Genomic DNA, 57,671 nt, shown 5'->3' with positions numbered 1-57,671 from the left:
AGCTAGAGAATTTTGCATCTTCTTTATAATTTTCATAATAGCCTTTTCCTTTGGTATAATGAACGGCCAAGTTCGTGCTCCAGTTGCTTGATACTTTTTCGTTCCAATGCAATTGAAAATGGTCTTGTTGGTAATTATCGGTTTCATTATCATAGTAACGTGTTTGATTATTTTCGTCAGTATACATTCCAGCAGAATTAAATGTTCTGTCAGAAGCTAAAGTTTCCGCATCGGTACCATTCCAAGATTGATACGTTTTTTCTTTTCCTCCAAAAACCAAGGCTTTGATTAAAGTAGTTTTGCCAATGTAAGTTCCTTGAAGAAAATAAGATTTCAAATCAGAACTAGCTCTGTCTATATAACCATCCGATTTTAAAGCGGATAAACGACCCGCAATTTCAAAATGGTCATTCATTAAACCAGTGCTAAATTTGACGGTGTTTTTAAAGGTGTTAAAACTTCCAATAGAACTTGAAATTTCTGCCTTGCTTTCCTTCGAATAATTGTCAGTTAACATATTCAAACTAGCTCCAAAAGCTCCAGCTCCATTTGTCGAAGTTCCTACGCCGCGTTGCAATTGCAAACTCTCTATAGAAGAAGCAAAATCGGGCATATTTACCCAATAGGTTCCATGACTTTCAGAATCGTTGTAGGGGATTCCGTTGATAGTAATATTGACACGTGTAGCATCACTACCACGAACACGAATTCCGGTATAACCCACGCCATTTCCAGCATCGGAGGTGGTAACAACCGAAGGTAGGAAGTTCATTAAAATAGGGATGTCTTGACCTAAATTTCTATATTTAATGTCTTTTTTGTCGAGATTACTAAACGAAACAGGAGTTTTTGTTGTGGCACGAATAGCTGAAACTAATACTTCGTCAAGTTGATTGACTTTTGTTGAGTCTTTTGGTTTTTCTTGTGAAAATGAGGCATTAGCAACAAGGCATAAGGCAATAGAGAAAGAAAAAGTGATGAATTGGTTTTTGACTTTACTTCGCTTGTTTGAGATTTGGCTTTTGGCTTTTGGCTTTTGGCTTTCTTTTAAAAATAAATGGTTCATCCGTAAATGATTTACGAATAAAAGGGGGAATTATTCTTTTGTTAAATTAAAAATGATTGATTCAGATTTTAAGAATAACAGTGTTCTTCTTAAATCTATTTCCCTTGACAACATTACTCGTCCAGGTTCGTTGGGTATAATCTCAGCTCGTTATTTAGAGCACCCCTTTGAGACGGGGCAAATATATAAAAAGTATTAAGATAATAGAATTAAGTATTAAGAATATTAGAAATTTAATTCTGTCTTACGTCTAAATCTTTCTTAAATATCTCCCTAATTCTCATTGCATCAATATTTTAGTATCACTTTGTCTTAATGCTTTGTACTATTATCTTAACACTAATGGTCCGGTTTTCGACGGGATTTTTTTATTTCAGAAATGTTCTTTTTATTCTTAATACGTTTTCGAATTGCAGATTTTGGAATTTTTGTGGCTTTTCTAATTTTTGGAATCAAAAGTCCAGTTGCGATAATGTCTAGAAACCGTTTTGTAACAATTGATTTGTTTTTAAGCTGACTTCGGTCTTCGTCACAGTTTAAAATTAAAACTAAATCGGATGTTAATCTTGAAGATAGTTTAACTTCTAGACGCAATTTTTCTTCTTCGGTCAAAGCTTGTGAGTTTTTCAAATCAAAAGACAAAACCACTTTCGACGAGACTTTGTTTACGTTTTGACCTCCAGCGCCACTGCTTCGAACGGCTTTGTACTGTAATTCCGATATGATTTTTTCTGTTTCCAAAATTTAGAGTTGGTGCGCTGGTTTTAGTAAATCATTAACCGTTTTTACTGGATTGAACGTGATAAGAGGCACTTCGATAAATAAAGTAATCCATTTAGACATGGCTCCGTTCCATAATCCCGGTAATTCATATGCTTTTAATGGTTTTCCGTTCTGATTTTTTTCTACTATAAAACCACTTTCATGGTCAATAAATTGAGTTAAATCGAATTTTTCGTTTTTATAATTTCGGATGCCACAAATCAAATCTACAGGGTTGAAATGCGTAGCAGATTTTAAAATCTCAGCTTGAGCTGGGTTTTTTAAATCGACTTGAGAAGTTTCTACAATTTGTAACGAAATAGTGCCATTGGTATCTCGAACCCAAAATGGACCACCTCCAGAGTCACCGTCATTTTTCACCATTCCGCAAACTCGAATTGGGCGATTTAGGGTGTTTTTGATGAAATTTATTTTGTTTTCTAAAGTGTAATTAGCAAAATCTTCGGGTGTTTTTATGTTCAAATTAGCATTAGCGAAAGCAATAATTTCTTCAAGATTAACTTCTTTTTTGTTTTCGATAGCATTCAAATAGCCAAAAGTTTTTTGTTGCAATTCTATCAGAATTCCTGCTAATGCTTTTTTGTATAATGTGGTTGTTTCTTTGTTGTTTTGAATAACGTTGTCAATGTTTTTTATAAAGATAATATCCGATTCAAGATCCTTTAAATTGGCAATTAAAGCGCCATGTCCGCCAGGTCTAAAAACTAATTTTCCGTTTTCGTCTCTAAAAGGCTTGTTGTCTAAATCTACTGCAATGGTATCTGTGTTTTTGTTTTGGTACGAAAAACTGATGTTTATTTCGGTTTCTGTCGCCTTTTCGACTTTGCTTTTGGTGGTATTTATTATATTTTCAAATTCGTTTTGATGGGTTTCAGAACAGGTAAAATGCAATTGTGACTTTTCTTTTGTGCTAGAATATATCGCACATTCGTTGAGATGTTCTTCAATTGGAGTGGCAATGTGTGATGGATATTTGTGAAAAGGAAGGATGCCTTTTGGTTTGTTAGCATAATTAAAGTGCTCTGATGCCAACATTGTTTTTATAAAATGGTAATTTTTCGCATCACTTTCTAAAGTGTCAAAATCAGGGTGGATTTCTTTTAATTTCGCATGTATTTCTTCAAAAAACGGAAGCTTTTCAAGACCTGAAATAAAATCAGAAAGTTCATTGTTCTTTTTTCGGATTATATATTCATTTATGCTTTCCTTTTCGAATTTAAAATCATTCAAAAATTCATTCAAGAATTTAAACATTCTGCTGGCAGCTCCAGAAGCTGGGACGAATTTTTTTAACTTGTAATTTGATTTGTTGTTGTCGTAAAAAGCTGCTTTTTGTTGTGATTCGACTTCGGATAATTTAACAATTCCTTTTTGAGTTGTAGCTGCTTCAACTAAATCAGCTTTAGCAATACCGTTTTTGAAATAATTCAATTGTGTCTCAATGGTTTCTACCGAGATGTTGTGTTCGTTTATTTGTGCAAAATCAAGTGATGAGAATTCCATAAGTTTAGCTTTTTCTAATTCATTAATAATTGTAATTGCTTTGTTTAAGCGTAAATCTTTGTTTCCAGATAGAATAATAAAGGGTTTGTTATTATCAATTAAAGTCTGTTTGAAAACTGCAAAAACAGTGTCTCTACCTTCGGGTTTGTCTCTCAAATCGTCCTTTTCCCATGGCACGTCGATATCGGTTAAAAAATACAAATCATATTCATGTTCACGAGCTGCTTGGTCTAATATAGGATCGCAATAGTTGTAGTATACTTCCGAAAACACTTTTGTAACCAATAGATTGGTGTCGCAAAAAAGGAATTTATTAGCTTTAGCAAGACTGTCGTTTTCTAATTTTGTTTGACCATAAGCGATGGGAAGCATGTCGTTAACGTCGCAAATTTGACCCGTTTTATTCCACTTTTCTTGAAGATAATTACGCGCATATTCGGGAACCCAAGCCGTTTTAAAATGGTCGGCAAGTTGAATTGCTAAAGTAGTTTTGCCGGTAGATTCCGGACCAAAAAGAGCAATTTTGATTATTTTTGGACTTCCTGTGTTGGGGAGTTGTCTAAGGTTTTCTTCCATTCTAAATAGGCTGTAATTGCTAAAATTGTAAAAATTAAATATTGTAAGGACAACATTCCTAATCCTCTATAGGCGTATAATGGGGTGACAATCAAGTCTCCCAGAATCCAAAGTGTCCAATTTTCTATTTTTTTCTTAGCCATATACCACATTCCTGTAAAGAATATGCCCGAGGCAAAAATATCTATATAATTGTCATATTTGATTTCATAATCAAAAAAAGTATATATACCGAAAACTACAAATATTGTAACAAAAAACAATGCAATTCCTATTATTTTTTCATTACTATTTGTTCTAGTAATTTTCAAGCCATCTTTTTCAGGGCCTTTTTTAGACCAATAGTACCAACCATAAATGCTCATTATGGTAAAATAACCGTTAATCATCATGTCACCAAGATAGCCCGCAATATAAAGTAAATAAGTAGTAATTATAGTGGCAACTAAACCTGTAGGATAAACCCAAATATTTTCTTTTTTGGCATACCACACACTCAAAATTCCGAATACAAAAGCAATGAATTCTAGCACAATATGAAAAGTAGAAACATTTTTATAGGCATTGATGAAAAAATCGATCATTGGATTTTTAATTGTTAATTAACGATATTTGATTTCAGATTTAAAAAAAAATTAAGATTCTTTTCAAATGCAGTGCCAATAACTACCATATCAGCACCTGCTATGTATGCTTTCTGAATACCTTGCAAATCTACAATTCCGCCGCCAACAATAATTGGAATTCCGATATTTAGAGCAACTAATTGTATCATTTCTGTTGGAACGGTCTGATTGGCACCACTTCCTGCTTCGAGATAAATAAGCTTGTTGCCCAACATTTCGCCTGCTTGGGCTGTTGCAATAACCAAATCGGGATTGTTTCTGTCCAATGGGATTGTTTTACTAACCCTTTCTACTGCCGTTTCTGTACCGCTTTCGATAAGTATATAACCTGTGGAGATGATTTCGAGATGGGTTTGTTTTAATATTGGAGCCGCTTTTACTTGATGTTCAATTAAAAAATCAGGATTTCTCCCAGAGATTAATGTCAGGAACAAAATGCCATCGGCTTTATTCGAAATTTGAGACGGATTACCAGGGAAAAGTATTATTGGTAAAGAGCAATTTTGTTTTATTTTTATGATCAAATCGTCAAGAATATCAGTTTCGACAAGGCTTCCGCCAATGAAAATATGTGTTGCTGGTGAATGGTTTATTTTTTCAACTAAAACAGCTAAATTTTTCAAGTCGATTTTGTCTGGATCAAGGAGAATGGCCAATAATTTCTCCTTTTTAGCTTTTGATTGAAGTATGTTGTTGTAAATGTTTGTCATTTATTATATGTGTGTTAGATTTGACAACTTTTTAAAAGTTGTCAAATCTTTTCAAATTTAGCCTAAAGCTTGTTGATTATGGTTTTTGATAGGAGGCTTTTGTTGAAAATTTTTGTAATTAAATATGTTTGAAAGATTTGACAACTTTTAAAAAGTTGTCAAATCTAACAAATCTTTATTTTTTTAATCTTCTATGAAAAAATCTCTTTCACCGGAATCAATATTACGTGCGTATTCGAAATGACAATATTTAAAATTATCAATGTCATCAAAATATTGAATCACTTCATCTTTTTGCAATTTAGTGCCTTTATTTGAGATTAAATTATGATAAGAGGACCATTTCCAATCTTTAAAATCTTTTACTAGATTGTGTTTTTGTGCATTGGTATTTATGTAACAGATTAATTCTCTTAAATAGTTTTCGTCTTCTACTCTAACACGTTTAAAAGGGGTTTGGAAAAGTGTCCCTATCCTGTTTTGTTCTTTGTTGAATGCCATTGCATAACTTTGAAAAAACTTTTTAAATTGATGACTTATAATATCGTGTGTAGTTTTTTGTTGGTTTGATTGTTCTAGATTTGACAACTTTCGAAAAGTTATCAAATCTATCAAATTATTCACTTTTATCATGAAATGAAAATGATTTCCTAACAGGCAATATGCGTAAATGGTAATGTAATTGGATAAGTATTTGTCAAATTGTCGAATGAAAAATTCATAATTTCTATCCGAAGTGAACATTATTTTTCTGTCTACAGATCTGTTATAAACGTGATAGATTCCGTCGTTTTCAAATCGGGTGTAATAATGTTCTTTTTTTGCCATTTCTGTAGTTTTTTAAATTTTTTTGATTTGACAACTTTTAGAAAGTTGTCAAATCTTTTCTAGTGCATATGTTTTTTTGTTTATGAGTAATATGACTCCTGAATATAGATTCGACAACTTTTTGAAAATTGTCAAATCTTCTCAGATCATTTGCAATACATAAATTGTAATACTTGTTTTTTAATTCTTGATACCTGTGATACCTGAATATAGATTTGACAACTTTCTAAAAGTTGTCAAATCTTCTCAAAAGCATATACTAAAGTAAAATTTTCAAATTCCTCGAAATATACATTGAATTCTTGTTTTGTGTTTTCGAAATCGAGTAGGGCTGTGGTTTTGGTGTCTTTGAGTTCGAATGTGTTTACCTGAATATGATTTTTGAAACTGATGCCGCTTTCGTTTCTTATTTTAAAAATGGATTCTTTAACGCCCCATTTTACAGTTAGTTTTCGAATGTAATCATTGGTGTCAAAACATCTCAATCGACTTAGTTCCTTTTCGTTTACAAATTTATCGGCGATGCGCATGATTTTTTCTCGTTGCAATTCGATGTCGATTCCTGCAGCATCCTCAGAAATAATGATGACCGAAAAATTGTGCGAATGCGTAATTGACACTTCGACAGGCTCAGTATGACGTTCATTTGGATTCAGATATGGTTTTCCGAATGCGTCATAATGCAGGTCAAAATCATTGAAACCAGCTTCTTGCAATAACATTCGAACACTTAGAAATCCACGTTGGTGCAACTCAGACTTCATTCCGTTAAGTCGAAGTTGTGTTGTTTCTTTTAATACGACCTTACTCAATAGGTCCTCTAAGGATTCGGTTATTTTCCAAACTAGGATTTGTGTTGTCGAATTGAAGTTTATGGTTTTGTAAAGTGGCATTTTAATGTCGTGATTTTGTAGCCCCGATAGAAGTGGTATCCTTTATGTTCTTCCTTTAAGAACATAAAGATATAGCGAATAGCGGGAAATAGCTTCAAATTAATAAATTATTTCGTTAAGATTCAAAAGATTAGACTATTAAACAATTCATAAATATTTACGATTCCTTTTTAAATCATAACTTATTACGTAATTTTGCAAAAAATTTATAATTACAAATATACTATAAATGAGTACATCGACTATGCCTTATGTGGCTTTCAAAGTAAAAGACATTTCTCTAGCGGCTTGGGGAAGAAAAGAAATTGAATTAGCAGAAGCTGAAATGCCAGGTTTAATGGCACTTCGTGCTGAATACAAAGACGAACAACCTCTTGCTGGTGCTCGTATTGCAGGATGTTTGCACATGACAATTCAAACTGCGGTTTTAATTGAAACTCTTATTGCTCTAGGTGCCGAAGTAACTTGGTCATCTTGTAATATTTTTTCAACTCAAGATCAAGCTGCTGCTGCAATTGCTGCTGCAGGAATTCAGGTGTATGCTTGGAAAGGCTTGAACGAACCAGATTTTGACTGGTGTATTGAGCAAACATTGTTCTTTGGTGAAGATAGAAAACCATTGAACATGATTCTTGATGATGGTGGAGATTTGACCAATATGGTTATTGACCGTTTCCCTGAATTGGTTCCTGGAATCAAAGGATTGTCAGAAGAAACGACTACTGGTGTTCACAGATTGTACGAAAGAGTAAAAGCAGGAACTTTGCCAATGCCGGCTATCAACGTGAATGATTCGGTTACTAAATCGAAATTTGACAACAAATACGGTTGTAAAGAATCAGCAGTTGATGCAGTTCGTCGTGCTACAGATATTATGTTGGCTGGAAAAAGAGTTGTTGTTTGTGGATACGGTGACGTAGGAAAAGGAACTGCTGCTTCATTTAGAGGTGCTGGTTCTATCGTTACAGTTACTGAAATCGATCCAATTTGTGCATTACAAGCTGCAATGGACGGTTATGAAGTAAAAAAATTAAGTACTGTAGTTGGGAATGCTGATATCATCATCACCACTACTGGAAACAAAGATATTATCCTAGGTTCTGACTTTGAGCAAATGAAAGATAAAGTTATCGTTTGTAACATTGGGCATTTTGATAACGAAATTGATATGGCTTGGTTGAACAAAACTCACGGAGCATCAAAAATCGAAATCAAACCACAAGTGGATAAATATACTATCGCAGGAAAAGATATTTTGATCTTGGCTGAAGGTCGTTTGGTAAACCTTGGTTGTGCTACAGGTCACCCAAGTTTTGTAATGAGTAACTCCTTTACCAACCAAACTCTAGCTCAAATCGAATTATGGAAAAACAGCGCGGCATACAACAATGACGTGTACATGTTGCCTAAACATTTGGATGAAAAAGTAGCTTTCTTGCATTTGGCTAAATTAGGTGTTGAATTGGAAGTTTTACGTGACGATCAAGCAGCTTATATTGGAGTTCCTGTTGAAGGGCCATTCAAACCAGAATACTATAGATATTAGATTGCTGATTTTAGATTAGCGATTTATGATTTTAGATTTAGAACCCTTGCAGTGATGTGAGGGTTTTTTGGTTTTCTTAAAAAGAATGAGATGTTTCTTAATTAATAATATTTTAAAAAAAATACCTACAAATACTGCTTTGTTAATTATGTTTAGATAACTTTACAACTTACATAAACAAAAAAAACATGCTTTCTAAATTTAAAATAATTACTGATGAAATTTCAAAAACAATAATAATTGACAAAGATTTATTTCTCTTCAAATTAGACAAAGAAAAATTAATACATCAAAATGATTCAATGATTGAATATGATAAACACTTTATTTTCAATCATACTTTTTTAGAATATCAATATCGAGAAAACATTAAACACCAATGGCGCTCAATTACATTTCGCATTTCCAAAGAAGTGATAGAAGAATTTATAAGATTCATTAATCTTATCCTTAAAAAAATTAATGAAAGAGAAATAAATATTGAAAGTTTCTCTAAAGAATTTAAATACATTGAAAATAACTTTCCATATTTTTTTGGATATAAAAAAGGGGAAGACTACTTTGTCGATTTTGCAGAAAAACAGATCAATTAGATTAATTATTCATAATAAATAATTAATAGATTGACTTCAATTTCCAGAACAAAATATTGCATAATTACTAATTTTATTAAAATTAAACAAATCATAAACTATGAAAGATTTAACTATCAAATCGATAATTTTTAGCTTTCTTTTTTTTCAATTCTCTGTAAGTAAAAGTAATGCACAAACAGAAAAGGAAACAATAGACTTTTTAAACACAATGTTTGTGACATATTGCACTCCAATGCCAGACAACCCTTTTACACATCAGGCTGCGCCTATGAAATATATCGTTTCTACTAAAATAGATCCTGATTCAAATGCTAAAGTAATTGTTTTTGATTGTTACGTTAGTAATCGTATACTTTCAACTTATTTATTTCATCCAAAATCAATAAATTCAATTACTGTTACACCTAATGAATACAATAGCGCAATTTTTGTTTTAAGAATTTTAAATAAGGATGGTACAGTTAAATATATTCCTTTTGACCATAAAGAAGATTACAGCTACAAAGATTTTATACAAATACCAATGACAACATCTTTAGAAAAAACAAATAGAGTAAAAAAAGGCATTACCCATTTACTAGAGCTGAATGGAGTAGAATTCGGAAACGAAAACTTATTCAAAGATTAATTTCCAACTCTTCCAAGCTTTCAGCTTTCCCTACAATATAAAACATCAAAACTCCTATTCTCCCAAAAGTCTAGTTTTTTTAACAACAAAGCTTTTATTAATAACCTGAAATATTTTATACCTTTATATTTCAATTGAATACTTAATAAAAAGACTACACATACTGTAAACATAAAAGACATTTCTCAAATTGCCATCATCAAAAAGATTTTGAAAGCGTTTGATGTGGAGGTGATTGAGCAAACTAATGAGATTACAAATCCAGAAATCATTGAAAGGTTAGAGAAACACCATAAAAACTTTCAGGAATCAGCCTACAGAGAAGAAAACTACATCAAAGTAGATGCCAAAAATATATGTGCAGATATTCAATAGAGATAAACAAAGAAGCCTGGCTGATTTATCAAAAATAAAAAAGTCTGGAAAGAAAGCGGATATTTCGAAAATTGAGAAAATATTTCTAGAATTAGAAACGCATCCAACAATTGGAATTGGCAAACCTGAGAAACTGCAATACAAGGATGAAAATGATTGGTCTCGGCGAATTAACAAAAAAGAGTGATTGATAAATGAAATTATCGACCACGAATTTGTGGTAATTATCATTTCAGCCTTAGGGCATTATAATGATAAATAATTTTCATCTTAAAGTTACTTCAGAAATACAACATCAAAGCTCCTAACTTTCAAAAGTCCTGGAGCTTTTTTAACCAAAAAGTTTTAACTATCAATTTTATTATGGCTTGTTTTTTACATTTTTTAAAGAAGTAAATTGGTGACTACATCTTACAATAATTATATAAATTTATTTTAAAATAATATAAAAAGAAAACCAAAACATCTCATTAACTTCATAAGTATTTAAAATTTAAATAATTATGAAAAAAGGCTGCCTTTTATTTCTATTCGTAATGCCATTCTTTTGTGTGGAACAAAGTACGGTAAAAGCCGATTCGCTTGGCTCTCCTACCAAATCGTACGGTAATTATTCTAAAGTAATCGGATGGAAACAGGGGCAAACACCCATAGCGCCACCTGGATTTACAGTGACAAAATATGCAGACGGCTTCCAAAATCCTCGTTGGATGTATGTCACCCCAAATGGTGATGTTTTGGTGGCTCAAAGTAATTCTAACTACAGCCTTTTCAAACAAATTGGAGCTACGTTGATAGGCGTCTGGAGATCCAATAATTTAAAACATAGTGCCAATATTATTACTTTACTTCGAGATAGCAATAAAGACGGCATTCCAGATTTGAGAACAACTTTTCTTACTGAGGGACTCAACCAACCATTCGGAATGTTGGTGATTGGCAATTGGTTTTATGTTGCTAATACCAATGCGATACTACGCTATCCCTATAAGGATGGCCAGACAAAAATAACTGGCAAGGGCGAAAAGATTGTTGATCTTCCGGCAGGAAAACACAATAGACACTGGTCCAGAAATATTATTGCCAATAGTGATAACTCTAAAATCTATATTGCAGTAGGTTCTGGATCTAATATAGCTGAAAACGGAATAGCTAACGAGTTGCTTCGCGCCAACATATTAGAGATAAATCCTGATGGTTCTGATTTAAGAGTTGTTGCTGCAGGACTTCGTAATCCAGTAGGAATGGATTGGGCGCCAGGAACCAAAACTCTTTGGACAGTGGTAAATGAACGAGATGGACTGGGAGACAATCTCGTTCCTGACTACCTGACTTCAGTTCAAGAAAACGGTTTTTATGGTTGGCCATATGTCTATTTTGGACAACATGAAGATGTTAGAGTAAAGGAAATGAAACCCATATTGGTAAAAAAAACCTTAGTGCCCGATTTTCCTTTAGGCGCACATACCGCTTCCCTCGGGCTAGCATTTTACACCGGAACTTCTTTTCCTGAAAAGTACAAAAATGGTGCTTTTATAGCGCAGCATGGGTCTTGGAATCGAAAAAAAATATCAGGTTATAGAGTGGTTTTCGTTCCATTCAAAGACGGAAAACCTTCGGCAAAATCTGAAGACTTCCTAACTGGTTTCATTGTAAATTCAGAAAAAGATGTCGTTCATGGTAGACCTGTTGGCATAATTGTTATGCCTATTGGAGACCTGCTAGTTACAGATGATAAAACCAACACCATTTGGAGGGTAAGTACATCAAAATAAAAGTATTGATAATATAAATATTTTCTTTTCAAAATCACACGATTCGTAAATACGATCTGACATTAAAGATCCTAGTTTTAAATGCCAGGAGCTTTTTTTTAACCTGAAAAGTCACATAAAACTAGATTGATTTTTGTTTTCATACCCATCTAATCCCTAGTCTTTTTTATGTAAATTAGCCAATACATAAAAAACTATCAATTCAAATTTTATTATAACAAACATGAGAGCAAAAAACATATTAGAAACCATTGGAAATACACCTGTAGTTAAAATCAATAAATTATTTGGAAACAAAAAAGAAGTTTGGATTAAATTAGAAAGATCGAATCCTGGTAATAGTATCAAAGACAGGATTGCACTATCAATGATAGAAGATGCCGAAAGTAAAGGATTGTTGAATGCTAATAGTGTAATTATAGAGCCGACATCTGGAAATACAGGAATTGGAATCGCATTGGTTGCTGCTGTCAAAGGTTATAAAGTGATATTGGTAATGCCAGATTCTATGAGTGTAGAGCGTAGAAAATTAATGGAAATTTATGGTGCTGAATTTGTACTTACGCCACGAGAAAAGGGAATGAAAGGCGCTATCGAAAAAGCAGCCGAATTGGTCCTTGAAACTCCAAACGCATGGTCGCCTAAACAATTTGACAATCCAGCTAATGTTGAAGTACACGAAAGAACAACTGCACAAGAAATTATTGCCGATTTTCCTAATGGCTTAGATTATGTTATCACCGGAGTAGGAACTGGTGGTCACATTACAGGCGTGTCAAAAGTTTTGAAAGCTAAATTCCCTAATATAAAAGTAATCGCTGTAGAGCCAGAATTATCTCCGGTATTAAGCGGTGGAATTCCTGGACCACATCCTTTACAAGGAATAGGAGCGGGGTTTGTTCCATCGATTTATCGTTCTGAATTAATTGATGAAGTAATACAAGTTTCTAAAGAGGATTCATTTGAATTCGCTAGAAAAATTGCTTTAGAAGAAGGAATTCTTGTTGGGATTTCAACCGGAGCCTCATTGGCGGCTGTTGCAAAAAAACTGGATACTATTCCTGATGGTGCGGTTGTGCTAACTTTTAATTACGATACAGGCGAAAGATATTTATCAATCGAAGGATTGTTTTAATACTTATATTCCTATTTTTAAAAACCCTTGCAGCAATGTGAGGGTTTTTTATTATTACTACACTTTGCATAACAAATTGTAAAACTTTTAATTTAATTAATTCTGAAATATAAGGAAGAAGGTCTTATAGTTAATAAGATGTTTATATAATATTGAAAGATAAGAGTTTGATTCATGTATTTTTATTTTATTTTTACACTTTAAAAAATGAGAAACCTTTGCTCAGATTTTAGCTATTCTCAATTCAAAATTTCGTAATGAACAAAAAAGCGTTTATGATAATTTTACTATTAGCATTTACTGGATCTGTTTTGATAGGACTATCAATCTTATTACTCTATCAAGGAAGTTCGTATGCGAATGAAAAAACAATTAAAGTCAAAAATGAGCTGGAAAAAGCTAATAAAAAAATTGAAGTTTTAAATCAAGATTTAAAAGAAAAAACCTTTGCTATTATTGAGAAGGAAGAAAATTTTAAAAAAGTAAAGACGGAGTCGTTTAGCCGAGTTGTTTCCAAAAATTTACCCATAATAGAAATTACAAATTCGGATCTTGGAGGAGGAACAACAACAGATGAATCGAATAAAAAAGTACATCTTTTAATGTATAGTCATCAAATACGCTTCTATCTATTAAATGTGGGAGAAAGTTCATTAAAAGAAGTTATTTTTTCGATCAAGGATGTTTACAATAGTCCTAAAGAGAAGAACAAAACTAAAAAGCCTAGTACAAGTCAAAATTATATGGGGCATTTTGTTGATTATGATGAAATTGGTTCTTTTGAAAATATTGAGGTAGGTGTTTTAAATCTTAAATCTAAGAAATTAATTTATTCTAGCAATCTTCCAAGTAGTTTTGGAGTAGGGGACTATTCATTTGACGTTATTGTAGAATGGAACCATGGCTCCTATCAAATGAAAGTAAAGGTTGAAGAGGTTGATGGTAAATTAAAATTTAAATATAAGTTCTACAATGTAAACGGAGAACCTATTGATTTTAATAAGTCAGAAATTACTACGAACGCCTAATCTCTTTAGCAAATCCTTTGCGTCTATTTATTCTTAAATTCTCTTAATGCAAAAGAACTATTTATAGTATTCTAATTTTTAAATGCTGTATGTAAAAACCTAAAGAATAGTTTAGAATACTCAATTATGAAAAATCATTAATTCTGATTTTTGTTTAGATGTACTTTTTGAGAAAAAGGAGTGATTGGCTTTTTCTTTGAAAAGATAAATTGCCCTAGCTACTAGGCTTCATAAGTAAAGTATTCATATTTAAACTAGAAAGCCCTATTGGGTGTTTTTGTATTTATATTGTCAATGAAATTATTTTCTCACGTTCACAATAAAATCAGGTGCTCCCACTAATTCAAAAGTGGCAGATGCGAATTTGATTTCTCCGTTTGTAGCTTCAATTTCTTGAAGAATTTTGGTAAACAATTCGGTTTTAGTAGCTCTTCTTTTTTTGTAACTTACAACATATCTAAGGGTGAATTCTACCCAATTATCATTTGCAATCAAAGATACCATAGGTTCAGTTTGGGCATCTTCAAGCAAGTATTTGTTTTGCATTTTAGTCCATTTATCTTTAGATATTTGAGTTAAATCGCCAGCTACTTCCGCACCTATTTTTTGTAGAATTATTTTGGTTTTTTCATAATTACTACCGTATTGAATTGGGATTTTAATTTCATCCCACAAAAAGGGAAAATCACCAGAATAATTAAAAACAGGTTCTTTAAAAACATAACTGTTGGCTATAAGTACAATTCGGCCATTATACAAATCACCGTCAACCCATTGGCCAGTTTCCATTATGGTCGTTCTTAATACGCCAATATCCATAACATCACCTTTGACACCGCCAAGTTGCACTCTGTCACCTGTTTTGTAAAAACCGCCAAAAAGAATGGCTAACCAGCCTGCAAATGAAGCAATTACTTCTTGTAATGCAAAAGCTATTCCAGCTCCAGCAACACCCAGAGCAACAGTTAGCCCAGCTAATTTGTCACTAAATACAATAATTAATAGGATAATTGTCAAAATATAACCGAAGAAACTACTTAGTTTTTTTGCACGATATCTGTTATCTATATCTCCTATTTTGGAGAAAAGGTTTTTTTGTAACGCTTTGATAACGAGCCAAATTATAGCAACTCCAATAATTATGGTAGCAATCTTACCAATAGTTGGGTTAAATAGAAATTCTCTAATTTGATTTTCCATTATTCTTGACTTTTAATATGGACGACTCGTTGTGGAAAAGGAATTGATATATTATTTTCTTTGAAAGCATTAAAAATTTTAACTCTCAATTCACTCTGAATGTTTCGAACTCTAAAAACTTCTTCTGACCAGAATACTACTGAGAAATCTAATGAAGAATCACCAAAGTTTATAAATCGAACAAATGGTACAGGTTCTTTTTGAATACCATCTTGGGTAAGAACCACTTTTTTTAGGATTTCCATTACCAAATTAACATCCGAAGAATAGTCTACTCCAACAAGTACCTCGAATCGGGAAGAAATGTTTTCGTGCGTCCAATTTACTATTTGACTAGTTGTTAAATTAGAATTTGGCAGGATAATATATTTGTCATCTCGTGTTAAAACAGTGGTTGTTCTTAAATGGATTTCTTTAACAACACAAACTACTCCATTTACTTCGATGACATCATTCACTTTAACGGTTGATTCTATCAAAATTAATATTCCTGATATAAAATCGCTAAAAATACTTTGCAATCCTAATCCAACTCCGACTAATAGTGCTGCAGAACCAGCCAATAATACCGATACATTAAAACCAACTATTTGGAGTCCATAGATGGATGCTAAAACAAATATAAAATATTTTGATAGGCTGTAAATCGAATATTTTTTGGCAATATCAAACCTAGTGGATTTATAAATTGCTTTTTTTAATATTAGAATAACGATAAAAATAAGCAATAGAAAACCAACTAATTTTAGGATTGATGCTAAATATATCGCGTCGTTTCCAATTTTTAGTAATTCGTAGTTTAATATTTTCTCCATTTTCTATTTATAATAAAATTACATAATTAACCTTACACCTCCTAGTTCTGAAACTCGATAAGAGAATCGATCACCAGGTGAGCCAATAAACATAAAGTTTTTTGGTATTTTCCATTTATTAGACAATTCGTCAATTAATTCAGGACCAAAGACGCCATCAATTTCGATGAATTCAATATGAATTTCAGGATAAGCTCTATCAAGAACTTCTAAATCTTTTATAAGCAATTCATTTAAACTTTCATGACTTTTAACATTAACAATTTTAAGCCTTTTCGTTGTTTCGTTGTTTTGAACATATTGCATAACTTTATTCAAAATTGCGACATCATCTCCTTTTGTAAAAAAAACGAATTCTTGTGAGGTAACTGTCAAGTGCATTTTATTCAAATAACGATTACTTAAAATAACCATTTTTCGTAAAGGTTCATAGAAATATTCTAATGCATCAATCATTAATTGTATCAAAAAGGAACGATTGAGCATTATGGCCACAAATAAAAATGCGGGAATCAGGTATTCTATGAAAGTGTAAAAAGATTCGGTATTAAGTTTCATATTCCCCACAAAAGCAGCTATGATAAATGAAACAGCAACCACGACTGAAATTCCTTTGGCTTTTTCTGGCCTTGGTAATTTTTTTCGTTTGAATTTTAATAATAAATTACCTATTCCAAACAATGCCATAACGGCTAAAAATGAAAAAGTATAAACGCCAGCTAGCGATTCTAGATTTCCTTGGGTTACAAATAAAACAGAAACACACAATATTAAAAAACTGATTATGATCCGATAATTAGATCCGTTTTTGTTTTGTTTTAAGAAATAGTTGGGTAAAATTCGGTCCAAAGTCATTCGGTTTAATAATCCAGAAACACCTACAAATGATGTCAATACTGCACCACATAAAACCAATACCGCATCAATAGATATTAAAATGGCCAACCAGGTTCCTCCGGTTGTTTGACCTAAATAAGCCAATAAGGATTCTTTGTGTTCTCCAACTTCGGCGAGTGGAATGATGCATATTAAAAGTAATGCCAAAACTGGATTAAAAAAACTGACAATTGCCCACATGTTGCGCAACGTTTTTCTAAAAACCCCTTGCTCTTGTTCTTCGACAAAATTGGCAGAACTTTCGAAACCTGAAATTCCTAGCATTGCGGCAGAAAACCCTAAGAACAAAGCGGTTAGAACACTTCCAGATTTGACGGGTAATTCCCAGTTTATATGAAATGTAGTTAAACCAGTATTAGCTATAAACCAAATAGACGCAAAAACAAGGATGCTTAATGTAAATAAATGGATAATGAAAATAATTACAGCTACAAAAGCCGATTCGCCTATTCCTAAAATGGCAAGCCCAGTAAAAGCTATTAAAACTATTATTGTTGCGATCGTAACATTAATACCATCAAAAATTCCATGTAAATAATGCATTCCTTCAATTGACGAAATTACCGCCGTGGCCATGTATGATAGAACCGTTAGTGTAGCGGCTAAAGAAGCAAGTCTTTTGGTTGAGGTGTTTAGAAGCACATTATATGCTCCTCCATTCAATGGAATTGCACCAACCACTTCGCCATAAATTTTTCTGAATAAAAATAAAACCAATGCAACGACTAATAAAGATATCCAAGCATATTGACCGGCGTACATAATAGTTAATGCTGAAACGTAAAGGCAAGAAGAGCTGATGTCGTTTCCACAAATAGCTGTGGCTTGTAATTCGTTTAGTTTTTTGTGAAGAACTTTTTTCATTAATAATTTATTAGTCATTATTGTATATGACTTTTACTTTAAAATAGGTTTTCTACGTGATTTTAATCTCAATCTTTTTTAAGTATAGTCATCTTGATTCCATCTTTTTAGTTGTGAAATTCAAAAAAAATAATTTTTTAATATTACTTCATTTGATAAAATGGAAGGCTTGTATTTAAAGACAAAGCCAGTATGTTTCAAATATAGCAATTAATTGTTTATAAAATTAAGTGTTTTTGTTTTACAATAAACTTTCTTGCTGAGTACAAAAAAACATTTACCAATTTCATTTTAATTTTATTTGGGTGATCTCAATGGTAATATCAGTTTATTGAAAAGGACTTAATCAATTCTTTTTGTTTTAAAGTTTTTAAATTCTAAATTGTGAATCGTTATTCCAAGTCGGGACATTGTTGCATAAAAAAACCCGCTTCTTTCGAAACGGGTTTTTAATAAATTGAGAAAATCAATTATGCTTCAACTTCGAATGGAAGTATAGAAACGTATGATTTGTTATCTCTTTTCTTTTGGAAGAAAACAACTCCATCTACTCTTGCGTGTAGTGTGTGATCTTTACTAATGTAAACGTTTTCACCTGGATTATGTTTTGAACCTCTTTGTCTTACGATGATGTTCCCTGCAATAGCAGCTTGTCCACCAAAAATCTTAACGCCTAAACGTTTTGATTCTGATTCTCTACCATTCTTGGAACTACCGACACCTTTCTTGTGAGCCATGACGTATAAGTTTTATTTGTTAATAAATTAATTAAACAGCTTTACCACCGTCTAATTCATCTTGCAATTTTTTTAATTCATCCATTTTGCCATCAGCAGCTAATTGCGCTTGTTGAGCCCAAGTAGTTGGATCTAAATGTTGTAATTTAGAATCAGACGCATCTAAAATTGCTTTAATTGCTTCTGCAGAAGTTGCAGCCAATTTTGCATAAGTATCAATTCCTGATGCTACAATTGCTTCAGCAGCTTTAGGTCCAATTCCTTCAATAAGAGTTAAATCCTCTCCTTTTTTAGGTGCTTTTGGAGCTTTTGCTTCAGCCGCTTTTGGAGTTGCTTTCTTAGTGCTTGATGCAGTAATACCTTCAATTACAATTTGAGTAAGATACTGACGGTGCCCGTTTCTCTTTTTGTAACCTTTTCTTCTTTTCTTTTTGAAAACGATTACTTTATCTCCTTTTAAGTGTTGTAACACTTTGGCTTCTACTGAAGCTCCTTCTATAGCTGGGGCGCCTATTGTGATTGAACCGTTATCATCTAACAAATAAACTTTGTCGAAAGAAACTGTAGTTCCTTCTTCATTTGTCAAACGGTGAACGTAAACCTTTAGGTCTTTGCTAACTTTGAATTGTTGCCCTGCTATCTCTACGATTGCATACATAACAAATTGTTTTATAAATTTTTAAGGTTGCAAATATACAATTAAATATTTATCCTGCAATTAGATACCTCAAAAAAATAATCGATTTGTTTTGTCTCCCTATCTGCAAGGGTTAAGTAGTGGATACTAAGGATTTATTTCGATCATAATTGTTAAATTTATACCAAAATCATAATGATTTTCTATAGCTTAATAAAAAAAAGTATTTTTGATGTAACAATAATGAAGACTATTTTACCAATAGTAAATAAATTTTATTAATCTTTATGAAAAAATCAATAATGGTGTTAGGTGCTGCACTTTTGCTTGGAGGAATTGCTACTGCTCAGAAAGTGGACTTCGAAGAATATAATTTAGACAATGGATTACATGTTATTTTGCACAATGATCCTTCGGCTCCTGTAGTCGTAACTTCGGTGATGTATCATGTTGGTGCTAAAGACGAAAATCCAGAAAGAACGGGTTTTGCCCACTTTTTTGAACATTTATTGTTTGAAGGTACTGAAAATATTAAAAGAGGCGAATGGATGAAAATAGTAACTGCAAACGGCGGTGTAAATAATGCCAATACCAGTGATGACCGTACCTATTACTACGAAGTGTTTCCCTCGAATAATCTTAAATTGGGACTTTGGATGGAATCCGAAAGAATGTTGCATCCTGTAATCAACCAAATTGGAGTTGATACCCAAAATGAAGTCGTAAAAGAGGAAAAGCGAACGAATTTTGATAACCGCCCCTACGGAAATATCCTTACGGTTGTAAAAGAAAATATGTTTAAGAACCATCCTTATCGATGGAATACCATTGGTTCGATGAAAGATCTTGATGCGGCAACCTTAGATGAATTTAAAGAATTCAATAAAAAATTCTATACGCCTAATAATGCTGTACTAGTTGTTGCAGGAGATATTGATAAAAAACAAGCAAAAGAGTGGATTCAACTATATTTTGGATCAATTCCAAAAGGTGAAACGTTGAAAAAACAAACTTTTGTTGAAGAACCTATAACACAAACCATCAATGCATCGTATCAGGATCCAAATATTCAGATTCCAATGTTGGTGGCATCTTATCGTACACCATCAATGAAATCTAAAGATGCAAGAGTTTTAGATTTAATTTCTTCCTATTTAAGTGATGGAAAAAGTTCTAAGTTGTACAAGAAAATAGTAGATCAGAAAAAAATGGCATTACAAATTGGAGCTGTAGGATTTAGCCAGGAAGACTATGGAATGTACATTTTATATGGTTTACCAATGGGAACTGTTACAACAAAGGATCTACTAAAAGAAATTGACGAAGAAATTGCTAAAATTCAAACTACTTTGATTTCAGAAAAAGATTATCAAAAATTACAAAATAAATTTGACAATCAGTTTGTAAATGCCAATGCTAGTGTCGAAGGAATTGCCGAAAACTTAGCGAAATACTACTTGCTTTATGGTGATGTACATTTGATAAATAATGAGATTGACCTTTACCATTCTATTACAAGAGAAGAAATTAGAGAAGTGGCAAAAAAATATTTGAATCCAAATCAAAGATTAATTTTGGATTACGTTCCTTCCAAAGATCAAGTTCAAAACTAAGACTTCCTAAATCATGAAAAACACAACGATACTACTCTCAATTTTGCTTTTAACTACTTTTATGCAAGCACAAGACCGTTCACAACCCAAACCAGGAGATGCTCCATTGGTAAATATAAAAAAACCCCAAACATTTGTTTTGGCTAACGGTTTGAAAGTTATGATTGTAGAAGATCATAAATTGCCAAAAGTAACCTACAATCTTGCATTAGATAATGCCCCATTTGCAGAAGGGAATATAAAAGGGGTAGATGAATTGTGTAGTAGTTTAATGGGCAACGGGTCTAAAAACATTTCAAAAGATATTTTTAACGAAGAAATAGATTTTTTAGGGGCAAATATAAATTTTAGTTCCCATGGAGCTAGTGCAAGTGCATTGTCTAAATATGCCAATAGGATTCTGGAATTGATGGCTGATAGTGCTTTACATCCTAATTTTACGCAAGTAGAATTTGATAAAGAAAAAGCTAAAATGCTAGAAGGTTTAAAATCAGAAGAAAAAAGTACTCCTGCAATTGCACGTAGAGTGGTTGATGTTTTGGCTTTTGGAAAAAATCATCCTTCAGGTGAATTTGAAACCGAAGCAACTATCAATAATGTTTCTCTTGCTGATGTACAAGTCAATTATCAAAATTATTTTGTACCAGAAAACGCCTATTTGGTGATAATCGGCGATGTGAAATACGATAAAATTAAACCATTAGTGGAGAAATTATTTGGCTCATGGGCCAAAAGAAGCGTTCCTAAATTAACGTATGCTGATCCAGTAAATGTAGGATTTACTCAAATTAATTTTGTAGATGTTCCTAACGCAGTTCAATCTGAAATATCTCTTGTAAATACTATTAATCTGAAAATGAGTGACCCGGATTTTTTCGCTGCTGTAATTGCAACTAATATTCTTGGCGGTGACTTTAACAGTTACTTAAACATGAATTTAAGAGAAAAACACGGTTGGACTTATGGTGCTAGTACAATGTTAGGTTCTGGTAAATATGTGTCAAAATTAAAATCTGCCTCGGCAGTAAGAAATGTAGTTACGGATAGTGCCGTTGTAGAATTTATCAAAGAAATTAAAAAAATTAGAAATGAAAAAGTTAGCGAAGAATTGCTAAATAATGTAAAAGCTGGTTACATCGGACGATTTGTGATGCAGGTTCAAAAGCCGCAAACAGTAGCGCGTTATGCCTTGAATATTGAAACCGAAAATCTACCTGCAAATTTTTACGAGAATTATATAAAGTCAATTTCAGCCGTTACACCTGAAGACGTTCAAAAGGCCGCTAATAAATATTTTCTTATTGATAATACTCGAATTGTTATTGCCGGTAAAGGAGCGGATGTTATTCCTGGTTTAGAAAGTCTGAAAATTCCAATATCCTATTATGATAAATATGGTAATTCCGTAGAGAAACCAGTTCTTAAAAAAGTGGCTCCAGCAGGTGTAACAGCAAAAGTAGTTTTAGATAATTACATCAAAGCAATAGGCGGCGAAAAGGCAGTTGCAGCAGTAAAAACTATTTCAATGATTGGATCTACAACTATTCCACAAGCTCCGTCGCCATTAACTTTTATAAATAAAGTTGATGCAAAAGGTAAATTAATAGTGGAAATTGCAATGGGTCCAATGAGTTTGATGAAGCAAGTAGTGAACGAAAAAGGGGCTTATATAGTACAACAAGGACAAAGAAAAAATATCGAAGGGGACGATTTAGCCGAAATGAAAGCCAGTGCAATTCCCTTTGAAGAACTACAACTTTTGAAAAAAGAAGGTCTTCTCCTTTCAGGTATTGAATCGATCAACGGCAATGAAGCTTATGCCATTCAAAACGGAAAAACTGTTTTGTATTATGATGTAAAATCTGGACTTAAAGTAGCTGAAGCAAAAACGATGGAACAAGAAGGTAAATCGATAACACAAACTACAAATTACGGAGATTATAAAGAGGTGAAAGGAGTAAAAGTGCCTTTTACTATTATCCAAAATGTAGGTTTTGAATTGGATATAAAAATGTCTGAAGTTAAAATTAATGAAGGAGTTGCTGATGTCGATTTCCTGTAGCTAATTCATTCAAGAATTAATATATGCAAAGGCTGTCTGTATTTAGGCAGCCTTTGCTGTTTTTTTTGCAGACAGATAAACTCCTAATAATATTATTAAAGCACCCAGAAATTGAAGAGACGATAACATTTCGTTGTCTAATAATCCCCAAAAGAAAGCAACAATTGGAATTAAATACGTTACTGAAGTGGCGAAAACGGGCGAAGACATTTGAATCAATTTAAAAAAAAGAACATTGGCAATTCCAGTTCCAATGACACCAAGAATCATGATAAACAAAACTGAATGTTGTACACTTTCTTGTGAAACCACTTTGAAAAACCCAGAAAATAATAATATCGAAAATGTTGGAAGAATAAGTACAGCAAAATTTCCTGTTGAGATACTTAATGGACTCAAATCAGACAGAAATCTCTTGATTAAATTTACGTTTATGGCATAACAAATAGTTGCCATTATTACTAATATTGCGTAATAATAGTTTTGTCCTGGATTATTAATCGCTCCGTTTAAAACTAAAAGAATACTACCTATAAGCCCAATAAAAACGCCCCATAATTGTCTTTTTTGAAAATGTATTCCAAAAAAAATAGCGCCTAAAATTAAAGTGTTTAAAGGAGTCATTGCATTTAAAATGGCAGTTATAGAACTGTCAATTTCTGTTTCGGCAATGGCAAAAAGATAGGCTGGAAAAAAGGTGCCAAGCACAGATGTCAATGCAATATACTTCCATTTGTTTTTTGGGATTTTAGCTAAACTTTTAAAACCAATCATCAGTAAAAAAACAGCCGCAAATAGGATCCGCAAAGAGCCTAATTGCATTGCGGTCAAGCCAATTAATCCTTTTTTTATAAGGATAAATGAACTACCCCAAATTATGGAGAGGACAATTAGGTATGCCCATTTTATTTCTTTCGAATTCATAAATCAAATTTTGTGTCAAAATTGTAATTATTTTATGAATTAACGGTGCTTTTTTTGATTAATTTTGTGCTTTAATAAAATGTAAGTGAACCAATTAAATAGTTAAAAATGAATTTTCCAAAATCAATAGTAACATTAGTTTTTGCAAGCCTCTTATTTGTAGGTTGTAAAGAAAAAACGAATACAAAAGATTTAAGTGCCAAAGTAGTAACAGAAACTCCAAAAGTAAAAAAAGAAATTGCTTCCTCTAATTTACAAACGGCTAGTTTCGCTATCAAAGGAATGGTTTGCGAGTTTGGATGTGCCAAAACTATCGAAGCGGAGTTGAATAAAACAGAAGGTGTTCAAAAGGCCGCAGTAGATTTCAAAAAAGAATCAGCAACAATTTCTTATGATAAGACAGTCATGAATCCTGAAAGCATTACAAAATTGGTAGAAGCTACTGGTGACGGAAAAACGTATAAAGTAGCTGATTTTAAATAGAAACTAATTTCACTTTTAAACACAAAAAATCCCATTTTGAAATATTAAAATGGGATTTTTTTTAAAATAAATCTTCAGGAGAAGTAAGCTTATTCAATTCGTTTTTCAGGTTATCATCGAGGATGTGCAAACCATATTGATAGGAAGCATTCATCCATCCAAAACCTTCTCGACTAATAAATTCAAAATCTGTCCCTTGATTGCCGTATTCAGCAAAAACTTTGTGCGAAGCACTTACAACATCATATTTTTCTGGAACAGTTCCGTTATAATCACAAGCATTTTTTGTGATCATCCAAAGCCATCTGTAAATTAATTCTTGGGCTTTTGTCTGGTATCCGTAATGGATTAATCCTTGCCAAATAATTATTTGATGTGGAGGCCAGCCGTTTGGGAAATCCCATTGGCGTAGCATCTGGTCTTTTCCAATATAGGAAAGAGACTCTTCAGAGCAGCCTGCTATTCCTCCCAAATAAACCAATTTTGGCAAACACTTTTCAACCATTTTATCGGCTTGTTCTTGAGTTGCAATTTTTGCCCAAAGCGGGAAAAAGCTAGTCGCTGACAGAAAAACATTCTGTTTTTGAGTTTTAAAATTATAGTCAAAAAAGCAGCACTCTTGATCGTTCCAAAGCAACTGATTTATTAATTTTTTTCGGCTTTCGGCTTTTTCTGTCCAATATTTTTGATTGTACATTTTGGTTTTGTAATCAAAATTATCATCAAAATGAGATGCGATTAACTCGGCAAAATCAGTTTCATATTTGTATAACATGGCATTGAGTTCGACAACATTCAAATCGGCACAATTCCCTTCTATTCTGTAGCTTGTGTCATGGCCGCTTTCGCGAACACTTCGGTCGTGAACAAAATAAACATCAAGTGTTTTGTTTTCTATTTTTCTTTGGTAATACAATTTTTCATATTCAAAAATAGTCAAATTGGCCGCTTCGGCATAAGGTTTTAAAATGTCATCATAATGTCCGGTTTCTGTTTCTGGAGGCAATCCAATTCCTTGTGCAAAATAGCGATTTAATCCGTTTTCGGTAAGTCGTTTTCCATTTTCCATCCAAACGGTTTCGTATTCTTTTATACAAGTTTCTAGTTTTTCACCTAGCCATTTTGTGTTTTTGACGGGCATCTTTTCAAATACCTCACGAATCATACTCGAGTAAAATGGAGGTTGCGTTCGAGTTAGATAATACGATCTATTGGCATTTAATATTTTGCCGTAATGGGTAATTTGATAATCAAAATTTTCGACCATGCTTTGAGCTAGGTCTAATTTATTATCTATTAACAAGCCGATATTTTCAAAATAACTATCCCAACCATACATTTCGTTGAATCGTGCTCCAGGAACTACAAATGGATATCCTTCAATATTTTGACCTTCTGTTTTTAAAGCCAAAGCCAAAATCCCACCTTCGTCGTTAATGCTGCTTACATATTCTGGAGAGATAATTTCGGGCAATCGTATTACTTTTAAATTGAATTTTGGAGCTATTTTTTGGAAATATTCTAAGCTAAAATTGTCTGTATAGGGAATATAAATTATAGGATTTTTTGTTTTTGATTTTGAATCTTTCAACAATTTTTCTAATCCTTTTTCGTCCAAAGTTCTCGTTAGGCCGTCCCAAAAATAGTCCCTGATCATTCTAGAAATTCGATTGGCAGGAAGTTCAAAAATGGATTCAGTTTCAATAAAATCTTGGTTATTTTCTTTAGCTAACACCAATTCTTGCAACAAATTAGAAAGGAAATAAGTGCCTACAATAGTAATTTCTACTGTCGATGATTTTAAAACAAACTTTTTTGGACCTTTATCATCAACTGTTATTCTCTTATCCTGATCAGTATCTTCTTGAAGTAGAAGTTCGCGAAATGCTTGATCTATATATAATGAAATTTTCATGATTTTGCAGTTAGTTTTTTTAATAAAAAGAATGAGATCAACAATAAAAGCATAGGAATTAATGTGTAATAAAATGCGTTTTCAGGGCCTTCGTTCTTAAACAAATACCCGATTATTCTTGATCCCAGAGTACCTCCAAGTGCCGAAAAAACAACGATTAAACCCGTCATGGAACTATGTAACTTATTTGGTAATGCACTTAAAACAACCGAATTTAAAAGTGGATAAATTGGCGCTATAAATAAGCCTACCAGTGGGAAGGCAAATCCTATCAAAGGAATATCGCTTAGAGAATTAATTTCTATAACTTCCAGCCCAACTGTCCTTGGCAAAACAAAAACAACAATCAACATCGCCATTACGATGCAAAAACTAAGTACCCAAATCCAATTTATTTTCTTGGTTATGACACCAGCAAGCAAACGTCCCACAGCCAAAGTTATAGCCAAAATACTAGCCATCATGATGCTTATGTTTTCTGGTAAGTGTAATACTTTATCATTAAATGTAGGCAACCAAGTCATAATTCCTTGTTCTATCATTACAAAAAGAAAGGCGCTAATTACAAAAACTATCGTCAAAAGTTTAGTAAATAATTTGAACATTTGCATGAAATCATCTGCCAAATTAACACCAGGAATTTCTGTTTGATTTTCAAATTTGGCGAAGAACAAAAAACCAAAGGACAACATTGAAATCCCGGCTAACAACCAATATACGTTTAGCCAAGCATCTGGATCAGAATCAGAATTGAAAGCTGGAAATAAGAAGTAAGCTAATGCAATTCCAATCATAAAAACGCCTTCGATACTACTCATCAAACTATTGTGTTCTTTTTGATTTTCGGTAACCGTTCCAATAAGGGAATACACCGACACTTTTATCAAAGCAAATGAAACTCCAACAGTTGCAAAAAGGATTTTGGCTGTATCAAATGAATTTCCAAAATACATGGTAATACAAGCAACAAATACTAATGCTAAACCAATCAGCATTGCTTTTTTATATCCTATTCTAGGTAAAAAAGAAGCAATTAAAAAAGAGACAATTGCAATAGGCAAATCTTTATACGCTTCCAGAATACTAGCTTGTAATTCATCGACTCCATAATTTTTTTGTGCTTTTAAAATAACTATTCCCACACTATTCAATAGAATAGCAAAGACAAAATAGTTTAAATACATGGCTAGTTTAATGGTGTTTTTTTTCATTTATTTTCTAGTTATATGATTTTATTGAATAGTATCATTTTATAAATTAGATGCTTTATAAACTGATTTTGATTGTTAAATGGTTGTTCTATATTTAATTTTAAATTCCTGTAAGGTTTCCTATACCTTGCAGTTTTTTTTGTCGGACTAAATAACTACAAGGTCGAAAAAAGATCTTACAGGAATAGCAATAAAACAAAAACACTTTTATTCAAATTTTTTGAAAGTAATTAATAGCTAAAAACAGCTGTTGTTCCATGTTCAATATGTTCAATTGTAAAATTATAGGTATCGAGATCGGCCTTCAAGTGTAGCACTGAGTTGTCATTCTTCCATTTGATATCGATTTTATTTTCAAGACTTTCATTTATTTCAATTTGACCTAAAAAGGCATTGGAAGTATTTCTTAAACGAATGATTTCAAGTTGTTTTTTCACAATAGCAGTCTCCAAACCTTGAGCTACGTCTTGCATTGATAAGGTGGTGCGATTTATTTCTTTATGACCTGCACTACCGCCGTTGTCAGCAGCCTCATAGTTGTTTTTTCCAGCAAATATATCCAGATACCAAACTTGTGGAATCCCAGGCATAAACATTTGGATGGCTCTCGCCAAAAGCATTTTTTGTTCGTCTTCGCCCAAAGCACTAAAAAATGTTCCGTTAATTTGATAGTACGAAATTTTATTTCCTGATGAGTCATAAAGATTTTTCACTCGACCACCACGCTCCATGATGGTATTCATGATTTTTTCTATTTCACTATCTTCCAATAAACCTTTGTTATACGCACCATCGATTTCTTTTCCTTTTAAATCCAAAACAGGAATTCCATCATGACAACCCAACATGTTAACTGTTTTATATCCTTTCTTGATAATTTCCTTTGCCCAACTTAATAAAGCTTTGCTAGATTTACTCTCAATAGTGTGAATGGTCAATCCCGGTAAGAAAAAATCATAAATATAATAACCCTTGTTGGCTACTTCATCATGCAAGTGAAGTCCATATTCTGCATGAATTTCTGGCAAAAGCATCAAATTGTTTTTTTGAGCAATTTGATTTATTCGTTCTAAATATTCCCAAGTTCCTGGCGTATTAAAAAAATTTGATTCGCCTACTTGTTTGTGTAAATAAGCAAAAGCATCCAAGCGCAAAATACTGCAACCATAACTGCTTACTTTCTGCAATGTTTCTTCGTAAAAATCCCAAACCAATGGGGAGGTGGCATTGACATCCATCTGGCCCAAATAGGAACGTTTTTGCTCCACAATTTGAGTTATTTCTTTTTTGAAATTAATAGCATCTGCAAATTCAATTGTGTTGAAATCAATAGCTTGTTCTATGGCATCATTAATTTTTTTGACAATTTTCATTCGTGACGAATCTGTCAAGTCGGGAATGCTGTTTAAATCAGCTTCATTAATTGGATTGTAGGTTATTTGTTGGTAAAAAGTATTCCAAAAGGGTTGTTCAGAACCATCAGGAAATCGCACTTTTAATATGGGTAATCCCGATTTTCTCATGAACAGTTTGTTGAGAAACTTTGCTTCTGGAATTATGATGTCCTCTTCATTCTTTACTCCATTTCCTTCCCAGAACTCATTCCAATTAATGAAAAAATCTTTAAAAGCAGATTGTTCTCCTTTTTGCAACACATCTTTAAATTGAGGTGATCCAACGGATAAATGGTTTAAAACTATATCAAATTTTAATTTAATATTGATTTCATTTAAATCGTTCAAATCATTGGTGTCTACCAAATCTGTATTTATATTATAATCAATAATCGAGAAGCCTCTATCTAAATCGCTATTAAAAAAAGTAGGCAATACATACAATAAAGAGAAGACATCTTTAAATTCAGTCATTTTAAGCATGGCCACTGTATCGCTAAATTTTGTTCCGATACTATCTGGGTAGGCATTAAGCATGACGCCATTACTGATTTTATTATTTTCTTGCATATTATATTATAAAAGTTGAGATAGAATGTTGATATTATCGGGTAACCGTCCTACATTTTGCAATTTTAAAGCGGCTAATTTCAAGGCAATACCCAAACATTCATCAATCGTTTTTTCTTTGATAAAAGCAAATAAAAATCCAGACCAAAAAGCATCGCCAGCTCCAGTAGAGTCCATTACTTTGTCAATTTTAATTGCGGGTAATTGAATGATTCCTTTTCCCTTTTGAGATAATTTGACGCCTTTACTTCCTAAAGTTAAGCATACAATATCGACACCTTCGTTATGAAAAAAATTAAAAATATCTTCATGCGGAAGTTCCTTTTCGAAAAGACGCATCATATCGTCTTCACTAATTTTAATCAAAGGATTAAAGCTGCAATAGGTTTTAATTACCTGAAAAGCTTCCTCTTGACTATTCCATAATTTTTTAGCATAATTAACATCTATGCTCAATTGACAGCCTAGTTTATAAGCTTCTTGTGCTTTCTTTAGGATTGTTTCTTGGGCAGGATTTTTACTTAATGCAAAGCAAGTAGTATGAAATATTTTGGTTTGAGATAAAATTTCCGCAGTAATTTGCTCTTCATAAATGCAGCAATCTGCTTCACGATAGGGAATAAAATCAGGTGTTCCATCTGATCTTGATACGAATATTACGCTTGTTGATTTATCTTCTAAGACATTAACATGATTTGTATTTAGACTAACACTTGATAATCTTTCCAAGATATAACTTCCAAAACCATCATCTCCTACTGAAGCAATTAATGTAGTATTCAAACCTAATCTCGTAGCATTCATGGCAACATTGGTAGGTGAACCTCCTAAATACCTGTGGTAATCTCTAGTTTCGTTGATAAGTACACCTTCTTGGTGCCCAATAAAATCTACTAAAACTTCTCCAACGCAAAGTATGTCTATAGTTTCCATCGTATTATTTGTTGAATCATTCATCGATAGTCACTTTTTTTGTTTTAATAAATAAAGTGCAAATTGCACTTATAACTAATAATATACCTGCAAATGTTATGGCTAACCTAGCATCATTGTTCAGAAAATGTTTCATAATATAGCCAAAAGTTATCGTTTGAATAAACATAGGAATTACAATCATCATGTTGATAATTCCCATATAAACTCCGTAACGTTCTTTTGGGATGTCATTTACAACCATTAAATAAGGAATTCCCATCATGCTCGCCCAACCAATTCCAAAGCCAGTAATTGCCGGGAATAAAAGGTATTTGTTTTCTATATGTGGGAAAATTAAAAACCCAATTGCAGCTAAAACTAAACAAGAAAAATGCACCATCTTTGGCGAATATTTTTTTGCAAAATAAACCAATCCAAATGCACATAAAAAAGTTACTACATTGTACCATCCGTTTACTAAACCTGTCCAACTTACTGCTTCTCCGTATAATTTCATGTCTTTTTGAGGGCTTGTATGCCAAACTGAAAGCGCGATACTTTTGGATGAATTTTGCCAGTAACAAAACAAGGCGTACCATTGAAATAAATATACTAGTGCTAATTGCCACATTACTTTTGGCATGTATTTAATAGCTGAAAGTATATCAATAAAAGGAGTGAAAAGATGTAATGGTTCCTCTCTTATTATTTTTAATTCCTCATCCGTTGGAGGGATTTCTTTAGTGGTATGAGAACTCCACCAAACAGACCCTATAGAACAAACAGCTCCAAGAAAAAAGGAGGCAAAAACCCATGTGGGTAATTTACCAGTAGTTCCAATAAAAATTAACGGAAAAATAAATAGTGAAACGTTTGCCAAAGTTTGACCAAATCCAGTAAAGAAACTTTGAGCTTGAAAACCTGTGGGTTGCTGTTCTGTGTCTAACGTGTCTGCAATAAAAGCTCTATAGGGCTCCATGGCAGTATTATTACCGGCATCTAATATCCATAGTAAACCTGCGGCCATCCATAAAGAACTACTAAATGGAAAAAGTAATAAAGCAATACTACACAATAATGCTCCAACAAAAAAATAGGGTTTTCTTCTACCACCAAATTTGGGAGACCAAGTTTTATCACTCATTGCTCCAATTATAGGCTGAATCAATAAACCGGTTAATGGACCAGCAAGATTCAGTAAAGGCAATTGATCTGGACTAGCGCCAAGAAAATCATAAATGGGGTTAACGGCACTTTGTTGCAAACCAAAACTATATTGAATTCCAAAAAAACCAACATTCATGTTGATAATTTGCCAAAAGCTTAATTTTAATTTCATCAATTTCATTTATATTATTTAAATATAATTGTAAAATTGCTAATTAAATGTAATATAGATATAATAACGTTTTCGGAAGTGACGAAAACGTTTTCGAATCCTTAAAGTATTTTTAAATAAGTACTTTAAATTTTACTCAAATGGTAATATTATTTGGGTTTCCCAGGATAGGTCATCACCACCATTAAAAGGATTGGCAAGAAAATGCTCAAGAGGTTTATTTGCTAATTTAATATTTCTCTGTTTGGCATAATCTAGGAGGGTAAACCAAGCTCTATCTGAAGTCCTATAATTTCCATAATAAGTTGCCTGTAGTCCTTTTATAGCAGGAATTATTTTAAACTTTACATTGTCATCAGGAACATATTTTGTGTTTTTAGGTATTGGAAAACAATAATTAAAACTAACAATCTCTTTATCTTGATCCCAATTAGTAACCTCTAAATAAGGACGAAAACCGATTATTTTTATTTTATTTCTATCTAAATATCCCACAATTTCAGCATCATATCCAATCATAGTTTGGGCCTTTTCTTGCATAGAACTTTTCAAAGAAATATAGGCTACATAAATTTCTTTAGATGATTTTTCACCATCAATTCTAATTTTAAAATTGCCAATATGATCTTCAAGACCCGTTTTAAATGATTTTATTTTATTAATTTGTTCTGTTTTAAATTTTGATGGAACAAATGGAAGTGCAGTTAGCTTATTGTAGTAGGAATGATTTAAATCTTTTATTCCAACTGAAACATTAGTTATAGAATCGTTAATTGATTTCATATTCCAAGTATATTCTAACTCTTCATTCCCTTTTTTCATCCGTTGTTTGATGAAATCAAAATTTCTCTTTTCTATAACAGTATAAATTTCATTTTGATTTTTAGTTTGAATTGCCGTCCATTCCATAATTCCTTGAGAAATAGTTCCTGTAGCGGCATTAACTTTAAAAGTTATGGTGTAATCTGATTGCTTTAATAAAAAGTACCAACCTAAAAACGACAGTAAAACGACAGCTATTAACCACTTTAACTTATTATTCATTATATAGATTTGATTTATTTAGATTTAAAAAAATTAATAGTACTATTAATATATGTTCCTATGTTTGTGCCTTGAACTATTCCGTTTTCAATTGCAGATCTGTAATGTATTCCTCCATAAAACCGACTCATAGCAGCTTCTTTTGAAGCTATATTGAATGAAGAAAAAGTCCTATTGGGTAAGCCAAATTGTAATTCGGTATCATCTGTATATGAAAAATTATCGCCAAAAATAGAGGTTAAAATATTTGATGATACTGTAGAAACGACAGAATGTCCACTTGTGTATTCAGGAAATGGTGGTGTTTGTAGGGCAGGTTTCCAGTTTTCATCTATATGTTGATTAATTACCGTTTCTGGTCGAATCACATTGCTTCTAAATTTTTCGTCCCAACAGCTAATAAATGCGTCAAACATACCGATCGACGTCTTGGTGTAAGCAAAAACTGTTTTGTCAAAATCAGCTTTGGATTTTCGACAAGCAATTTTTGTAATTCCTATCCAATGTGCTCCTGGAGTAATTTTCTTTTTAGCAAACATCATATGGCCTTGACTAACTGACACATAGGGATTGCAGTCCCAAAACTGAGCCATCTTAACCTCACTACATCCATCACCCAAATTTTTCATTTTCATACTAATGTCATAAACCTCTTGCACTTGTTTGAAAAAAGGGGAGTTTTTATCCAATGAAAAGGGTAGAGCAGGGATTGGTTTAAATTGTGAGGCGGAATCTAGTACTAAGGTTCTTATTTCACCCCAATGTGGTTCTATCGCATCCATATATGCTGGAGGCGTTGGTTGCCATCTACTGGGTTGATTTGCAAAGACAGAAAACTTAGACATCGTACGGGTTTGTTTGTATTTGTCTTTATTCATCCATTTTACGATTCTTTCGGCTACTTTAAGCCCATATTCTTTTGATTGCTCAAATTCAGTCGAGTTTTCATCTTGCCATTTTTTATACAAACTATCTCTAAATTTCTCGACTATTTCTTCAGAAAAAACCAATTGCTTACTCACTTCCATATGAGCAATTATGGCTGCTAACGGTTGGTTTACGCCACTTTTTGGGTCTAATACTGGAATAGAATCTAATCCGTTTAATTGATGTTGCAAACTAGCATATGTTTTATTATTTTGTGCAATTACTTCATAAGCTGCAATATTTGGATATACAAATATTCTACTAGCAACTGGAGGGGAGAAAATATCATGGATCATTATTTGAGTAATGTTTTCAATAGAAGCATGATATTCGTCAGTGGTAACTTCAATATGGTTTTCTTTTTTGCATGAAATAAAAAGCAAACAAATTCCGATGATATAATATATTTTAAATTTCATTTCGAGTATTTATAAAGGGTAATTACTTTTTTATTTTAATTTATAGACATTGGTATTTCATATACTTCTGCTTTTTTATTGTTGATTGTAACCAAAAGATAGTTTTTACCATTGAATTTTAAAATGTCTAAATGTCTAACTGCTTTTTGAGTTAAATCAATTCCTATTTGATTTCCTAATAATATAGTTTTTTCATTTTTTATTAAAGCTCCTGAAAAACCATCAAAGCGGCTGTGATATGGAGTTACGCCAAAATAATTTCCAGCGGCAAAAATATCGTCTTGTCCATCGCCATCAAAATCAGTTTTAGCAAAACAGGTTATAGGGCTTACTTGCATTTTATTCGAGAAGGGAACAAAAGTAAATTTACCGTTGTCATTTCTTAAATAACCCGATTTTAAATTGTGAACTTCATACAACTTTGCTTTTGCTAACATTTTTGGGTCAAAAACTTCCTCAACTGTTTTTCCTGCAAAGGATTTATAAGTTTTAAATTTCTTTTTTAACATCCCACTAAATTCTTCAGTTAGTTCATCTAACCCCAAGGTTGTGTAGTATTTGCCATTTTTTTCGATAGTAACAATTGTTTCGAAAGTGTCATTGGCATCAAAGTCATCGAAATACATTTTCATTGGGAATTCTTGAGAAGCCTTAAATTTTGAATTCATTCCCCAATTACCTACTAAATAATCTAAATCACCATCATGGTCAATGTCAAATGCACTAATAGACTGCCATAAGCCATTTTGATTACCGGGCAAAAGACTTTCAGTAACATCTTTGAAGTTTCCCTTAATATTGGCAAAAAATGTAGGTTTCATCCATTCTCCTACAACAATCAAATCGAGGGTTCCGTCATTATTAAAATCAGTAACTACGGCATCAGAAACCATTCCTATTCCCGCAAATGTTTTACTTTGAACGATAGAAAACACCCCTTTGTTATTGTTTAATAAATAACAATCTGGCATTTTACCAAAACTATTATATTTAGAATTGTTTCCTATAAACAGGTCTAAATCACCATCTTTATCATAATCAATCGCTTTTATTAAAGTCGCGTTCATTGCATTCGTGTCTGGGAAAGTACTTTTAGTTAGTGCATTTCCTAAATACAATCGATGAACTAAATCAGCAGCATATTGACCACTTCCTGATGCAACTAGTAAATCATTTTGTTTGTCTCCATTAAAATCACCAACAACAGCCGATGCATCTTCATAAATAGAATCTAACTTAATTGAAGGATAAGATTTTTTTGAAAACCCTTTTTCGTTTTGAAGGTAAATAGCGGCTAATTTTCCCTGTGAACCACCAAAGAAAACATCGTCTTTGCCATCATTGTTTAAGTCGCCAACAACTGTTGCAGGTCCTCGATCTGAACGCTGATAGGGAATTAATTTTTGAGCAGTAAAATCGACAAAGTCATTTTCTTGATGATTGAAATCGATTCCTAAATTGGTTTCTGATTTTTTAAAAACAGGTAAAATTGCTGGATGTAATTTTTTATAATCAAATGTTTTTCGGTTTGTATTCGGTTTAATTGTTAGCGTTTGATTTGTTTTTACATTCTTTAATGTTTGTACCGTTTTGTCAGGCCATATTACAACCAATGAATCAATGTTGCTTATTTTTCCGTATCCAAAATGAATTAGTGGTTCCGATGAAGATTGAAATCCTCGGGTGGTTTGCAACTCCTTATATTGCAATTTCCCTTTGTAATATGAAAATACTTTTGTTCCAATTCCAAATGTGTTTTTTCCTTCAAAACGTAAATTTATTTTTAAATAATTGGCTTTTTCATTCGTTTTGTTGATGTAAATTGAAGCAATATTGTTTAGATTATTTGTCACAACATCTAAATCACCATCATTATCTAAATCTCCATAAGCACTTCCGTTTGAAATTATGGAATCATTCTCAATCCAATCAGCTGATTTGTTATTAAACATTAAATCTTTCGAACCTTGAAAAATATAATTTGTAACCTTGCCATTTGGCATTTTTCTTAACGCTTCTTTATCTAATAATTTAGTTGAATTAATTTTAGTTTTTACTTGATCATTCGATAGGTATTTCACGTAATCCAAATCATTTGGTCGTTTTGGTATTCCATTACAAACAAAAATATCTTGTTCTCCATCTTGATCATAATCTGCAAATAAAGTGCTCCAGCTCCAGTCTGTTGCAGCAATTCCGCTTAATAAAGCAGTTTCGGTAAAATTATTTCCTCCTTGATTTATTTGTAACATATTTCTGGTGTATTGATAATGATACCCTAGTTTTTCTGTTCTAACTTTTAGCATTTGTACATTATCATCACCTAAAGAAGATTTCAAAACTTTTTCACTTTCCGGAAGCATGTCTAAGGTCATAATATCCGGAAAACCATCATGATTGACATCAGCAACATCGAGACCCATTGAAAATCTAGCAGTGTGACCAAAATGGTTTTTTAAGCTTTCTGTAAAAGTACCATCGCCATTATTCAAGTAGTAATAGTCATCCTCATGAAAGTCATTGCCCACATAAATATCCGGATAACCGTCTAAATTAAAATCAGAAATTGCAAGCCCAAGTCCGTATCCATTGGCACCACCAAAGATTCCTGCTTTTTCACTTACGTCTACAAATTTGCCATTATCATTTCGGAATAATTTATCGCCGCATTCATAATTTCTTTTATTTCTAATGGCCGCATTTCCATAAGATTGTTCAGTATGAACAGCATGATTTAATAAATACATGTCTAAATCACCATCACCATCATAATCTAAAAATGCAGCTGAAGAACTATAATTATCTAGATCCAAGCCATATTCTGCAGCACTTTCAGTAAAAGTATTGTCTTTGTTATTAATAAATAACTCATTGTGACCTTCAAACCCATTAATTCCCACCACGGCGCAAACATAAATGTCTACATATCCATCTCCGTTAACATCAGCCATAATAGAACCGGTTTCCCAATCACTTTGACCTTCTATACCCGCTTTTTCACTAATGTCTTCAAATTTGTTACCTCCTTTATTGAGGTATAATTTATTTTTTCCTTGATTTGATGTAAAATAAATATCAACTAATCCATCGTTATTGATATCACCTAAAGCAACTCCACCTCCATTGTAATAATAGAGATAATCTAAAATTGATATCTTTTTAGAATCCAATAATTGATTGTTGAATGTAATGTTACTTTTCGATGGGTCTAATTTTTCAAATAGCAAATCTTGTTTTTTTGAACAACTGACAAACAGCAATGTGGCTAATAAAAGACTATAAAAATTATTCATTAATTTCAAATGTTTTAGGTGTTCCATCATTAATTACCGCGATAATTGAATAAGTATTATTCTTGTTTTTTATTTTTTGAATGTGTTTCACTTCTCCTTTTAAATAAAATCCGGATTTAGAATATGATGTCCAAGTATAAGTTCCTTTTTTGTTGCCTAATAAAACACTTCCATAATTAGAGTCCAATCTACCAAATTGGGGCTTGAATTCATATTGATTTCCACCAAGTATAATATCTAAAATTCCGTCTTTATTCACATCTATAGTGCATATGGTATTCACACTCGAAAATTGTACTTCTTTTGGTAATGCTTTTACTTCAAATTTTCCATTTCCTCTGTTAATTGCAATGATGCTTTCTTGTGTATTTGCTATTTTTTGAATTGCATTACTTATTATTTCTTTTGAAAATAATTCTGGAAACGATTTCTTAGCATATTCATCATAACTCAAATTTTTCTTTTTTATCATCGGAATTTGTTTTGCCAATTCAGATTTTAAATGAACAGGTACATCTTTTCCGTCGATTGTTCTTGTTGTAATTTGTTCAATTGTACCATTAGAATCAAAATCATTTACAAACATTTTCATTGGGTTTGAAACAGTTGCTTTATAAGATGTATTTGTCCCTTTATTGCCTAAAATCAAATCTTTTTTGCCATCATTGTTCAAATCGACACAACTAACAGTATTCCAAAAACCAGGATAATTAGTAAGATCTGATTTAAATTCAGCTAATCTTCGACCTGTATTTTTGAATATAATTGGGGCCATCCAATCGCCAACAATAATTAAATCTTTTTTACCATCGTTGTCAATGTCTTCCCAAACGGCATCAGTTATCATTCCAACTTCATCCAGTTTAAACGCTTTTTTGCCAGTGATATTGGTAAAATTTCCTTTCCCATCATTTTCTAATAACAATTGTTTTGGAATGATTCCATATACACCAGGAACGCTTCTGCTGCCAATAAATACATCTATATCACCATCATTATCAAAATCATATGGGGCAATTACCGACACATTATTATTAGTAGTTGGTAAACTAGATTTGCTCTTGGTAAATAATCCTTTTCCATTATTTAAATACAATCTGTTTTTATAATTTGCTTGATCAGCCTTTTCATTTCCTCCAGAACCAACTAATAAATCCAAATCTCCATCGCCGTCTGCATCAAAAAAACTTGCGGCGGTATCTTCATAATTTATATCAAAATCTAAGTCTTTTTGATTGGTTACAGTACAAGAATTATTGCCGTTATTTAGGTAAATTTTACCAGCTTGTCCCTTGGCTCCGCCAATATAAACATCTTCATTTCCATCACCGTTAATGTCGCCAACGGCAAGTGATGGTCCTTCTTGGGAAAGTTCTTTTGATATTAAACCTTCGTAATCAAAATCGATATACTCGTTTTCTTTGTGAGCTAAAAAGTTGTTTTTCTTTTCAATAAACAATGGTTTTGGCTTGTCAATTTTTTGAATATAATTGAGTTTGGCATCAGTTATATTCAAATTATAAGTGGTATTATTTACTACTTTTTTCATAGTTTGGAATTTACCATTAGGCCAGATAACGTGTAAGGAATCTATTTTTTTTGTTCCAATTCCAAAAGTCATCACATAATCAATTGAGGATTGAAATCCTCTTGAAGGAATTAATTCCTGACGAATTATTTCCTTTCCTGAAAATAATTCCACAACACTTCCTATGGCAAATTTATTTTGATTTTCTCCCTTTAGTTTTACTTTTATAAAATGATTTTCTTTCTTTTTATCTGAATTGTTTTTATAAACAAAAGCGTTCATGTTTACGTTATTTACCACTAAATCAAGATCCCCATCGTTGTCTAAGTCACCGTAAGCAGCACCATTCGAAAAACTGGGTGTGTCTAAACCCCATTTTACTACTTCATTTGTAAAGGTAAGGTTGTGATTATTTTTATAGGCATAATTTGGAATAGGTGTACTGGGCATCTTAGCAATGATAACTTCCATATCTTCTTTTTTACCAGTAACCACCATTTTTTGCAAAAATTCATTTGCAAAAAAGTCCATAAAATCCTGATTAGTTAGGTCATTGAAAATACCGTTACAAACATAAATATCTTTATAACCGTCATTATCCATATCAAATAATAGCGCGCCCCAGCTCCAATCCGTTTTTGCTATTCCAGCGTAATTGGCTATTTCTTTAAATTTATTGTTTTCATCATTTATTTGCAAAGTGTTTTGCATGTATTGATTGTAGAAGTCTAGATTTAATTTCCTGGTGAATAAATCATAGTTATCAAAATTGGTAGTCTTTTTTAGACGCTCATCATTTTCTGGTAACATATCAGTTGTAAAAACATCGGCTCTACCGTCATTGTTTATATCGGCCATATCAGCTCCCATTGAAGATTGACTTATATGAGATGTCCATCCTTCAATTTGTTCCGTAAAAGTTCCGTTTTTATTATTGATGTATAAATAATCTTTTTCATAAAAATCATTAGAAATGTAAATGTCTGGATACATATCCCCATTGACATCTCCTACAGTAACGCCTAAACCAAAACCGATTAAGCTTCCGTATATTCCAGCAGCTTCACTAACATCGACAAATTTTCCGTTATCATTGCGCAGTAATTTGTCACCACCTCCTTTTAAAATAGTTGCAACATCCCAATTTTTATCACGTAAATCTCTTTTATTGGAATAATTTAAACTACTTACTGGTATAAAACTATTATTAAGAATATAACAATCTAAATCTCCATCTCTATCATAATCAAAAAAGGCTGCATGAGTTGTGATTCCTGTATCTGCTAGATTATATTCCTCGGCCTTTTCTGTAAAGGTTAAGTTGCCATTATTAATATATAATTGGCTTTTTCTAATAGAGTTAATATTGTTTCCCGCATTTGAAACATAAATATCTAATAATCCATCTCCATTGATATCGACCATATTTACTCCTGTTGACCAGGATTTAGGAAGATCAATTCCTGCTTTTTTTGAAATGTCTTCGAATTTTAAATTCCCTTTATTTAAGTACAGTTTATTATCACTTAGATTGGAAGTAAAAAAAATATCGGCTAAGCCATCATTATTGATATCGCCAATTGCAACACCACCACCATTATAAAAATTACGGTATTTGAATATATTCATATCCTTGCCGTTTTTCACTTCGTTTTGAAAATCAATTCCAGTTTCAGAAGCGTCTAATTTGGTAAATAATGAATCTGAATTGTCTTTAGAACAATTTATAAAAAGTAAGGATAGGAGAAAAAATAGAAATCGGTTTAACATCTTAGTTATGAATTAATATAATTATATGGTACTAAATTATGTTATTTTATGGTTATAAAAAAAATATAATAATCTTAAATTGATTCATTTTTTATAAATGAAGCTCCAAAAAAGGCTACAAAAATCACGTTGGTTCTATTGTAAAATAACAAAGAGGGTAGTTGAATACCCTCTTTTTACTAACTAAAACCAACTAAAAGTTATAAACAATTACTAATTTGCATATCCAGGATTTTGTCGAATATTTGGATTCAACAAAGCTGTAGTAGGTATAGGTAACAATACTCTAAAAGCTTCAGTATTTTTCATTGTTGCTCTTGAAGTTGTATAAGTTCCGAAACGAATCATATCATTTCTTCTCCATCCTTCTTCCCACAATTCAGTTGCTCTTGCTTTATCTATATTAGGTATTGTTGATAAATTAATTACTGTAGTGATTCCTTGACGAGAAGATAATAAAGCGGCAATAGAAGCGGTAGTAGTAGTACTTGTACCACCTCTTACAATAGCTTCAGCTTTCATCAATAATGCATCTGCATAACGGAATAATACATAATCATTTTCAGGTTTCTCCATATTAGATACATCTGGAATGTATTTTTGAGGACGAATACCCCATCTTTCAAGCCAGTTAGCACTTACGATTTTGCCATCTGCAGGTAAGCCCGCAAGGTCACTTTGGAAATCCAGTGGCAATGAGCCGTTTTGAGCTCTTGTAGTTAAAGGTTTAACGCCTCCTTTGTCAAATTGTTGTCCTCTGCGCATTCCAAGGGGACTTCCGAAAGCTGCAATAACAGCTGCGTCATTATTTTTAATACGTCTATCAGATGGGTCAAACTTGTCGTAATATTCCTGTAACACTGAAAATCCGTTCCAACCACTTGGAATTTGATTGTAATGAGCACTCATATACCATCTTGATTTTATTCCATTTATTCCCAATCCCGCTACCGCATCAACACCAAGAACGTTTCTTGAGGTTAAAATTAACTCTGGACAGGTATTGTTTGATGGCTTAAAGTTATCCCAGTAATCAGGAGCTAAAGTAGTAGCGCTAGAAATAGCATCCACGTATTGAATTACTTTATTCATATTAGCTACATTGTTTGCATTAAATCCCGTGTGAGAAGGCATATCATACACGGCTTTATTCAAATAAATTTTAGCTAACAAAAAGTTTGCCGCATCTTTACTCGCAATTGAAGGGTCAGAAGTGTTTTTTGCTGGCAAATTAGGCAAGGCTTGTTCAAGCAAAGTAATAATTTGTGCTGTAGCTTCAGGAGAAGTCCATGCTTTAGGGAAATCATCTGGATTACTACCTGCTTCTCTATAAGGTACCTGCCCATACAAATCGATAGCATTATAGTAATAAAACGCTTTCAAAAATTGGGCTTCTGCTTTCTTAGAAGCTGGAATTCCTTTGATTGCTAATGCTAAATCGCAACTATAGACACTTGATAGCATTTGTTTCCAAGCAGAGTTAACTTCTCTACTATCTGCAGTCCATGTATGAAAATGATCTTGCAGCCAAGCGCCACCATCACCCCAGTCACCTGCACGAGTTGGTACAATTATAAAATCCGTAGAGACCTCTGACACTGCAAATATTCCGTCTTGAGTCTCAAATTGTTTCAATCCATTGTAAGCGGAACTTAAAACAGCATCTGGATCTGCGGTTGAAATATCTGTTGCATCAAGAATTTTTTCATCTAAATTAGTACAACTAACTCCAAGAACTAAGGCTCCTGCAAAAATGCTGTACTTTATAAAATTATATTTTTTCATTTTTACTCTAATTAAAATGTTACGTTAAGGCCTATTGAAAAAGCTCTAGATTTTGGATACGATAAATAATCTATACCTGCTGAAGGAATACCATTTAAAGTTTTGTTAGTATCAACTTCTGGATCGAATCCTGAATAGCTAGTAATAACAAATAAGTTGGAAGCATTTACATAGATACGAGCTGATTTCATTTTAAAACGCTCTAAAGCATCTCCTTTAACAGTATAACCAAAGGTTAAATTCCCCATTCTAATAAAGTCTCCTTTTTCAAGGTACTTGGTAGATGGTGTATTAGCATCAGATCTCGATTGAACTGAATTTGCCACTGCTGGAGTTACGTTTTTACCTCCCAATTGATTCTGGTAGAAAAGAGCGACATTGGTATTGTTAAATAAATAATGTCCGAAATTTCCATATAAAGATGTTGAGAAATCAAATGCTTTGTAAGCCAAACTTGTTGAAAAACCGGCAGTCATTTTAGGCAATGGCTGTTTGTCTAACATTTTTAAAGCGCCGCCATCTGCATATTGTGAAATCCCATTTGCATCATATCCAGTAAATGTTGGAAGATAGTATGTATATAAAGGGTATCCATCTTGTATTCTTTGTACATAAGAATCAGTCAAACCTGCTCCAGCAATAGAACCAACATTATACACGTTTGATGCTCCTAGATTTTTAATATTATTTGATAAGAATGCCATATTTCCAGAGATATCCCATGATAAATCTTCAGTATCAATTATTTTATAATTTAAAGTAACTTCTACTCCTTGGTTAATTAGATTTGCAGGTAAATTAGTGTATTTAATACCTGCTGGAGATGGCTGTCCTGAAGTTGAAGGAATACCAACTATTAAATCAGTTGTGTTTTTGTTGAAATAATCAACAGATCCTGTTAAATTACCATGTATTAATGTAAAGTCTGTACCTACTCCGTAAGAAGTTGTAGTCTCCCATGTTAATTGAGAATTTGCATTATTTACAATATTAAATTGATCTGGACCATTATATTCAATGATACCTACAGAAGAGTTTCTTGGGAATTCAGTATTACCTGTTTTACCCACATTTACTCTTAATTTCAAATCATTTACTAATCCTTCTTTTCCTTCAACTAGTTTATAGCCAATACCCAAAGAAGGGAAATTTCCATATTTTTTTCCTGCTGCTGTTTTAGATGAACCGTCACGTCTTATGGTTAAATCTACATTTAATTTATTATATAAAGCTAATGAAATTCTAGCAAAAACAGATTGCATTTCAACTAAACCTTTATAAGAACCAGTTCTAGTTTCTGTTGGGATTCCACCTTCCATGTTTTCTAATAAATTAGTTTGTGAAGCTGCAAAACCTTTTGCACTAACAAAGCTACCATTAGAATTATAATTATAGTAAGAATATCCAGCAATTGCATTCAAATTAAAGTCTTTTGTAATATCCTTTGTATAAGTTAAATTATGCTCTATAGTTTTATTGACCCTTTGGTCAGTAGAAATAGCTGCTTGACCTCGATATGTTTTTAAATCTGCAGGATTTGTTGCTGTTGCAAAATCTTGAATGTTTAAATCTGGAAGTGCTTCTTGTTTTACGGTTGAATTAGAAGTCTCCATTCCAAAAACCATGTTGTATTTCAAATTATCAGTTATTTTGACAGTAGTTGAGAGACTTCCTAAGAATTTAGACAAATCACCATTATTTGAGTATGAATTTAGTATATGAACTGGATTAATATGGTCACCACTTACTCTTGTGTATCCACCTGGCATGGTAGCATCATAAACGGAATGTGTAGGGTTCCAATACAATGATGAACTTAATAAATCACCAATATAACCGGTGTTGTCAGTCAATAATCCTCTCTTGTCTTTGATGTTTGAATAAGATATACGAGTTTCTAATTTCAATATTCCATCTAAGAAATCATTTGAATTATATAAAGTTGCAGTATATTTATCTATTCCAGTATTTCTTATGATACCATCAGTACTAGCCATACCCAAGGATACTCTAGTGTTAGATTTATCTGTTCCACTAGAATAAGATAAATCATGATTCATAGTATTCCCTTTTTGTAAAATTTGTTTTTTCCAGTCGAATGCTCCTCCAAAATGATTTGCATCTTGACCTGGAGTTGCTGCTATAAATTCTTCGGTAGATAATACATTGAATTTTGAAGAATAACTAGAAGTAGAAAAAGAAGTAGAATAAGTCAATTCTGGCACTTTAGATTTTCCTTTCTTTGTTGTAATAATAATTACACCATTAGCACCCCTAGCTCCATAAATTGCAGTAGAAGAGGCATCTTTCAAAATAGACATGCTTTCGATATCATTTTGATTTATAAAACTTAAAGGATCTTTAGCTGATGAAGTACCGTTTCCTAAACTAGCACCACCAGAAGTTACATCACCACCAGCTAAAGGAACACCATCTACAACAATAAGAGGTCCGTTACCCCCACGTAAGGAACTGTTACCACGGATTCTAATTGAATTTGAAGCGCCTGGCTCACCACTTGAAGAAGTAATTTGCACACCCGCAACTTTTCCTTGTAAAAGGGATGCAGGATTTGTAGCAGCAACATTGTCAAATTTCTTTGAACTAATTTGATCAACTGCTCCAGTTGCATCTTTCTTTCTCACGGCGCCGTAACCAATTACGACAACTTCAGTTAATTCAGCTGCATCCGTTTTTAAAACTACATTAATTGTAGATTTTCCTGACACATTGACTTCTTGCGTTTTAGTTCCTACAAAGCTAATAACTAAAACTGCATTTGGCCCTACATTTTTGAGAGCAAATTTACCATCGAAATCAGTTTGTGCCCCATTTGTTGTTCCTTTTACTATTATAGAAGCCCCTGGTAGAGGACCGCTAGAATCGGATACTGTGCCTGACACATCTTGCGAATAGATCAGACTGGTACATAGCATGGTTAGAAACACCATCAAGCCTTTAAGTAGACTATTTTTCATACGTAAAAAATAAGTTTGGTTAGTAATATATTTAATTAGTTTAAATAACTATTCAAACCTAACAAATAATTTATGATAATATTAAGAAACCTTTATCGAAAACGTTTTCGGTACTCCGAAAACGTTTTCGATTTGATAATTAATTATTTAAAAAATAAGTGATAAAATTACACTTTACATAAAAAAAAGTTATATTAAATAAATATATATCTAAGTAATACAAGTTTATTACTTTTTTTAATATTCTATGTTAATGCTATTTTGAAAGTGTTTATTAGCCGATTTATTGGTTTTTTATTTAAGAAAAGTTGGTATTTAATTGTGATTTTTTCATTGTTTTGAGATAAAAATGAAAGTTAAATTTTCACTTTACAATCACATTTAGTAAGAATTCTATTTTTATAAAATTGGCTTTAATTTCTATATATTTTTTGGTGGTAAAAAAAATTGATTAAAAAAATGGGTTCAACTTTTCTACAAAAAAGTTGAATCCATTTTTTTAATCAAACGGAGATTGAATAGGATATTTATTGCACTTCCTTTATCTCTAAAACAACACTAGTTCTTTGTAAATTTACATTAGGATTAATCCCTGCTTTCATCAAGAAATCACCAGTGTATATTTTATTAGAATCAATAGTAGATTTAGTTCCAGGATACAAATTAATTTCTTTTACAGTATAATTTTTCTTTGGATTTAATCCATTTAATACCACTGGACGTTTTGTAGCGGTAATATTAAATCGATTGTTTACTAAGTAGTTAAAAACTATTGCTTGGTTTTTTTCTGAATTTACATACATCAAGGCAGCAATATCATTTTCATGAGGATTAACAAGTCGAAACATATCTCCTTGCCATACAATTGATTTAAAGGAGTTGTAATTTGTTATGGCTTGTTTGCAAAAAGTTTTATCATCTGGATTTAGTTTGGCAGCTACAATATCAAAACCTAATTTCCCCATACTTGCTACATCAACTCTAAATTTAAGGGGTTGTTTTCCCCAGTCGGTAACATGGTTGCAGGTCGCAATTGAAGGGAAAAAATAGGAGTAATCCCATTGAACAAATATTCTTTCTAAAGGTTCGGTGTCATCTGTTGGCCAAAATTCTGTAAAATACTTCAAAAATTCATAATCGCCTCGGCCACCACCACCTGAACATAACATCATTGGGACTTTTGGATATTTAGCACGAATTCGCTTAAGTACATTATATAATCCTTCAGTATAATCAACGTATAAGTTAGATTGCGGCAATCCTTTTTTGTTAAGATATGAAGAATAAGCATTATAAATGACAGCATTACAATCCCATTTTATAAATGCTAATTCAGGGTTTTGTACAAATAAATTATCTACAACTCCAAAAACAAAGTCTTGTACTTCGGGATTCGACAAGTCCAAAACCATTTGATTTCTATAATAAATTTCAGGTCTTTCAGGTTGTCGAATTACCCAATCCAAATGTTTTTCATATAATTCGCTTCTTGGGTTTACCATTTCAGGTTCAATCCAAATCCCAAATTTCACTCCTTCTTTTTTAGCTTCCTTAACTAAATATCCCAAACCACTAGGTAGTTTCTTTTTGTTTTCCTGCCAGTCTCCAAGTCCTGCGTCATCATTATTTCTAGGGTATTTATTTCCAAACCAACCGTCGTCTAACAAAAACAGATCAACACCTAAATCTTTTGCATCTTTGAACAATCCTTTTATTTTGTTTTCATCGAAATCAAAAAAAGTTGCTTCCCAATTATTCAATAAAGTAAGTCGTTCTCCTTCTCCGTCAAGTAATCTGTATTTTCTTGCCCAATTATGTAAATTTCTGCTAGCCTCTCCTGTTCCATTATTGGATAAAGCATAGATTAAAGAAGGTGTTTTAAATACTTTATTTGGCTGTAATGTATATTCAGAGGCGAATGGATTTATTCCTGCAATTAAACGAAGGTTTTTATGAGAGTCAATTTCAAAATCAAGTTTGAAATTGCTACTCCAAGCTAATTGACCGATCATAACATTCCCTTCGTTTTCCGAAGCAGGTTTGCCAAAAGACATTATAAAGTTAGGAGTTTGCAATAGCATTGCTCGTGTCCCTAATTTAGAGTCTACTGTTCTTATACCTTGTACAAGTTTCGTTTCTACAGGCTGCATTTCTTTTAGGTATTCACCTTGAAAACTTGTGAGATAGAAGTCTTTACCTGCAAAATATAAATTAGCTGAAGCGTATTTTAATAATTGAACAGGTTTTTTTTCCTTGTGTTTAATTTCAGTCCATTGTTCAATAATGTTTTCTTTTTTCCATACTTTATAAAATAAAGTAACTTCAAAAGGATAAACAGGATCCTTTAAAAGAATGCTTGTAAGAGTAGAGTTATCATCTATTTTTTCGACTTTATGGCTAACATATTTCAATTCCAAAGACGGATTCCCATCTGCATGTTTGACTTGAATGGCGGGTTCAGAAAGATTCCAAGTGCCCGAAGGGGTATATGAAGAATTGTAAATACCAGAGTTGAATTCATCATAATTATATCCAGCAGAAACAGCGGCAAATTCACTTTCATTTTCAAGTGGTTTGCCAAAATAAATCGTTCTTAATCTGTTGTTAGTGTCCGTTTGTAAAAGCAACATATTATCAGATGTTGCAATTGCTATGGTGGTTGTTTGTGCCGATAATTGAATTGCAGCTAATATAAAACCTAAAAGCACTATTCTTTTTGTGTTTAAATAACGGTTTATTTTTTGTCTCATAATTCTGTTTTAATTTAATTTATACTTCTAGCTGTTTTTATTCTATAATTATCGTTTTGTTATCAACACCTAAACCTATTATTTTTAGTGATTTCCATTTTTTGGGCAAAAGTCCTTTATTGTATTTCAATCCTCTATCAGTTTGTTCCACTCCTCCAAATCCATAAATAATCGCTTGAAGCATGGCGCCAGCTCCAGTTGCAAAATAAGGATTATTGCTATTTGCAGATTCTGAGAATACACCAAAAGGGGGACGGCTATTAGGTAAATATGATTTTACAAAATATTCGTATGCTTTTTTTTCATTACCCAATCGAGAATATAAAACAGATAAAACACCTGAAGCCATTGCAGGCCCATCCTTTGGATCAATTTTAGCTGCATAATACTCCAAATCTTTTTCAATTTGATTTTTGTCCGTAATTACATGTAATGGGTAAGCTAAAAGGTTTACATCAGCCTGTTTGATTATTTGTCCGTTATAACCTTTGTAATTTTGTGTGATTCCGTTTTCTCTGTGAATGACTAAATTATCTGAAATAGCTATCCATTTTGGGTCGACTGGTTCGTTTAAAATATTTGCCGCTTTAATGGTATTTTTCAAAGCTTCAATTGCCGACGCATTTGTAAACGCATTATCATCAACATGTTGTGCATATTCATCGGCGCCAACTACATTTAGAATGGAATAACTTCCATCTTCATTTTTTACGACGCGACTTACCCAAAAATCAGCAGTTTCTTTTAATACTTTAAATTCACTTCGCAACCATGATTTGTCTTGCGTAAGGGCATAATAATTCCAAAAAGCAATCGCCACGTCAGCTGTGATATGTTGTTCGAAAATACCTGTCAAAGCCCAAGTAGGTGTTGCTTCCTCGCCGGTATCATCAGATTCCCAGGGATACATGGCACCTTTGTAGCCATAAATTGTTGCTTTTTGTTTGGCTTTTTGCAAACGATCCGAACGATAATCCAAACAGGATTTAGCCATCTCCGGTTGCAACGCCAATAAAGTAGGATACATCCAAAGCTCTGCATCCCAAAATATATGGCCATTATACCCCTGTGACGACAAGCCCATAGGAGCAATACTTTGTCTTGTTTCTGGTCGGATATAAGAGTATAAATTGTACAATGCAAATCGAACCCGTTGTTGTGCATCTAAATCCCCTTCGATTTGAATGTCACCAGTTTTCCATAATTCAGCCCAGGCATCTTTGTGGCGATTTAGTAAATTATCGATACCTTGTTGCAATGCATAAATAGGTTGTCTTTCGGATTCATTCAAAGGATCTGTGAAATCTTTAGATGTGCAAATTCCGCCAGCGATAGCAAAACGATACTTTTTGCCTTTCGATAATTTTTTAGAGAAACCAACTTCGTTACCTGTTTGTTTCAAAGTTTCACTTGTTTCATCAAAAAGAAATGTAGTTGAAGCAGAAATGCTGTATTTGCCATTTAGCGTCTTAGCAGATGTTCCAAATACAGGCATTAAATATTGATTGTCTTTTAAGACCCGAAACTGACTTTTCGCTTCCTTTAATTCATCTGGAATCACCATATAATTATTGGCTATAATTTCTATGTCTTTATTAGGGGTGATTTCAATGATTGCCATTGCGGAATAAGGAACCGCACGATTGGCCAAAATGGTATAATTGATGTTTGCCAAATCTTTGAATGAAAAAGAAGTAGTACTGGTTCCTTCCTTCATCGAAATTCCTTGACTCCAGTTAGAAATAGTAGAAGATTTTATTTCTTGTCCATTAATGCTTAAATGTAAATTCAAAAATTCGATTCCCCGCACTATTCTACTAATTCCATTTTCAGGACTTCCTTCATAAACACCATTTAAAATAATTTCTTTAGTTTTAAGAGGAGTATCATCGGTCACAATTCCAATTTGACCATTTGCCATTGCAACACCAAAATAATTTTCTCTAGAATTAGCCGTCAAATGCCATTCATCAGATTTAAACTGACCAAAAGTGGAAATACTAATCGCTAGTAAAAGAATTGATAGATTGATTTTTAAATACATAGATTATAATTTTAATTTCAAACTTAAATCTTTTTTTTATAAAAGGGGACTTTAATCAATTAAGACACTTGAAATTAATACCGATAACGTTTTCGACTATTCGAAAACGTTTTCGTTTTTAAGTTTTTAATTATTTAATAAAATGAATTCTATTTTTATGAAGTTATTTTCTAAATATATTTATTATAAATGAAATTTATAAGTGATTTTTTTATGAAAAAAAAGAATTTTTGGTAAATCAATTTTTAAAGCAGCAATAAAGAAAATCGAATATATAATCCAGAATTACTAATTGAATTGATGTGTAAATCTTATTATATTAAATTTAAGGATGATGAATTATTTGAAATTAGCAAGTATTTAAATTCTCCTTTTAATTCTTTAGAACAAAACATATTTTTATTGCTAAGCAAACTAACACACGAAGTATTTGCCTGACAAAAGGGAGGAATGGCGCAGTTTTATATTAGAATGACCGAATGTATTACAATAGTGGATATAAAATAAATGTTACCGATATGGTTGGAGCTGGAGATTTATTTCTAGCAAGATTATAAAGTAAATTATTAACTAAAGAAGCACCCCGAAAATCAATTAATTTGCTTGTTCTTTATGAGTATTGGTCGCAAGTAATGAAGGAAAAAACCTGAAAATCGAGAATGAAACAATTCGAAAATTCATGAATATTTAATTTAAAAATCTATAAAATGAAACAAAAAAGCAACTTATTATTTTTCTTTTTTATACTAATTTTTCTAACCAATGAAATAGCGATGGCGCAAGAATCAAAATCCTCCTTTGATAGAAAATGGTGGAAAGAAGCTGTTGTTTACCAAATTTATCCAAGAAGTTTCAAGGATACTGATGGTGACGGTGTTGGCGACTTAAAAGGGATTATTTCTAAACTAGATTATATCAAGAGTTTAGGAGTAGATGTAGTTTGGTTAAATCCAATTTACGGATCTCCAAATGCAGATAATGGATACGATATTTCAGATTATCAGGCAATTATGAAAGAGTTTGGTACAATGGAAGATTTTGACACATTGCTCAAAGGAATGCACGAAAGAGGCTTGAAATTAGTAATGGATTTAGTGGTAAATCACAGTTCTGATGAGCATAAATGGTTTCAGGAAAGTAGAAAATCAAGAGATAATCCATACAGAGATTACTATCATTGGTGGCCAGCCGAAAAAGGAAAACCTGCTTTTCGTCCTGGAGCTTTTGAGGCAGACGGAAGTGGTTGGAGATACGACAAGCAAACCGATTCGTACTATTTGCATTATTTCAGCTATAAACAGCCTGATTTGAATTGGGAAAATCCAAAATTACGTCAAGAGATATTTGCCATGATGAATTGGTGGTTCAAAAAAGGAATTGATGGTTTTCGAATGGATGTGATTCCGTTTATTGCCAAAGACACTACTTTTCCAGTAATAACTCAAGAAGAATTGAATAAAGATTATCATGGAAGATGGGATATTTATATGGCTAGCGGTCCACATTTGCATGATTATTTGAAAGAGATGAACAAAGAAGTTTTGAGTAAATATGATTGTATGGCATTGGCAGAAGGAGCGGGGATGATCAAAGAAACGGCTTTGAATTTTGTTGATCCCGACAGAAAAGAATTGGATATGGGCTATCATTTTGAAGGAACGAACTTAGGTTATATTCCTGGTTATTTCAAAAAAATGAATCCAAATTGGAGCTTAGTCGAATTCAAAAAAATCTATTCTGATTGGGATGCTGTTTATGCCAAAAAAGGCTGGGGAACTATTTATTTAGGCAATCACGATCAACCCAGAATGACTTCTCGTTGGGGAAATGATTCGCCTCAATTTAGGGTTTTATCATCAAAATTGCTGACTACCTTTTTGTTAACGATGAGAGGTACACCCTATTATTACAATGGAGACGAAATAGGAATGGTTAATGCGAAATTTGATAAAATTGATGATTATCGAGATATTGAAACTTTGGCCGAATATGAAAAAGTAAAAAATGCTGGCGGTGATTTGAAACAATTTATTGAAGATCAAAAAACAGGAGGAGCAAGAGATAATGGGAGAACTCCTTTTCAATGGGATGCTACTAAAAATGGGGGATTTTCAAATGGGAATCCATGGTTGAAAGTAAATGATAATTATTCTTATTTGAATGCAAAAGTCCAAGATAAAGATCCCAATTCTAACTTGAATTATTTTAGAAAAATGACCAGATTGCGAAAATCAAATCTCGCCTTAATTTACGGGAAGTATACGTTATTGGATAAAGAAAATCCAAATGTGTATGCTTATACAAGAGAACTTAATGGAAAGAAATTATTGATTCTATTAAATTTCACCTCTAAAAATGCTAAAGTAAATACAGATGTGAGTATAAAAAACGCAAAAGTTTTGATTAACAATTACACAACAGTTTCAAAAAGCACTGAACTTAGGCCTTATGAAGCAATTGTGTATGAATTAAAATAACAATTATATTTTTTAATAAAAAACGAGCATTTTTAATTAACCGATAAATTATAAATCATGAAAAATTTACACGTTAAAATAGCTATTTATCTAACCATAATTTTCTCATTTAATATGTCATATAGTCAAGTTACTGTTACCAAATCATCATCAAATCTAGATAAAAAATGGTGGAAAGAAGCCGTGATTTATCAAATTTATCCTCGTAGTTTTAAAGATAGTAATGGCGATGGAGTTGGTGATTTAAAAGGAATAATTTCTAAATTAGATTATATCAAAAGTCTGGGTATCGATGCTGTTTGGCTCAACCCAATTTACGAATCGCCAAACGACGATAATGGTTACGATATTAGTAATTATCGCGAAATCATGAAAGATTTTGGCACAATGGAAGATTTTGATGTTTTGCTCAAAGGGATGCATGCACGCGGAATCAAACTGATTATGGATTTAGTTGTAAATCATAGTAGTGATGAACATGAATGGTTCAAACAAGCCCGTAGCTCAAGAGACAATAAATACAGAGATTACTACCATTGGTGGCCAGCTGAAAAAGGAAAGCCAACCTACAGATGGAGCTTTTTTGATGTAAATAGTGAAGCTTGGAAATATGATGCACCAACAAATTCGTACTATTTGCATTATTTTTCACAAAAACAACCCGATTTGAATTGGGAAAATCCAAAACTTCGAAACGAAGTGTATGACATCATGCGGTTTTGGCTAGACAAGGGAATTGATGGTTTTAGAATGGATGCTTTTCAATTTGCATCTAAAGATACAACATGGCCGGAATTACCAAAAGGGTATGAAAAACAAATTGAAAAGTATTATGGGAAAGGGCCACATTTGCATGAATACTTGCAAGAAATGAATCGCGAAGTATTAAGCAAATATCCAAATGCAATGACCGTTGCCGAAGGTGCTGGAACTTCACCAAAAGATGCTATGGAATTTGTAGATCCAGATCGAAAAGAACTAAATATTGCTTATCATTTTGAAAGTGTAAGTGTTGGCGATTGCTTAAGTGATTTAGGTTTGGTAAAATTCAAAAACATATTTTCAAAATATGATGAAGAATTTAAAGATAAAGGTTGGTTATCAATCTTTCTTGCCAATCATGATCAACCAAGAATGATAAATAAGTTTGGAAGTGATACACCTGAATTCAGAGAATTGTCTTCAAAAATGTTGTCTACATTTGTTCTGACTATGCGAGGTACTTCATTTTATTATAATGGAGACGAGATTGGAATGACAAATGCAAAATTTAATTCAATAGATGATTATCAAGATGTTGATACTCGGAATAAATATTTTGGATTGAAGCAAAAAGGGGGTGATTTATCTGCATTTTTAGAAGGTCAAAAACAAACATCAAGAGAAAACGGCAGAACACCTTTTCAATGGGATGCTTCTAAAAATGCTGGATTTACAACAGGGAAACCATGGTTGAAAGTAAATCAAAACTACACTACAGTAAATGCAGAGATAGAAGAGAATAATCCAAATTCAATTTTGAATTATTTTAGAAAAATAGTGAAACTTCGAAAACAATATCCAGTATTAGTCTATGGGAAATATACGCTTTTAGATAAAGAAAATCCAAAAGTATTTGCTTATACTCGAGAATTAGAAGGAAAAAAGTTACTGGTGTTATTAAATTTTTCTTCCGATAGTGCAAATGTGAAAACGGGTGTAGAATTTGAAAATTCTAAAATAATAAGCTCGAATTACCCGACTTCTACTATTAATAACCGAAGTGTATTACGTCCTTATGAAGCTTTAATTGTGGAGGTTAAATAATTTAATATTCTTCTATTCTAAAAAGTAGGTTGTAATTTATGAAAAGAAAGGCAACTACATTATTAACCATAATTTTAACTACAACATTTTTATACAATGTTGCAGGAATTTATTTGTTAGTTAGTCTTCAAAAAGAGCAAGTGTGGATAACTTTGATGAAGCAAATTCCTGATTCACAGTTTAAGGTGATAAATTTAAATGCTTCTTTGTATTCTTATACAGAAGATACCGATATGGAATATGTAAATGAAAATTTTACAATCATTAATGTTACGTATCATATTTTCAAAAAAAGAATCCATGATAATATAATCAGTTTGTATTATCTTCGAAATAAACAGCAAGATGGTAATATACTAAAATTGGAAAAAATTGCCGAAAATCAATCTTATGATTCCAATACTACAAGTAAAACACCGTTAAAAAGACTTGTTAAATCTAGTTTGAACGATTTTTTATTTGAAAATTCGTATGTAATAAAATCTTCATTTTTTATTCAAACTGATTTGAATAGATCTAATATGGAGCCAAAAAATGGGCTTCATTCTGGGTATTCCTCATTATCCTATACTCCCCCTAAAATGGCTTAATTCCTATCGATTATTTAAATGAAATGTTTTAAAATTAAACATTATTAAATAACGTAATTAATTGTCATCATTATTAGATATTCAAGTAAGTTTTCTATTTGAATATCTAATAATGAGGGCTATTTAGGCATTTGTAATTATTTTTTTTAAATTATTTTTCAAATAAATATTAATTCAAGGATGCTGCTGTATTTGTAGACATACCTAGTATTAATTTATTCTAATATTTTGGAACTCTATCCGAAAAAATCATTAGCCAAAAAAACACAAACCACTAACAAAACTGTCTTTTGTTTTAAAGAGCTTTTTTTCAATTATTATCTAATCATTTATATAATTTCATAATGAATAATTCATATACTTCAAATACACTTTTTACACTTATATTAACTCTTTTGCTATCCTTTCAAACCCAAAATTCAAATGCCCAAGGCTGTGTTGCCATAAGGCAAATGGGAGGGGTAAATATGAGTTCTTCCGATTCTTATAATTTAAATGAAGGAGAAATTCAAATAGGAATGAATTACCGCTATTTTCATTCTTGGAGACACTTTATTGGAACTCACGAACAACCACTGCGTCAAACCACAGGAGGCGGGTTTGATGCAAATGGGGTGGAGCGCGGAAATGCGGTAAATATTTATTCCCATGCTGTAGATTTAAATTTTTCCTATGGCTTTACAGATCGTATTCAATTTAACGTAACATTGCCTTATGTTCATAATGAAAGATCACAAGTTTTAAAACAGACTACACCAGTAATTAACACCTACAGATATAGTGTTTATGCTCAAGGAATTGCTGATGCAAGAATTAGCGTAAATTATTGGTTAATGAATCCAAAAAAAGCTTCTGAGGGAAATGTTATGATTAGTGTAGGGTTGAAATTGCCTACTGGTAAACATAATGTAACTGACGATGCACCGCAAACAAATGGTACGATTAAAAATGTTATCATGGATCAAGCCATTCAGCCAGGAGATGGAGGGTTAGGTTTTACAATCGAATTACAGGGGTTTAAGAAAATTTATGGTAAGCTTTATGGATTTGCGAATGGTTATTATTTGTTTAATCCAAAAGAATCTAATGGCACTTTCAAGTCTGCTCCAAAAGCAGGATTGGAAGGATATACTATTTATGCAAGTCCGGATCAATATTTTACTCGTGCAGGGATTATGGCAGCTGTTGATAAGAAAAACAACTTTACTCTTTCTTTAGCGGGACGTTTTGAAGGTATTCCTGCCTATGATGTTTTTGGTGGGCAAGTTGCATATCGTAGACCTGGATATGTTGTGGCAATTGAATCTGGGGTGTCTTACCATATAGGTAAACATGGATTATCCTTATATATTCCTTATAATTTTATCAAAAATAGGATTCAAAGTGCTGCTGATATTGCAGATCAAAATTTACAAAATTCTTCGATTTCAGATCCAAGTAAATATGTACATGTGCAAGGAGATGCTGCTTTTGCGGACTATTCAATCAATGTTGGTTATACTTACCGCTTTGGCCATCACAATAAAATGGAAATGCATCTTTTAAACCCTGATAGCAGTGAAAAAACTTCAAATTAATTTTACAAATTATAAAAACACCTATCATGATAACAATATTCAACACTTTGTATTTAAATTTTAGCAAAAAGATGGAAATACATAGCATATTAATTTTAAGGTTTGCTGTAGCTATAGTTTATATTTGGTTTGGTTCACTAAAAGTTATCGGAATAAGTCCAGCTGGAGAGCTTGTCGAAGATACAGTTTATTGGTTTAGACCCGAAATATTTGTTCCTATTCTTGGAATTGTTGAAGTAATAATTGGTTTTGGACTGCTTATCAAACGATTTATTCCTGTTACAATTATTTTGCTTTTAGTACATATGACGGCAACTTTTTTTCCAATTTTTATTTTACAAAAAGCTTGTTTTGATGCATTTCCTTATTGTCCCACTTTAGTAGGTCAATATATCATCAAAAACGTAGTCATTATTTCAGCTGCATTTGTAATTACAGGAAATTATAAGAAGGATAATATAGAGGAATGTCTAATCACTTAAATAAATAAATATAAGGTTGAATAGTTATTTTATTTAACTGTTTTGTATAAATTAAAATCAATAGCAATTCAATAGCATTTGATTTCAAAAACCTATTTTACAAGATAGATTTTGAAATAATGTTTTTTTTTTTTAAGATTTTTTGTGTTTAAAAATATCTTTGTCGGATAGCATTTTTTGCTTGAACTATTCAATTTTGTATTTAAAACATTTAGCAGTGAAACACGCCTATTAAGTTTAATTAGCTGAAAATAAATTTTTAAGTCTTGAATATAATGAATTGTTTTAGAGTACTTAGTATTAATTATCCTCATTATTTTCTCCTCATAATTATTGATACTCGATAGAGTCATTAATTTGTTTTTAAGTTTAAAGAGAAATGATATATATAGTGAATTGTTTTAAACTATATTTGTTAATGATATAAAGTTAAATGTTAATTAAAGAAAGTTTTTAAACTTAAGGAATTTGTATGAAAGAAACGACTTTGAAAGAGATTGCAGAAGCTTTAGGAATTTCGATTACGACTGTTTCTAAAGCATTAAAAAATTATTCAG

General features: G+C 32.3%; 43 protein-coding genes (2 of these 43 running past the window's edge). 17 read left to right on the top strand and 26 right to left on the bottom strand.

Annotation, left to right across the window (positions count from 1 at the left end):
• The 7 genes from E0F76_RS11405 to E0F76_RS11375 all read right to left on the bottom strand — a co-directional run.
• A protein-coding gene (locus E0F76_RS11405; RefSeq protein WP_132005830.1) for a TonB-dependent receptor crosses the window boundary here: on the bottom strand, positions 1-1,066 show its beginning. 1,130 nt of this gene lie to the left of the window's left edge; the window shows 1,066 of its 2,196 coding nt (coding positions 1-1,066); it begins with the start codon at positions 1,064-1,066; its stop codon lies off the left edge, out of view.
• A 339-nt stretch (positions 1,067-1,405) separates the two neighbouring features.
• Entirely contained in the window at positions 1,406-1,807 is a 402-nt protein-coding gene (arfB, locus tag E0F76_RS11400; protein WP_132005827.1) for an alternative ribosome rescue aminoacyl-tRNA hydrolase ArfB, read from the bottom strand.
• 3 nt (positions 1,808-1,810) lie between these two features.
• Positions 1,811-3,928, bottom strand: a complete 2,118-nt coding sequence (locus tag E0F76_RS11395) for a DUF4301 family protein (RefSeq protein WP_132005824.1) — start codon at positions 3,926-3,928, stop codon at positions 1,811-1,813.
• Complete coding sequence (pnuC, locus tag E0F76_RS11390) at positions 3,880-4,512, bottom strand: nicotinamide riboside transporter PnuC (RefSeq protein WP_132005821.1); 633 nt, start codon at positions 4,510-4,512, stop codon at positions 3,880-3,882. The genes E0F76_RS11395 and pnuC overlap by 49 nt, the downstream gene beginning before the upstream one ends.
• Before the next feature lie 14 nt (positions 4,513-4,526).
• Complete coding sequence (locus tag E0F76_RS11385) at positions 4,527-5,264, bottom strand: phosphoglycerol geranylgeranyltransferase (RefSeq protein ID WP_132005818.1); 738 nt, start codon at positions 5,262-5,264, stop codon at positions 4,527-4,529.
• A gap of 183 nt (positions 5,265-5,447) precedes the next feature.
• Positions 5,448-6,092 carry a hypothetical protein gene (locus tag E0F76_RS11380; protein WP_132005815.1) on the bottom strand — a complete coding sequence of 215 codons (645 nt, stop codon included), beginning with the start codon at positions 6,090-6,092 and terminating at the stop codon, positions 5,448-5,450.
• A gap of 236 nt (positions 6,093-6,328) precedes the next feature.
• On the bottom strand, positions 6,329-6,985 hold the full coding sequence (locus E0F76_RS11375) for a 4'-phosphopantetheinyl transferase family protein (protein ID WP_132005812.1): 657 nt from the start codon (positions 6,983-6,985) through the stop codon (positions 6,329-6,331).
• A gap of 229 nt (positions 6,986-7,214) precedes the next feature.
• Here E0F76_RS11375 and ahcY point away from each other — a divergent pair, with 229 nt between their 5' ends.
• The 8 genes from ahcY (at position 7,215) to E0F76_RS11340 (ending at position 14,068) form a co-directional block, all read left to right on the top strand.
• The gene (ahcY, locus tag E0F76_RS11370; RefSeq protein ID WP_132005809.1) at positions 7,215-8,531 is read left to right on the top strand and encodes an adenosylhomocysteinase; all 1,317 of its coding nucleotides are present in this window, start codon (positions 7,215-7,217) and stop codon (positions 8,529-8,531) included.
• Between the two features lie 188 nt (positions 8,532-8,719).
• Positions 8,720-9,124 carry a hypothetical protein gene (locus E0F76_RS11365; RefSeq protein WP_132005806.1) on the top strand — a complete coding sequence of 135 codons (405 nt, stop codon included), beginning with the start codon at positions 8,720-8,722 and terminating at the stop codon, positions 9,122-9,124.
• A gap of 217 nt (positions 9,125-9,341) precedes the next feature.
• Entirely contained in the window at positions 9,342-9,755 is a 414-nt protein-coding gene (locus tag E0F76_RS11360; protein WP_132005803.1) for a hypothetical protein, read from the top strand.
• Between the two features lie 210 nt (positions 9,756-9,965).
• Positions 9,966-10,130 (top strand): hypothetical protein, encoded by a 165-nt coding sequence (locus tag E0F76_RS19330; RefSeq protein ID WP_165932688.1) that lies wholly within the window; start codon positions 9,966-9,968, stop codon positions 10,128-10,130.
• On the top strand, positions 10,099-10,317 hold the full coding sequence (locus E0F76_RS11355) for a type II toxin-antitoxin system YoeB family toxin (RefSeq protein WP_220398916.1): 219 nt from the start codon (positions 10,099-10,101) through the stop codon (positions 10,315-10,317). Before E0F76_RS19330 ends, E0F76_RS11355 begins: the two co-directional genes overlap by 32 nt.
• A 349-nt stretch (positions 10,318-10,666) precedes the next feature.
• Positions 10,667-11,905, top strand: coding sequence for a PQQ-dependent sugar dehydrogenase (locus E0F76_RS11350; protein WP_407920987.1), 1,239 nt, complete (start codon positions 10,667-10,669; stop codon positions 11,903-11,905).
• Positions 11,906-12,128: 223 nt separating this feature from the next.
• Entirely contained in the window at positions 12,129-13,040 is a 912-nt protein-coding gene (gene cysK, locus E0F76_RS11345; RefSeq protein WP_132005797.1) for a cysteine synthase A, read from the top strand.
• A 257-nt stretch (positions 13,041-13,297) separates the two neighbouring features.
• The gene (locus tag E0F76_RS11340; RefSeq protein WP_132005794.1) at positions 13,298-14,068 is read left to right on the top strand and encodes a hypothetical protein; all 771 of its coding nucleotides are present in this window, start codon (positions 13,298-13,300) and stop codon (positions 14,066-14,068) included.
• A 300-nt stretch (positions 14,069-14,368) separates the two neighbouring features.
• Here E0F76_RS11340 and E0F76_RS11335 read toward each other — a convergent pair whose 3' ends face one another.
• The 5 genes from E0F76_RS11335 to rplU all read right to left on the bottom strand — a co-directional run bounded on the left by E0F76_RS11335 (position 14,369) and on the right by rplU (position 19,239).
• On the bottom strand, positions 14,369-15,268 hold the full coding sequence (locus E0F76_RS11335) for a mechanosensitive ion channel family protein (protein ID WP_181954042.1): 900 nt from the start codon (positions 15,266-15,268) through the stop codon (positions 14,369-14,371).
• On the bottom strand, positions 15,268-16,083 hold the full coding sequence (locus tag E0F76_RS11330) for a mechanosensitive ion channel family protein (protein WP_165932687.1): 816 nt from the start codon (positions 16,081-16,083) through the stop codon (positions 15,268-15,270). The genes E0F76_RS11335 and E0F76_RS11330 overlap by 1 nt, the downstream gene beginning before the upstream one ends.
• An 18-nt stretch (positions 16,084-16,101) precedes the next feature.
• Positions 16,102-17,844 (bottom strand): APC family permease, encoded by a 1,743-nt coding sequence (locus tag E0F76_RS11325; protein ID WP_132005788.1) that lies wholly within the window; start codon positions 17,842-17,844, stop codon positions 16,102-16,104.
• A gap of 470 nt (positions 17,845-18,314) precedes the next feature.
• On the bottom strand, positions 18,315-18,581 hold the full coding sequence (rpmA, locus tag E0F76_RS11320) for a 50S ribosomal protein L27 (RefSeq protein WP_035669638.1): 267 nt from the start codon (positions 18,579-18,581) through the stop codon (positions 18,315-18,317).
• A 31-nt stretch (positions 18,582-18,612) separates the two neighbouring features.
• On the bottom strand, positions 18,613-19,239 hold the full coding sequence (rplU, locus tag E0F76_RS11315) for a 50S ribosomal protein L21 (protein WP_132005785.1): 627 nt from the start codon (positions 19,237-19,239) through the stop codon (positions 18,613-18,615).
• 266 nt (positions 19,240-19,505) lie between these two features.
• Between rplU and E0F76_RS11310 the strand changes: the two genes are divergently transcribed.
• Both E0F76_RS11310 and E0F76_RS11305 read left to right on the top strand, forming a co-directional pair.
• Positions 19,506-20,831: a M16 family metallopeptidase gene (locus E0F76_RS11310; RefSeq protein ID WP_132005782.1), complete on the top strand. Its 1,326-nt coding sequence runs from the start codon at positions 19,506-19,508 to the stop codon at positions 20,829-20,831.
• A 13-nt stretch (positions 20,832-20,844) separates the two neighbouring features.
• Positions 20,845-22,893 (top strand): M16 family metallopeptidase, encoded by a 2,049-nt coding sequence (locus E0F76_RS11305; protein ID WP_246022045.1) that lies wholly within the window; start codon positions 20,845-20,847, stop codon positions 22,891-22,893.
• Between the two features lie 42 nt (positions 22,894-22,935).
• Here E0F76_RS11305 and E0F76_RS11300 read toward each other — a convergent pair whose 3' ends face one another.
• Positions 22,936-23,817: a DMT family transporter gene (locus E0F76_RS11300; protein WP_132005779.1), complete on the bottom strand. Its 882-nt coding sequence runs from the start codon at positions 23,815-23,817 to the stop codon at positions 22,936-22,938.
• Between the two features lie 108 nt (positions 23,818-23,925).
• Between E0F76_RS11300 and E0F76_RS11295 the strand changes: the two genes are divergently transcribed.
• A complete protein-coding gene (locus tag E0F76_RS11295) occupies positions 23,926-24,300 on the top strand; it encodes a heavy-metal-associated domain-containing protein (protein WP_132005776.1) in 375 nt (124 codons plus the stop codon).
• 61 nt (positions 24,301-24,361) lie between these two features.
• Here E0F76_RS11295 and E0F76_RS11290 read toward each other — a convergent pair whose 3' ends face one another.
• The 13 genes from E0F76_RS11290 to E0F76_RS11230 all read right to left on the bottom strand — a co-directional run bounded on the left by E0F76_RS11290 (position 24,362) and on the right by E0F76_RS11230 (position 50,182).
• Positions 24,362-26,215, bottom strand: a complete 1,854-nt coding sequence (locus E0F76_RS11290) for a trehalase family glycosidase (protein WP_132005773.1) — start codon at positions 26,213-26,215, stop codon at positions 24,362-24,364.
• Positions 26,212-27,426: an MFS transporter gene (locus E0F76_RS11285; RefSeq protein WP_132005770.1), complete on the bottom strand. Its 1,215-nt coding sequence runs from the start codon at positions 27,424-27,426 to the stop codon at positions 26,212-26,214. The genes E0F76_RS11290 and E0F76_RS11285 overlap by 4 nt, the downstream gene beginning before the upstream one ends.
• 230 nt (positions 27,427-27,656) lie before the next feature.
• Positions 27,657-29,390, bottom strand: coding sequence for an alpha-amylase family protein (locus tag E0F76_RS11280; RefSeq protein WP_132005767.1), 1,734 nt, complete (start codon positions 29,388-29,390; stop codon positions 27,657-27,659).
• Positions 29,391-29,396: 6 nt separating this feature from the next.
• On the bottom strand, positions 29,397-30,347 hold the full coding sequence (locus E0F76_RS11275; RefSeq protein ID WP_246022044.1) for a carbohydrate kinase family protein: 951 nt from the start codon (positions 30,345-30,347) through the stop codon (positions 29,397-29,399).
• Positions 30,340-31,653, bottom strand: coding sequence for an MFS transporter (locus E0F76_RS11270; RefSeq protein WP_132005764.1), 1,314 nt, complete (start codon positions 31,651-31,653; stop codon positions 30,340-30,342). The genes E0F76_RS11275 and E0F76_RS11270 overlap by 8 nt, the downstream gene beginning before the upstream one ends.
• 123 nt (positions 31,654-31,776) lie before the next feature.
• Positions 31,777-32,688: a hypothetical protein gene (locus E0F76_RS11265; protein ID WP_132005761.1), complete on the bottom strand. Its 912-nt coding sequence runs from the start codon at positions 32,686-32,688 to the stop codon at positions 31,777-31,779.
• Between the two features lie 14 nt (positions 32,689-32,702).
• Positions 32,703-34,034: a vanadium-dependent haloperoxidase gene (locus E0F76_RS11260; RefSeq protein WP_132005758.1), complete on the bottom strand. Its 1,332-nt coding sequence runs from the start codon at positions 34,032-34,034 to the stop codon at positions 32,703-32,705.
• A 35-nt stretch (positions 34,035-34,069) separates the two neighbouring features.
• On the bottom strand, positions 34,070-37,327 hold the full coding sequence (locus tag E0F76_RS11255; protein ID WP_132005755.1) for a VCBS repeat-containing protein: 3,258 nt from the start codon (positions 37,325-37,327) through the stop codon (positions 34,070-34,072).
• Positions 37,320-40,625 carry an FG-GAP-like repeat-containing protein gene (locus E0F76_RS11250; RefSeq protein ID WP_132005752.1) on the bottom strand — a complete coding sequence of 1,102 codons (3,306 nt, stop codon included), beginning with the start codon at positions 40,623-40,625 and terminating at the stop codon, positions 37,320-37,322. The genes E0F76_RS11255 and E0F76_RS11250 overlap by 8 nt, the downstream gene beginning before the upstream one ends.
• Positions 40,626-40,838: 213 nt before the next feature.
• Entirely contained in the window at positions 40,839-42,410 is a 1,572-nt protein-coding gene (locus E0F76_RS11245) for a RagB/SusD family nutrient uptake outer membrane protein (protein WP_132005749.1), read from the bottom strand.
• Between the two features lie 11 nt (positions 42,411-42,421).
• A complete protein-coding gene (locus E0F76_RS11240; RefSeq protein WP_132005746.1) occupies positions 42,422-45,388 on the bottom strand; it encodes a SusC/RagA family TonB-linked outer membrane protein in 2,967 nt (988 codons plus the stop codon).
• A 527-nt stretch (positions 45,389-45,915) separates the two neighbouring features.
• A complete protein-coding gene (locus E0F76_RS11235; RefSeq protein ID WP_132005743.1) occupies positions 45,916-48,138 on the bottom strand; it encodes an alpha-galactosidase in 2,223 nt (740 codons plus the stop codon).
• 37 nt (positions 48,139-48,175) lie between these two features.
• On the bottom strand, positions 48,176-50,182 hold the full coding sequence (locus tag E0F76_RS11230) for a glycosyl hydrolase family 95 catalytic domain-containing protein (protein ID WP_132005740.1): 2,007 nt from the start codon (positions 50,180-50,182) through the stop codon (positions 48,176-48,178).
• A gap of 707 nt (positions 50,183-50,889) precedes the next feature.
• On the opposite strand from E0F76_RS11230, the gene E0F76_RS11225 reads away from it, so the two are divergent.
• The 6 genes from E0F76_RS11225 to E0F76_RS11200 form a co-directional block, all read left to right on the top strand.
• On the top strand, positions 50,890-52,659 hold the full coding sequence (locus tag E0F76_RS11225; RefSeq protein WP_342773083.1) for a glycoside hydrolase family 13 protein: 1,770 nt from the start codon (positions 50,890-50,892) through the stop codon (positions 52,657-52,659).
• 57 nt (positions 52,660-52,716) lie between these two features.
• Entirely contained in the window at positions 52,717-54,465 is a 1,749-nt protein-coding gene (locus E0F76_RS11220; protein ID WP_132005737.1) for a glycoside hydrolase family 13 protein, read from the top strand.
• A gap of 38 nt (positions 54,466-54,503) precedes the next feature.
• Positions 54,504-55,055, top strand: coding sequence for a hypothetical protein (locus E0F76_RS11215; RefSeq protein ID WP_132005734.1), 552 nt, complete (start codon positions 54,504-54,506; stop codon positions 55,053-55,055).
• A 344-nt stretch (positions 55,056-55,399) separates the two neighbouring features.
• The gene (locus tag E0F76_RS11210) at positions 55,400-56,632 is read left to right on the top strand and encodes a hypothetical protein (RefSeq protein WP_132005731.1); all 1,233 of its coding nucleotides are present in this window, start codon (positions 55,400-55,402) and stop codon (positions 56,630-56,632) included.
• Positions 56,633-56,658: 26 nt separating this feature from the next.
• A complete protein-coding gene (locus tag E0F76_RS11205; protein ID WP_132005728.1) occupies positions 56,659-57,114 on the top strand; it encodes a hypothetical protein in 456 nt (151 codons plus the stop codon).
• Between the two features lie 472 nt (positions 57,115-57,586).
• Positions 57,587-57,671, top strand: the start of a protein-coding gene (locus E0F76_RS11200) for a LacI family DNA-binding transcriptional regulator (protein WP_132005725.1). The gene runs 944 nt beyond the window's last position; the window shows 85 of its 1,029 coding nt (coding positions 1-85); it begins with the start codon at positions 57,587-57,589; its stop codon lies beyond the right edge, outside the window.

It is taken from the genome of Flavobacterium cellulosilyticum, assembly GCF_004349355.1.
In the GTDB taxonomy this organism is placed as follows: Bacteria; Bacteroidota; Bacteroidia; order Flavobacteriales; family Flavobacteriaceae; genus Flavobacterium; species Flavobacterium cellulosilyticum.
This window is presented reverse-complemented; position numbering and strand designations above follow the sequence as displayed.

Coding starts and splice junctions, on each gene's coding strand:
- E0F76_RS11330 (WP_165932687.1), bottom strand. CDS start 16,083: ATGGAGAAAATATTAAACTACGAATTACTAAAAATTGGAAACGACGCG.
- E0F76_RS11245 (WP_132005749.1), bottom strand. CDS start 42,410: ATGAAAAAATATAATTTTATAAAGTACAGCATTTTTGCAGGAGCCTTA.
- cysK (WP_132005797.1), top strand. CDS start 12,129: ATGAGAGCAAAAAACATATTAGAAACCATTGGAAATACACCTGTAGTT.
- E0F76_RS11385 (WP_132005818.1), bottom strand. CDS start 5,264: ATGACAAACATTTACAACAACATACTTCAATCAAAAGCTAAAAAGGAG.
- E0F76_RS11355 (WP_220398916.1), top strand. CDS start 10,099: ATGCCAAAAATATATGTGCAGATATTCAATAGAGATAAACAAAGAAGC.
- rplU (WP_132005785.1), bottom strand. CDS start 19,239: ATGTATGCAATCGTAGAGATAGCAGGGCAACAATTCAAAGTTAGCAAA.
- E0F76_RS11335 (WP_181954042.1), bottom strand. CDS start 15,268: ATGGAAAATCAAATTAGAGAATTTCTATTTAACCCAACTATTGGTAAG.
- E0F76_RS11295 (WP_132005776.1), top strand. CDS start 23,926: ATGAATTTTCCAAAATCAATAGTAACATTAGTTTTTGCAAGCCTCTTA.
- E0F76_RS11205 (WP_132005728.1), top strand. CDS start 56,659: ATGATAACAATATTCAACACTTTGTATTTAAATTTTAGCAAAAAGATG.
- E0F76_RS11285 (WP_132005770.1), bottom strand. CDS start 27,426: ATGAAAAAAAACACCATTAAACTAGCCATGTATTTAAACTATTTTGTC.
- E0F76_RS11240 (WP_132005746.1), bottom strand. CDS start 45,388: ATGAAAAATAGTCTACTTAAAGGCTTGATGGTGTTTCTAACCATGCTA.
- E0F76_RS11265 (WP_132005761.1), bottom strand. CDS start 32,688: ATGAATAATAAGTTAAAGTGGTTAATAGCTGTCGTTTTACTGTCGTTT.
- E0F76_RS11300 (WP_132005779.1), bottom strand. CDS start 23,817: ATGAATTCGAAAGAAATAAAATGGGCATACCTAATTGTCCTCTCCATA.
- E0F76_RS11270 (WP_132005764.1), bottom strand. CDS start 31,653: ATGAAATTGATGAAATTAAAATTAAGCTTTTGGCAAATTATCAACATG.
- E0F76_RS11260 (WP_132005758.1), bottom strand. CDS start 34,034: ATGAAATTTAAAATATATTATATCATCGGAATTTGTTTGCTTTTTATT.
- E0F76_RS11275 (WP_246022044.1), bottom strand. CDS start 30,347: ATGAATGATTCAACAAATAATACGATGGAAACTATAGACATACTTTGC.
- E0F76_RS11380 (WP_132005815.1), bottom strand. CDS start 6,092: ATGGCAAAAAAAGAACATTATTACACCCGATTTGAAAACGACGGAATC.
- pnuC (WP_132005821.1), bottom strand. CDS start 4,512: ATGATCGATTTTTTCATCAATGCCTATAAAAATGTTTCTACTTTTCAT.
- E0F76_RS11235 (WP_132005743.1), bottom strand. CDS start 48,138: ATGAGACAAAAAATAAACCGTTATTTAAACACAAAAAGAATAGTGCTT.
- E0F76_RS11365 (WP_132005806.1), top strand. CDS start 8,720: ATGCTTTCTAAATTTAAAATAATTACTGATGAAATTTCAAAAACAATA.
- E0F76_RS11340 (WP_132005794.1), top strand. CDS start 13,298: ATGAACAAAAAAGCGTTTATGATAATTTTACTATTAGCATTTACTGGA.
- E0F76_RS11215 (WP_132005734.1), top strand. CDS start 54,504: ATGAAAAGAAAGGCAACTACATTATTAACCATAATTTTAACTACAACA.
- E0F76_RS11250 (WP_132005752.1), bottom strand. CDS start 40,625: ATGTTAAACCGATTTCTATTTTTTCTCCTATCCTTACTTTTTATAAAT.
- E0F76_RS11305 (WP_246022045.1), top strand. CDS start 20,845: ATGAAAAACACAACGATACTACTCTCAATTTTGCTTTTAACTACTTTT.
- E0F76_RS11310 (WP_132005782.1), top strand. CDS start 19,506: ATGAAAAAATCAATAATGGTGTTAGGTGCTGCACTTTTGCTTGGAGGA.
- E0F76_RS11325 (WP_132005788.1), bottom strand. CDS start 17,844: ATGAAAAAAGTTCTTCACAAAAAACTAAACGAATTACAAGCCACAGCT.
- E0F76_RS11280 (WP_132005767.1), bottom strand. CDS start 29,390: ATGCAAGAAAATAATAAAATCAGTAATGGCGTCATGCTTAATGCCTAC.
- rpmA (WP_035669638.1), bottom strand. CDS start 18,581: ATGGCTCACAAGAAAGGTGTCGGTAGTTCCAAGAATGGTAGAGAATCA.
- E0F76_RS11255 (WP_132005755.1), bottom strand. CDS start 37,327: ATGAATAATTTTTATAGTCTTTTATTAGCCACATTGCTGTTTGTCAGT.
- E0F76_RS11210 (WP_132005731.1), top strand. CDS start 55,400: ATGAATAATTCATATACTTCAAATACACTTTTTACACTTATATTAACT.
- E0F76_RS11220 (WP_132005737.1), top strand. CDS start 52,717: ATGAAAAATTTACACGTTAAAATAGCTATTTATCTAACCATAATTTTC.
- E0F76_RS11375 (WP_132005812.1), bottom strand. CDS start 6,985: ATGCCACTTTACAAAACCATAAACTTCAATTCGACAACACAAATCCTA.
- E0F76_RS11290 (WP_132005773.1), bottom strand. CDS start 26,215: ATGAAAATTTCATTATATATAGATCAAGCATTTCGCGAACTTCTACTT.
- ahcY (WP_132005809.1), top strand. CDS start 7,215: ATGAGTACATCGACTATGCCTTATGTGGCTTTCAAAGTAAAAGACATT.
- E0F76_RS11225 (WP_342773083.1), top strand. CDS start 50,890: ATGAAACAAAAAAGCAACTTATTATTTTTCTTTTTTATACTAATTTTT.
- E0F76_RS11395 (WP_132005824.1), bottom strand. CDS start 3,928: ATGGAAGAAAACCTTAGACAACTCCCCAACACAGGAAGTCCAAAAATA.
- E0F76_RS11230 (WP_132005740.1), bottom strand. CDS start 50,182: ATGTATTTAAAAATCAATCTATCAATTCTTTTACTAGCGATTAGTATT.
- E0F76_RS11350 (WP_407920987.1), top strand. CDS start 10,667: ATGCCATTCTTTTGTGTGGAACAAAGTACGGTAAAAGCCGATTCGCTT.